The 56,015-nt window shown below is 63.5% G+C and carries 53 protein-coding genes and 1 tRNA gene (1 of these 54 running past the window's edge); 31 read left to right on the top strand and 23 right to left on the bottom strand.

Annotated features, from left to right (window positions below):
- A protein-coding gene (locus H1S03_RS09735) for a peptidoglycan -binding protein (RefSeq protein WP_185804267.1) crosses the window boundary here: on the bottom strand, positions 1-1,932 show its 5' portion. 48 nt of this gene lie to the left of the window's left edge; only the first 1,932 of its 1,980 coding nucleotides appear in the window; the start codon lies at positions 1,930-1,932; its stop codon lies beyond the left edge, outside the window.
- Positions 1,932-3,062, bottom strand: a complete 1,131-nt coding sequence (locus H1S03_RS09730; protein ID WP_185804266.1) for a biopolymer transporter ExbB — start codon at positions 3,060-3,062, stop codon at positions 1,932-1,934. Before H1S03_RS09730 ends, H1S03_RS09735 begins: the two co-directional genes overlap by 1 nt.
- 189 nt (positions 3,063-3,251) lie before the next feature.
- Here H1S03_RS09730 and H1S03_RS09725 point away from each other — a divergent pair, with 189 nt between their 5' ends.
- On the top strand, positions 3,252-4,352 hold the full coding sequence (locus tag H1S03_RS09725) for a transporter substrate-binding domain-containing protein (protein WP_185804265.1): 1,101 nt from the start codon (positions 3,252-3,254) through the stop codon (positions 4,350-4,352).
- On the opposite strand, the gene H1S03_RS09720 is transcribed toward H1S03_RS09725, so the two are convergent.
- Positions 4,339-4,881: a gamma-glutamylcyclotransferase gene (locus H1S03_RS09720; RefSeq protein ID WP_166187585.1), complete on the bottom strand. Its 543-nt coding sequence runs from the start codon at positions 4,879-4,881 to the stop codon at positions 4,339-4,341. The two genes, H1S03_RS09725 and H1S03_RS09720, sit on opposite strands and share 14 nt — an antisense overlap.
- Positions 4,882-4,945: 64 nt before the next feature.
- Between H1S03_RS09720 and H1S03_RS09715 the strand changes: the two genes are divergently transcribed.
- Entirely contained in the window at positions 4,946-5,953 is a 1,008-nt protein-coding gene (locus tag H1S03_RS09715; RefSeq protein ID WP_185804264.1) for a DUF2125 domain-containing protein, read from the top strand.
- Here H1S03_RS09715 and H1S03_RS09710 read toward each other — a convergent pair.
- Genes H1S03_RS09710 through rsmI form a run of 7 tightly spaced genes read right to left on the bottom strand, consistent with a single transcriptional unit; the run spans position 5,950 to position 11,881 of the window.
- Positions 5,950-6,861 (bottom strand): prephenate/arogenate dehydrogenase family protein, encoded by a 912-nt coding sequence (locus tag H1S03_RS09710; protein WP_185804263.1) that lies wholly within the window; start codon positions 6,859-6,861, stop codon positions 5,950-5,952. The genes H1S03_RS09715 and H1S03_RS09710 overlap by 4 nt on opposite strands.
- A complete protein-coding gene (hisC, locus tag H1S03_RS09705; protein ID WP_185804262.1) occupies positions 6,858-7,949 on the bottom strand; it encodes a histidinol-phosphate transaminase in 1,092 nt (363 codons plus the stop codon). Before hisC ends, H1S03_RS09710 begins: the two co-directional genes overlap by 4 nt.
- Before the next feature lie 32 nt (positions 7,950-7,981).
- On the bottom strand, positions 7,982-8,923 hold the full coding sequence (locus tag H1S03_RS09700; RefSeq protein WP_185804261.1) for an alpha/beta hydrolase: 942 nt from the start codon (positions 8,921-8,923) through the stop codon (positions 7,982-7,984).
- Complete coding sequence (gshB, locus tag H1S03_RS09695) at positions 8,923-9,867, bottom strand: glutathione synthase (protein ID WP_185804260.1); 945 nt, start codon at positions 9,865-9,867, stop codon at positions 8,923-8,925. Before gshB ends, H1S03_RS09700 begins: the two co-directional genes overlap by 1 nt.
- Positions 9,868-9,900: 33 nt before the next feature.
- Complete coding sequence (locus H1S03_RS09690) at positions 9,901-10,503, bottom strand: BON domain-containing protein (RefSeq protein ID WP_185804259.1); 603 nt, start codon at positions 10,501-10,503, stop codon at positions 9,901-9,903.
- Positions 10,504-10,539: 36 nt separating this feature from the next.
- Positions 10,540-10,992, bottom strand: coding sequence for a YraN family protein (locus H1S03_RS09685; protein WP_185804258.1), 453 nt, complete (start codon positions 10,990-10,992; stop codon positions 10,540-10,542).
- Between the two features lie 34 nt (positions 10,993-11,026).
- Positions 11,027-11,881 carry a 16S rRNA (cytidine(1402)-2'-O)-methyltransferase gene (rsmI, locus tag H1S03_RS09680; protein WP_185804257.1) on the bottom strand — a complete coding sequence of 285 codons (855 nt, stop codon included), beginning with the start codon at positions 11,879-11,881 and terminating at the stop codon, positions 11,027-11,029.
- 119 nt (positions 11,882-12,000) lie between these two features.
- Here rsmI and H1S03_RS09675 point away from each other — a divergent pair, with 119 nt between their 5' ends.
- Positions 12,001-13,224 carry a penicillin-binding protein activator gene (locus H1S03_RS09675; RefSeq protein ID WP_185804256.1) on the top strand — a complete coding sequence of 408 codons (1,224 nt, stop codon included), beginning with the start codon at positions 12,001-12,003 and terminating at the stop codon, positions 13,222-13,224.
- A 7-nt stretch (positions 13,225-13,231) separates the two neighbouring features.
- Positions 13,232-15,982: a [protein-PII] uridylyltransferase gene (locus H1S03_RS09670; RefSeq protein ID WP_185804255.1), complete on the top strand. Its 2,751-nt coding sequence runs from the start codon at positions 13,232-13,234 to the stop codon at positions 15,980-15,982.
- Between the two features lie 62 nt (positions 15,983-16,044).
- Here H1S03_RS09670 and H1S03_RS09665 read toward each other — a convergent pair whose 3' ends face one another.
- Positions 16,045-16,461 (bottom strand): MerR family transcriptional regulator, encoded by a 417-nt coding sequence (locus tag H1S03_RS09665; protein WP_185804254.1) that lies wholly within the window; start codon positions 16,459-16,461, stop codon positions 16,045-16,047.
- A gap of 70 nt (positions 16,462-16,531) precedes the next feature.
- Here H1S03_RS09665 and H1S03_RS09660 point away from each other — a divergent pair, with 70 nt between their 5' ends.
- From H1S03_RS09660 to H1S03_RS09615, 10 genes are all read left to right on the top strand, one after another.
- Positions 16,532-17,149 carry a cation efflux transmembrane domain-containing protein gene (locus H1S03_RS09660; RefSeq protein WP_185804253.1) on the top strand — a complete coding sequence of 206 codons (618 nt, stop codon included), beginning with the start codon at positions 16,532-16,534 and terminating at the stop codon, positions 17,147-17,149.
- Between the two features lie 63 nt (positions 17,150-17,212).
- A complete protein-coding gene (murJ, locus tag H1S03_RS09655) occupies positions 17,213-18,751 on the top strand; it encodes a murein biosynthesis integral membrane protein MurJ (protein ID WP_185804252.1) in 1,539 nt (512 codons plus the stop codon).
- Positions 18,748-19,749: a glycosyltransferase family 92 protein gene (locus H1S03_RS09650; protein ID WP_185804251.1), complete on the top strand. Its 1,002-nt coding sequence runs from the start codon at positions 18,748-18,750 to the stop codon at positions 19,747-19,749. Before murJ ends, H1S03_RS09650 begins: the two co-directional genes overlap by 4 nt.
- Positions 19,750-19,961: 212 nt before the next feature.
- Positions 19,962-21,140: an acetylornithine transaminase gene (locus H1S03_RS09645; RefSeq protein ID WP_185804250.1), complete on the top strand. Its 1,179-nt coding sequence runs from the start codon at positions 19,962-19,964 to the stop codon at positions 21,138-21,140.
- Positions 21,141-21,145: 5 nt separating this feature from the next.
- Positions 21,146-21,676: a GNAT family N-acetyltransferase gene (locus H1S03_RS09640; RefSeq protein WP_221892664.1), complete on the top strand. Its 531-nt coding sequence runs from the start codon at positions 21,146-21,148 to the stop codon at positions 21,674-21,676.
- Complete coding sequence (gene argF / locus H1S03_RS09635; RefSeq protein WP_185804248.1) at positions 21,673-22,605, top strand: ornithine carbamoyltransferase; 933 nt, start codon at positions 21,673-21,675, stop codon at positions 22,603-22,605. The genes H1S03_RS09640 and argF overlap by 4 nt, the downstream gene beginning before the upstream one ends.
- A 192-nt stretch (positions 22,606-22,797) precedes the next feature.
- Positions 22,798-24,387 carry a peptide ABC transporter substrate-binding protein gene (locus tag H1S03_RS09630; protein ID WP_185804247.1) on the top strand — a complete coding sequence of 530 codons (1,590 nt, stop codon included), beginning with the start codon at positions 22,798-22,800 and terminating at the stop codon, positions 24,385-24,387.
- Positions 24,388-24,449: 62 nt separating this feature from the next.
- Positions 24,450-25,367, top strand: coding sequence for an oligopeptide ABC transporter permease OppB (oppB, locus tag H1S03_RS09625; protein ID WP_185804246.1), 918 nt, complete (start codon positions 24,450-24,452; stop codon positions 25,365-25,367).
- The gene (locus tag H1S03_RS09620) at positions 25,360-26,493 is read left to right on the top strand and encodes an ABC transporter permease (RefSeq protein ID WP_166187541.1); all 1,134 of its coding nucleotides are present in this window, start codon (positions 25,360-25,362) and stop codon (positions 26,491-26,493) included. The genes oppB and H1S03_RS09620 overlap by 8 nt, the downstream gene beginning before the upstream one ends.
- A 67-nt stretch (positions 26,494-26,560) precedes the next feature.
- On the top strand, positions 26,561-28,177 hold the full coding sequence (locus H1S03_RS09615; protein ID WP_347339223.1) for an ABC transporter ATP-binding protein: 1,617 nt from the start codon (positions 26,561-26,563) through the stop codon (positions 28,175-28,177).
- A gap of 72 nt (positions 28,178-28,249) precedes the next feature.
- Here H1S03_RS09615 and trpS read toward each other — a convergent pair whose 3' ends face one another.
- A complete protein-coding gene (gene trpS, locus H1S03_RS09610; protein ID WP_185804244.1) occupies positions 28,250-29,263 on the bottom strand; it encodes a tryptophan--tRNA ligase in 1,014 nt (337 codons plus the stop codon).
- Positions 29,264-29,319: 56 nt separating this feature from the next.
- On the opposite strand from trpS, the gene H1S03_RS09605 reads away from it, so the two are divergent.
- Positions 29,320-29,766, top strand: coding sequence for a YaiI/YqxD family protein (locus tag H1S03_RS09605; RefSeq protein ID WP_185804243.1), 447 nt, complete (start codon positions 29,320-29,322; stop codon positions 29,764-29,766).
- Here the strand turns inward: H1S03_RS09605 and H1S03_RS09600 are convergent.
- Complete coding sequence (locus tag H1S03_RS09600; RefSeq protein WP_185804242.1) at positions 29,679-30,950, bottom strand: MFS transporter; 1,272 nt, start codon at positions 30,948-30,950, stop codon at positions 29,679-29,681. The genes H1S03_RS09605 and H1S03_RS09600 overlap by 88 nt on opposite strands.
- Positions 30,951-31,115: 165 nt before the next feature.
- Here H1S03_RS09600 and H1S03_RS09595 point away from each other — a divergent pair, with 165 nt between their 5' ends.
- Positions 31,116-31,325 (top strand): DUF1127 domain-containing protein, encoded by a 210-nt coding sequence (locus H1S03_RS09595; protein ID WP_221892663.1) that lies wholly within the window; start codon positions 31,116-31,118, stop codon positions 31,323-31,325.
- A gap of 158 nt (positions 31,326-31,483) precedes the next feature.
- A complete protein-coding gene (locus H1S03_RS09590) occupies positions 31,484-31,702 on the top strand; it encodes a YjiS-like domain-containing protein (protein ID WP_185804241.1) in 219 nt (72 codons plus the stop codon).
- Positions 31,703-31,846: 144 nt separating this feature from the next.
- Here H1S03_RS09590 and H1S03_RS09585 read toward each other — a convergent pair whose 3' ends face one another.
- Positions 31,847-34,300, bottom strand: coding sequence for an ATP-dependent helicase (locus H1S03_RS09585; RefSeq protein ID WP_185804240.1), 2,454 nt, complete (start codon positions 34,298-34,300; stop codon positions 31,847-31,849).
- A 562-nt stretch (positions 34,301-34,862) separates the two neighbouring features.
- Between H1S03_RS09585 and H1S03_RS09580 the strand changes: the two genes are divergently transcribed.
- The 5 genes from H1S03_RS09580 (at position 34,863) to H1S03_RS09560 (ending at position 39,752) form a co-directional block, all read left to right on the top strand.
- A complete protein-coding gene (locus tag H1S03_RS09580; protein WP_185804239.1) occupies positions 34,863-36,017 on the top strand; it encodes an alpha-hydroxy acid oxidase in 1,155 nt (384 codons plus the stop codon).
- A gap of 56 nt (positions 36,018-36,073) precedes the next feature.
- Complete coding sequence (locus H1S03_RS09575; RefSeq protein WP_166187525.1) at positions 36,074-36,697, top strand: SCO family protein; 624 nt, start codon at positions 36,074-36,076, stop codon at positions 36,695-36,697.
- Positions 36,698-36,766: 69 nt separating this feature from the next.
- On the top strand, positions 36,767-37,324 hold the full coding sequence (locus H1S03_RS09570) for an ActR/PrrA/RegA family redox response regulator transcription factor (protein WP_166187522.1): 558 nt from the start codon (positions 36,767-36,769) through the stop codon (positions 37,322-37,324).
- Between the two features lie 220 nt (positions 37,325-37,544).
- Positions 37,545-38,447 (top strand): AAA family ATPase, encoded by a 903-nt coding sequence (locus tag H1S03_RS09565; RefSeq protein ID WP_185804238.1) that lies wholly within the window; start codon positions 37,545-37,547, stop codon positions 38,445-38,447.
- A 48-nt stretch (positions 38,448-38,495) separates the two neighbouring features.
- The gene (locus H1S03_RS09560) at positions 38,496-39,752 is read left to right on the top strand and encodes a VWA domain-containing protein (protein ID WP_185804237.1); all 1,257 of its coding nucleotides are present in this window, start codon (positions 38,496-38,498) and stop codon (positions 39,750-39,752) included.
- Positions 39,753-39,766: 14 nt separating this feature from the next.
- On the opposite strand, the gene H1S03_RS09555 is transcribed toward H1S03_RS09560, so the two are convergent.
- Complete coding sequence (locus tag H1S03_RS09555; RefSeq protein WP_166187515.1) at positions 39,767-39,940, bottom strand: hypothetical protein; 174 nt, start codon at positions 39,938-39,940, stop codon at positions 39,767-39,769.
- A gap of 312 nt (positions 39,941-40,252) precedes the next feature.
- On the opposite strand from H1S03_RS09555, the gene H1S03_RS09550 reads away from it, so the two are divergent.
- Both H1S03_RS09550 and H1S03_RS17720 read left to right on the top strand, forming a co-directional pair.
- Positions 40,253-41,308 carry an XdhC family protein gene (locus H1S03_RS09550; RefSeq protein ID WP_430700898.1) on the top strand — a complete coding sequence of 352 codons (1,056 nt, stop codon included), beginning with the start codon at positions 40,253-40,255 and terminating at the stop codon, positions 41,306-41,308.
- Between the two features lie 3 nt (positions 41,309-41,311).
- Positions 41,312-42,910, top strand: coding sequence for an NTP transferase domain-containing protein (locus H1S03_RS17720; protein ID WP_185804236.1), 1,599 nt, complete (start codon positions 41,312-41,314; stop codon positions 42,908-42,910).
- On the opposite strand, the gene H1S03_RS09540 is transcribed toward H1S03_RS17720, so the two are convergent.
- Positions 42,911-43,576: a hypothetical protein gene (locus tag H1S03_RS09540; RefSeq protein WP_185804235.1), complete on the bottom strand. Its 666-nt coding sequence runs from the start codon at positions 43,574-43,576 to the stop codon at positions 42,911-42,913.
- Between the two features lie 261 nt (positions 43,577-43,837).
- Here H1S03_RS09540 and H1S03_RS09535 point away from each other — a divergent pair, with 261 nt between their 5' ends.
- Positions 43,838-44,542 (top strand): SIMPL domain-containing protein, encoded by a 705-nt coding sequence (locus H1S03_RS09535; RefSeq protein ID WP_185804234.1) that lies wholly within the window; start codon positions 43,838-43,840, stop codon positions 44,540-44,542.
- A gap of 58 nt (positions 44,543-44,600) precedes the next feature.
- On the opposite strand, the gene H1S03_RS09530 is transcribed toward H1S03_RS09535, so the two are convergent.
- From H1S03_RS09530 to rlmB, 3 genes are all read right to left on the bottom strand, one after another.
- A complete protein-coding gene (locus H1S03_RS09530; RefSeq protein ID WP_185804233.1) occupies positions 44,601-45,896 on the bottom strand; it encodes an O-acetylhomoserine aminocarboxypropyltransferase/cysteine synthase family protein in 1,296 nt (431 codons plus the stop codon).
- 133 nt (positions 45,897-46,029) lie between these two features.
- On the bottom strand, positions 46,030-46,509 hold the full coding sequence (locus H1S03_RS09525; protein WP_185804232.1) for a CoA-binding protein: 480 nt from the start codon (positions 46,507-46,509) through the stop codon (positions 46,030-46,032).
- A gap of 409 nt (positions 46,510-46,918) precedes the next feature.
- Positions 46,919-47,713: a 23S rRNA (guanosine(2251)-2'-O)-methyltransferase RlmB gene (gene rlmB, locus H1S03_RS09520; RefSeq protein ID WP_185804231.1), complete on the bottom strand. Its 795-nt coding sequence runs from the start codon at positions 47,711-47,713 to the stop codon at positions 46,919-46,921.
- A 202-nt stretch (positions 47,714-47,915) separates the two neighbouring features.
- Between rlmB and H1S03_RS09515 the strand changes: the two genes are divergently transcribed.
- Both H1S03_RS09515 and H1S03_RS09510 read left to right on the top strand, forming a co-directional pair.
- Positions 47,916-48,001: transfer RNA gene (locus tag H1S03_RS09515), tRNA-Tyr, on the top strand.
- A gap of 141 nt (positions 48,002-48,142) precedes the next feature.
- Positions 48,143-48,820 (top strand): glutathione S-transferase family protein, encoded by a 678-nt coding sequence (locus H1S03_RS09510; RefSeq protein ID WP_185804230.1) that lies wholly within the window; start codon positions 48,143-48,145, stop codon positions 48,818-48,820.
- Here H1S03_RS09510 and rsmD read toward each other — a convergent pair.
- Entirely contained in the window at positions 48,817-49,365 is a 549-nt protein-coding gene (gene rsmD / locus H1S03_RS09505) for a 16S rRNA (guanine(966)-N(2))-methyltransferase RsmD (protein WP_185804229.1), read from the bottom strand. The genes H1S03_RS09510 and rsmD overlap by 4 nt on opposite strands.
- The gene (locus H1S03_RS09500; protein ID WP_185804228.1) at positions 49,362-49,775 is read right to left on the bottom strand and encodes a Fur family transcriptional regulator; all 414 of its coding nucleotides are present in this window, start codon (positions 49,773-49,775) and stop codon (positions 49,362-49,364) included. The genes rsmD and H1S03_RS09500 overlap by 4 nt, the downstream gene beginning before the upstream one ends.
- A gap of 117 nt (positions 49,776-49,892) precedes the next feature.
- On the opposite strand from H1S03_RS09500, the gene H1S03_RS09495 reads away from it, so the two are divergent.
- The 4 genes from H1S03_RS09495 to H1S03_RS09480 are packed head-to-tail and all read left to right on the top strand — an operon-like array spanning position 49,893 to position 53,284.
- Complete coding sequence (locus tag H1S03_RS09495) at positions 49,893-50,768, top strand: metal ABC transporter substrate-binding protein (RefSeq protein ID WP_185804227.1); 876 nt, start codon at positions 49,893-49,895, stop codon at positions 50,766-50,768.
- Positions 50,765-51,622, top strand: a complete 858-nt coding sequence (locus H1S03_RS09490) for a manganese/iron ABC transporter ATP-binding protein (protein ID WP_185804226.1) — start codon at positions 50,765-50,767, stop codon at positions 51,620-51,622. Before H1S03_RS09495 ends, H1S03_RS09490 begins: the two co-directional genes overlap by 4 nt.
- Complete coding sequence (locus tag H1S03_RS09485) at positions 51,612-52,457, top strand: metal ABC transporter permease (RefSeq protein ID WP_166187486.1); 846 nt, start codon at positions 51,612-51,614, stop codon at positions 52,455-52,457. The genes H1S03_RS09490 and H1S03_RS09485 overlap by 11 nt, the downstream gene beginning before the upstream one ends.
- Complete coding sequence (locus tag H1S03_RS09480) at positions 52,454-53,284, top strand: metal ABC transporter permease (RefSeq protein ID WP_430700897.1); 831 nt, start codon at positions 52,454-52,456, stop codon at positions 53,282-53,284. The genes H1S03_RS09485 and H1S03_RS09480 overlap by 4 nt, the downstream gene beginning before the upstream one ends.
- 26 nt (positions 53,285-53,310) lie before the next feature.
- Here H1S03_RS09480 and H1S03_RS09475 read toward each other — a convergent pair whose 3' ends face one another.
- Together H1S03_RS09475 and H1S03_RS09470 are read right to left on the bottom strand one after the other, a co-directional pair.
- On the bottom strand, positions 53,311-55,662 hold the full coding sequence (locus H1S03_RS09475) for a mechanosensitive ion channel domain-containing protein (RefSeq protein ID WP_185804224.1): 2,352 nt from the start codon (positions 55,660-55,662) through the stop codon (positions 53,311-53,313).
- 82 nt (positions 55,663-55,744) lie between these two features.
- Positions 55,745-55,936, bottom strand: a complete 192-nt coding sequence (locus H1S03_RS09470; protein WP_185804223.1) for a hypothetical protein — start codon at positions 55,934-55,936, stop codon at positions 55,745-55,747.
- Positions 55,937-56,015 lie beyond the last annotated feature (79 nt).

Raw genomic sequence — 56,015 nt, 5'->3', positions numbered from 1 at the left:
CTCGAAACTGGTTCCGTCGTCCACGGGTTGATACTCGCCATATCCGGCGGCAGCCAGACGGTCGGAGGGGATGCCCTCGACCTCGGACAGATAGCGCACGACCGACAGGGCGCGGGCCTGGCTCAACTCCCAATTGTCGGCGTATTCGGACGTGGTGCCGACCGGAATGCGGTCGGTGTGACCGTTCACTTGCAGGATCCAGTCGATATCCTCGGGTATTTCATCCGCGATGCTCTGGATAACGCGGGCCACGTCGGTGATCTGTTTGCGCCCGTCGAAACCCAGGGAAGCGGAGCCGGGCTCGAACAACACTTCGGAGGAGAACACAAAGCGGTCCCCGACCACGCGCACCCCCTCCTGATTGCCCAAAAGCTCCCGCATCCGGCCGAAGAACTCCGAACGATACTGTCGCAACTGCTCGGCCTCATCCTCCAGCGCGTCCGCCCGGCGACGTTGTTCCGCCGCGACCTGAGCGAGGGCGGTGTTCAACTGGCTGCCCAGCGCCTCGATGCGAACCTCGTTTTCGGCGTCGCGCGCGTTGGATTCGTCCAGCAACGCTTGCAAGGTGGAAAGCTGTTGGCGCAGGGCCGCCGCTTGCTGGTTGAGCAGGGCGACCTCACGACGGGCCTCGGTCGTTTCTGACCTTTGTTCGGTCAACAAGGCGTTGGCCTGCGCCAACAGGGCGCGCTGACGTTCCAATTCGCTCAGTTCGTCCGCGCGGGCGGTCTCGACCAGGGCGCGTGCGGATTCAGCGGCGGCCAGCAGAGTAAGCGTCTCCTCCGCCTCCTGCCGTTGTTGTTCGAGGGCGAGGGTCATCGCGGACAGTTCGGTGTCGGCCTCGGCCAGACGGGCGCGCAGGGCCGCGGTGGCGGCGGCCTCCGCCAGGCTTGCTCGCTCTGCTTCGCTCAACGCTTCCTGATTGTCGGCCAGTTGGGTTCGGAGGCGTTCGACAGCGGCGGCTTCCTCCAACCGGGCGCGCTCCTCCTCGCTCAGGGCGGTTTGCGTGGCGTCGAGCCGATCCTGCAATGCGGCGATGGCGGCCTGCTCCTCCAACCGGGCCTGTTGCTCGGCGCTCAGGCGGGTTTCAAGGGTGTCGAGTTCGGCCCGCAGGGCGGTTCCGGCTTCGCTCAGCGCATCCCGCTCCTGCGTCGTGTCCTGCAGGGCGGCGGCCAGTTCGGTGATGCGGCTGGCGCGTCGGTCGCCCTCGGCACGGCTGGCATCCAGTTGCACGGACAGATCAGCGAGGCTGGCCTGCTGTGCGGCGGCCTCACTTTGCAAGTCGGCGATCAGGGTTTCCAGCGCCTCACGCTGTGCGGCGGCCAGACGGGCGGCTTCGGTCTTCTCGTCGATCTCCTCCCGGGCCTGGGCCAGGGCAAGTTGCAGGGCTTCCGCGCGGGAGATGACTTCCGCGTTTGCATCGCGCAGTCGGGCGACCTCCTCGGTCGTGGCGGTCAGCTCATCCGTCGTGGCGGCAAGCTGTTCCGCGCGCTCGGCGCTTTCGTCGCGGGCGGCAGCAAGGGCCGTGTCCAGATCGGAGTTGCGGGCCAGCAATGAGGCGACCTGCGATTCAAAGCTGGCAATGCGTGTGGTGGCGTCGGCGATGTCCGCCTCCAGCGCCGCGATGGTCAGGCGGCGCGTTTCGGAGATCGCTTCGCTCTCGTTCAACGATCCGGCCAGATCGGCGACATTGGTTTCGAGCTGATCGGACCGTTGCTGTTCCAGACCCAGTGCCTCGGCCAGGGTGGCCAGTTCGGAGCCGAGTTCCTCAAGCCTGCGATCCTGCCCGGTGATCGTTTCCTGCAGCACGAACTGCATGACCATGAAGATCGTCAGCACGAACATCAGCACCAGCAGAAGTGCCGTCATCGCATCGACGAAGCCGGGCCAGATATTGGCGGTGAACCCCGCGCCGGATCGCCGTCGCAACGCCATCAGTCGCCCCTGAGCGCGGCGGTAAGGCTCGCGATCTCGGCCCGGATCTCGGTGATGCTGTCCTGCCGCCCGGCGGACAGTTCCTCCAGCAGACGCAGCAATTGCACGTCGATATTCTTGAGCCGCATCCGGGTTTCGTCGTCCAGTGCGCCGGACTCCGCGTCACGGGCCTCCATCAGGGCGATCAGGCGATCCTGGCCGTCGGCGATGCGGGTCAGGGTGGGGTCGGATGTGTTGTGCCCCCCCTCCAGATTGCGCGCCAGGGCGGAAATGCTGCCGATCAGCTCAGCCATGCGGGCGCCATCCTCGACCCGGCGTTCCTCGGCCCGGTACATCAGTTCACCCAGACCGGCCAGATCATAGGCCACGCCGCCCTCGGCCTCGCCCTCACCATCGGCGCCTGCCACGCCGATGCGCGTGATCGAGGAAAGCCACTCCTCCAGCTCCATGTAGAACCGGTTCTGCCCGTGGCCCGCGAACAGCTCAAGCATCCCCACGACCAGCGATCCGGCAAGGCCCAGAAGCGATGATGCAAACGCCGTGCCCATGCCGCCAAGCTGGCTTTCCAAGCCACTCATCAACCGCTCGAAGACGGCGATGCCCTGCTCCCCCTCGGACGGGGCGAGGGAGCGGATCGTCTCCACCACCGCGGGCACGGTCGTGGCAAGGCCGTAGAACGTTCCCAGAAGACCGAGAAAAATCAAAAGGTTGATGATGTATCGCGTGATGTCGCGCGCCTCATCCAGACGGGTCGCCACGGAATCGAGGATCGACCGGCTGGAGTTGGATGTCAGGCCGCGCCGTGCGCGCTGATCCTTGAGCAAGGCCGCCAGAGAGGCCAGCAATCGCGGGGACTGCACGAATTCATGGCCCGGACGGTTCAGCGCGAACCCCTCGATCCAGTTCACGGAGCTGATGAGTTGCAGAACCTGCCAGAAACACGCCAGCACGCCGACCACGAACATGGCGAGGATAAAACCGTTGAGATAGATGTTCGCAAGGAAGATCGGCGCGACGCTGCTATAGATCAGGCCGCCCCCGATCGCTGTCAGCACCAGGATCAGCACCATAAGCACGACTTGTCTGATCGGCTGTGAGAACTGAGGTTCTTTTTCGGTTTCCAATAGCATTCCGCGCGCCCGCCTGTCTTTTTCGTGATCTTACGCAGCTTGGCCCGGCAATCCAATCGCATACTTGTGTCCGGTCGCGGCAAGGGGGGGACCAGGGTGGGGACCGCAGCCAGACTTGCAAAGACTTGGCGTTTCATGCGCAAATGTCCCGACACCACCGAAGACCATACGCAGGGGACAGGCGTGAAAATGAAGCTACTATTGTGTGCCGTGGGCGCAATCGGCGTGCTCGGCGCGACCACGGCCATGGCGCAGACCGCATGTCAGCCCTATACGATTCAGCCCGGCGATACCCTGCGCGCGATCAATCTGCGGGCCTATGGCGACGACCATTTTCGCCCTCTCTACCAAGCCAATCAATTGGTTATCGGGCCGAACCCCAATCTGATCGAGGTCGGCAGCGTTCTGGATATACCGTGTGCCGGTAACGGCACTGCGGCCGGCACACCGGTGCGCGTGGAGGAGCCAGAGCCTCGCGAACAGCCCGTCCCGGCGGCCGCGCCAGTGCAGGACCCCGTGCCCGAAAGCGAGATGACCGCGCCGGAATCGCCCGCCGCCCTCAATGTCAGCTTCGTGACATATGACGGAAACGCGCCTTATTCCGGGCGCGACCTGCCCAATGGTGGCCTGGCGACGGAGCTGCTCGAAACTGCGTATCTCGACACTCTGCCCGATGCGCAGATCGAAACCACGGTCGTGCGCGATCTGCCCGGTTTCCTGCGCGCGATGGGCAGTGAGGCCTATGATGTCGGCTTTCCGTCCATCCGCCCCGATTGCAATGTGATCGAGACGCTGGCCGTCGAGATGATCGAATTGTGCGCGAAATACGCCTTCTCGCAACCATTTCACGAGATCCCGATGGCGGCATGGACGTTGAGCGGCAGCCCGGTTTCAGGGGCTGTTGATCCTGCTGAATTGAGCGGGTCGCGCATCTGCCGTCCTGAGGGCCTGTTTACCTTCGATCTGGACGCGGACCGTCTGCCCGGTCGCGGGGGCGCGTTGAGCACTCCGGCCAATGCGACCGCCTGTTTTGAGGCTCTGGCCGCCGGTCAGACCGATGTGGTCAGCATTCCCCGAAACCAGGCGCCCCCGGCCCTTGCTGCGACAGGTCTGGAGGGGCGCGTCGTGGCGGTTCCGGCGCTGGAACGGGGCGTGACCCTTCATGCGGTCGCAAATCAGTCCAATCCAGCGGGGGTCGCGGCGATTTCCCGCCTCAATCGCGGGCTGGCGGCGATGCGTGCCGACGGGTCGTGGTTCCGTATCGTGGCGCGACAGCTCAGCGGCGGCTGAGGCCGCTCACCAGTTCCTCCAGCGTGTGCAGTTCGTCGTCCGCGATGTTCTGTTCACGCAGGGCCGCGACGGTGGCGGTCAGGTATTCCGTATTCGGGCCACGCCCGCCGACCGCGCGCGCGATGATGCGGGCCTGCTCCTCCAACGTCAGACCGCGCGCATATTGCACGTGGTTCAGATCCATCACGTAGGTCAGCGCCTGCACCTCGCGCCCGTCGGCCAACTCGATCGGGCAGACCCGTTCCAGATAGGCATCGGTCACCAGCTCACGCTCTCGCAGATAGGCCAGGGTCGCATCCGCATGGTCAGCAACCGGACGAAAGGCGACGCCGTAGCAATGGGCCGGGGCCATCTCCTCCAATGCCAGAACCAGTCCCGGCTCCTCCCGCGTGCCGCGATGTTCGATCGAGTGCATGCAGAATGAACGGCGGTATCCCTGCAACGTGGCGACCTGCCGCTCCTCATGCGCGAAGCCCGGATTCCACATCAGCGAACCGTAGCCGAAGACCCATAATCCGCGTATGTCCATTGCTCTTCCTCCCGACAGCGCCATGATATAGGCCCTTGAGACCGAAGGATCGAGAGGGATCGGCATGTCGTTCAAAGCAATATTCGTGGTGGTCATCGTCGCCGTGGTCGGATGGTCCGCCTATTGGTGGGTCAATGCCGGCATGCGTCGCGACGCGGTGGAGACATGGTTCGCCGAGCGGCAGGCCGATGGCTGGGTCGCGGAATATGGCGATCTGCGCGTGACCGGCTATCCCAACCGCGTCGACACGATCCTGACCGACGTGGCGCTGGCCGATCCAGACAGCGGCTGGTCATGGCAGGGCCCGCGGTTCGAGATGCTGACGCTCAGCTATCAACCGTTCGAGATCATCGCCGTCTGGCCAGGCCAGCACATGATCGCGTCCCCCTATCAGCGGGTGAGCGTCGAGGGTGAGGTTCTGCGCGCCTCGCTGGCTGTGTCCGCGAACGGGCAGTTCGAGCTGGACCGCGCGCGCATCGAAGGGCGCGACGTGATCATCGACAGCACAGCCGGCTGGACCGTCGAGGTGCCTGAACTGGCTGTCGCCACGCAGCAGCCGGAGGATACGCCGGACCCGACCCGGCACAGGTTCGGCCTGACACTGACCGATGCCACGCTTTCGGGCGATCTGCGGCGGCAACTCGACCCCAGAAACCTGTTGCCCGCCACCATCGAGACCGTGCATGTCGATGCCCTCGCCACATTCGAAGCGCCGGTCAGCCTGCGCACGTTGGAGCGTGATCCCCCGCCGCTGGCCGCGTTGGACATTGCGGATATCAGCGCCGTTTGGGGGCAGCTCGACCTGCGGGCCCAAGGGGATGTGGTGGCCGATGCCCGCGGATTTGCCGAGGGTCGCATGAATGTGCGGGCCCGCAACTGGGAGGATATGCTGGCCTTGGCAGTGGCCAACGGCGCGCTGGACCAGAGCACGGCGCAGGCCGCGCAGTTCGGGTTGCGCCTGCTTGCCGCCGCCGGTGGGGACAGCAACACGCTGGACGCGCCACTGACGTTTTCGGACGGCGTTACCCGGATCGGCCCCCTGCCGTTGGGAAAGGCGCCGCGCCTGCGTTAATCGTTCCGCTTGCGTCCAAAATCGGGCGCGTCCGTGTCCTGACCCGCATCCAGAATGCCGCGCCGGATGGCACGGGTGCGGGTGAAATGATCGAACAGCAGATCGCCGTCGCCCTTGCGGATGGCGCGCTGCAAGGTGAACAGCTCCTCGGTGAAGCGGCCCAGAATCTCCAGCGTCGCGGCCTCGTTGTTCAGGAACACATCCCGCCACATCGTGGGGTCGGACGCGGCGATGCGGGTGAAATCACGAAAACCGGCGGCGGAAAACTTGATGACCTCGGAATTGGTCACGCGGCGCAGATCGTCCGCGACACCCACCATGGTATAGGCGATCAGGTGCGGCACATGACTGGTTACCGCCAGCACCCGGTCGTGATGTTCGGCGTCCATCTCCTCGACCCGCGCGCCCATACCTTCCCAGAAGGTCCGATAGCGGGCGACATCATCGGGTGCCGTACCCTCGGGCGGGGTCAGGATGCAAAAGCGATTGTCGAACAGCGTGGCAAAGCCGGATTCCGGGCCGGAATGCTCAGTCCCCGCCAGGGGATGCGCAGGAACGAAGACTGTTTCCGCGGGCAGATGCGGTGCCACGGCGTCTATCACCGCCTGCTTGACGGATCCAACATCCGACACGACGCAGCCCGGTTTCAAATGCGGTCCGATCTCCGCCGCGACATCGGCCATTGCGCCGACCGGAACGCACAGGATCACCAGATCGGCCCCGGCGACAGCCTCCGCCGGGGTGGCGAACACCTGATCCACCAGTCCGATGCGCAGCGCGGTCTCTCGCGTTTGCGCTGTGCGGGCGGTGCCGACGATTTCCTTCGCCAGCCCGCGCCGCCTGGCGGCCAGTGCTATGGACCCCGCGATCAGGCCCAGCCCGATCAGTGCGACACGTTCATAAATCATCGCGCAGCCATGAACTTCGTGAGGATGTCCGCGACGGCCCGGGTTGCTGTCTCGTCCCCGATGGTGATCCGCAGGCAACCGGGCAGATCATAGCCCTGGACGTCGCGCACGATATAGCCGCGCTGGCGCAGCGCGGCATCGGCGGCCTTCGCGGTGTCCACATCGGGGAAACGGGCGCAGATGAAATTCCCGTGCGAGGGGTCGCTGTCGATCCCGGCGCGGGCCAGTTGCCGCGCCAGCCATTCGCGCCAGACCTCGTTCTGGATCACGCAATGTTCCGTCCATTCGGTGTCGCGCACCGCAGCCTCCGCCGCGGCGAGGCCGGCGGCCGTCACGTTGAACGGTCCGCGCACGCGGTTGAGCACGTCGATCACGTGATCCGGCCCGTAGGCCCAGCCCACGCGCAACGCGCCTAGCCCGTAGACCTTTGAAAACGTCCGGGTCATCACCACGTTGTCGCGTCGCCCCACCAAACCGGCGTACCCGTCATAGCCGGGTTCGCGCACGAACTCGGCATAGGCCCCGTCCATCACCAGCAGGACATGCGGCGGCAGGCTGTCGGCCAGACGCTCGATCTCGGCATCGGGGATCAGCGTGCCTGTGGGGTTGTTGGGATTGGCGACGAAGACCAGCCGGGTCCTGTCCGTGACAGCCGCCAGCAGGGCGTCCACGTCGGTGCGCCGCGTATCCTCTGCCACGACCACCGGGGTCGAGCCGGCCACCTTGGCGTAGATCGCATACATCGCGAAGCCATGCTGCGTGTGGACGATCTCCGTCCCCGGCCCGGCATAAGCCTGACAAAGCAGGCTGAGGATCTCATCCGAGCCGCAGCCGCAGATAATGCGGTCCGCGCGCAGGCCGTGCACCTCGGCGATTGCGGTGCGCAGGGCGAAATGGCTGCCGTCGGGATAGGTCGCGATGTTCGCGGCAAGGGCGGTATACGCCTCGACCGCGCGCGGGCTGGGGCCAAGCGGATTCTCGTTCGAGGACAGCTTCGTCACATGGTTCGCGCCGTGCGTCTTTCCCTCACCACCGACATAGGGGGTGATGTCCAGAATGCCGGGCTGCGCGTTGATCCGATGTGTCATGAGTGCCTCGCGTCGAAGGATACGTGCGTTCCCTAGCGCGCCTGCCGGTCAGTTTCCAGTGGGTCGATTCCCAAATGGCGCCGCACGAACGCCCCTGCCTTGTCGAGTGCATCGTCCGCCTCAGGCAGACGCCCTTGCAGGTGTTGCCAGCAATGCGGTGTCTTCTCCCAGAAATCGAGCTGAACATCGACACCCTGCCTGCTGAGCGTCGCGGCCATCGCGCGGGCGTCATCCTCCAGAATCTCGGCCCGGCTGGCCTGTATCAGTACCGGCGGTGCACCGTCGAAGGTGCCGAAGACGGGCGAGGCTCGCGGATCGTCGGTCGGGGCCGAGCCGAGGTATTGATCGCGGGCCTCCGGGATTCTCCGGGCTGGCAGCAAGACCTCCCGCTGCGCATTGCGTCCATGGCTGGCCCCGCTCAGCGTCATGTCGACCCAGGGGCTGAACGCCACGGCGCAGGCGGGATAGGGCAGATCGGTCGTGCCGCACAGATGCAGCAGGGCCATCACCATGCCGCCCCCGGCGCTGTCGCCCATCAAGGCGATATCCTCGGGCGCATGACCGATGTTCAGCAGATGACGGTAGCACGATACCGCGTCTTCAATCGCTGCCGGGAAGCGATGATTCGGTGCCAGACGGTAGTCCGGTATCAGCACCCGCGCCCGCGTCCTGTCCGCCATGGCAGCGGCAAGCGGTCTATGCGAAGTGGAGCTGCCGAACAGATATGCCCCGCCGTGAAAGAACAGGATGACCCTGCTGCGCGACGCCCGGCCGGTGCTGATCCAGCGGGCGTCGATCCAGCCATCCTCATACGGAATGCGCACGGGGTTCGCATGGGTTCCGGCGGGTTCGTGAAGCCTTGCCGCCTGCTTGTCCAGTCTGGCGCCGACCCTGCCGAAATCCGTAGCCCGCGCCAGCAGGGGTCGTTCGACATACCGGTAGAACAGATTCAGCAGCGTCAGCCGGAACGACATCAGCCGGTGCGCCGCCGCTCGATCGCTTCCCAGATCTTGGCGGTGACATTGGTGCCGTCGAACCGCTCCAACTCCTGCAATCCGGTGGGGGAGGTGACGTTGATCTCGGTCAGCCAGTCACCGATCACGTCTATGCCAACGAAGATCTGGCCCTTCTCACGCAGGGTCGGCCCGATTGCCGCGCAGATTTCACGATCCCGCGCGGTCAGTTCCACCTTCTCCGGCCGTCCGCCGACATGCATGTTGGACCGGGTTTCCCCCTCTGCCGGAACGCGGTTGATCGCGCCCACAGGCTCCCCGTCCACGAGGATGACACGTTTGTCGCCCTTGCTGACCGCCGGCAAGAACTTCTGCATGATCAGCGGTTCACGGTTGATGCTGGTGAACAGCTCATGCAGCGAGGACAGGTTGCGATCTTCCTTCGTCAAACGGAACACCCCGGCACCGCCATTGCCGTAGAGCGGCTTGAGGATTACGTCCCCGTGCTCCGCCTTGAAGGCCCGCAAAGCCTCCAGATCCCGCGCCACAAGTGTGGGAGGGGTCAGATCGGGGAATTGCAGGACCAGCAATTTCTCGGGGAAATTGCGCACCCAGGTGGGGTCGTTCACCACCAGCGTCGCGGGGTGAATGAAATCCAGCAAGTGCGTGGTCGTGATGTACCCCATGTCGAAGGGCGGGTCCTGTCGCAGCCAGACCACGTCCATGTCGGCAAGATCGACCTCGACCGGATCGCCGGCAACCATATGATTGCCATGCTCGCGCCGTATCTCGACCGGACGTCCCGTGGCGTGGACGTGACCGTTGCGCCAACTCAGCTTGTCGGGGGTGTAGTAGAACAGGCAATGCCCGCGGGCCTGCGCTTCCTCCATGATGCGAAAGCTGCTGTCCGCGTCGATATCGACATGTTCGAGCGGGTCCATCTGAACCGCGACCTTGAGAGGCATTCCGTATCCTTTCGTCTGAAATCCAATGGATTTTCAGGTGTTGTCGCGCCGCCGCCTCGGGTCTGTGATCAGCAGGGCGTGGCTGACCACCTGCCTTACGCCCGATACGCGAGACGCAATTTCAGTGACGCGCTGCAATTCCTCCATGCTGCGCGCCAGACCCATCACATGAACGGTGCCGTTGACCGTTTCAATGTCATAATTGACGGAAAGAACATCCTCCGCCCCCAGAATCCGGGCGCTTATCTCCGTATCGATCCGCGTGTCACTGGCGATCTCGCGCCAGCCGCGATCGGCCACGATCAGTTCGTTGATGACCTCGCGCACGTCATTGACGCCCCGGGCGAGTTGTTCCGCCCGCTGCCGGTCGGCCTGCGACGAAACCGCGCCCAACAGGACCACGCGCCCTTCGGTGACACTTGTCTCGACCTGAGAGAAAAGGGTGCTGTCCTCCTGAAGCAGGGCGTCGCTGATGCGCAGCTTGATCTCGGCATCGGTCAAAGCCTCGCCCGTGCTTCGGGTCTGGGCGGTGGAAACGGCGCCGGTGGCGACCCCCCCGAAGATGACCGGCGCGCACGCGCCCAACACCGCCATGGCGGCAAGCCCGGCCACTATCATTCCATTTCGCAAAATCATCGTCTTTCGCCCTTTTCGAACCTGCAAACAACTGCCTCAGAACAGGTGGGCGTTCTCAACGACCTCCATCGCGCCGGTGCGGTCCATCAAAACGGCATCGAAGCGAAGGTCGGTCGCGGCACCCACATCATGCTCCATCATATATCTGTTTGCAGCCTGCTCCAAGCGTTGCCATTGCCGGGCGCTGATGGAATGGGCGGCCTCCTCAATCGTGCGCCGGGATTTTACCTCGCAAAAAACGATGCCCCCATCCATTTCGAAGATCAGGTCGATCTCCCCCTCTCGGACGCGGTAGCGTTGTTTGAGCAGGCGAGCACCCTTGGCGCGATACGTCCGCAGGACCGTGTCCTCGGCTGCCAGACCGCTGTGATATGCGCGGGTGCCGCGTTGCTGACGTGCAGATTTGGCTCGCGCTGCCGCATCCGTAGGCGCGGCCTGCACCGAGGTCAGGCAGGACAGAAAATCAAGTTGGCGTGGCTCGATGCTCATCCGGGTACATTCGCCCCGGAAAGCTAACAAATCCCTAATACTCGTCCCGCAATTCCAGCGCCCTGCGATAGATGTCCCGTCGCGGTAGGCCTGTGGCCTGTGCGACTGCATCTGCTGCATCGCGCAGACGCAGGTTTTCGAGGGCCTTGCGCAACATCTCGTCGATATCTTCCTGATCGTGGCGTTCGCCCTCGGGCGGGCCGGCCACGATGACGATTTCTCCTTTCGGCGGGGTTTCGTGGGCATATTCCTCGGCCATCTGGCCCAGCGGTCCGCGCCGCACCTGCTCGAACCGTTTCGTCAGTTCGCGGCACACCGCCAGGGGTCGATCCGGGCCGAGCGAATGGGCCATGTCCGCCAGCATCGACGCCAGCCTTTTGGGGCTTTCGTAGAAGACCAACGTCGCAGGCACCCGACCGAACGTGCTTAGAAAAGTACGGCGGGCGGCCTGTTTTTGCGGCGCGAACCCCGCGAACAGAAAGCGATCTGTGGGCAAGCCTGCAACCGTCAGTGCGGCCAGAACGGCAGAGGCACCCGGCGCGGCGCGAACCTTGTGCCCCTCGGCGATTGCGGTGCGGGCCAGTTGAAAGCCGGGATCCGCGACCAGCGGCGTGCCCGCGTCCGAGGCATAGGCCACGCTCTTCCCCTCGGCCAGCGCGGCCATCAGACGGGGCCGCATCGCGGGTCCGTTATGGTCGTGATAGGCCAGCACGGTGCGTCCGGCGAGGGGGATGCCGTGGATCTCCATCAACCGGCGCAAGGTGCGGGTATCCTCGGCGGCCAGAACGTCCGCATCGCGCAGAATATCAAGGGCGTGCAATGTGATATCACGCGCCGCACCGATCGGCGTCGCGACGAGATGCAGCGCAGGCTCGGGTCCTGTCCCCATGAAGCGATTCCTCTGATGCTATCCGTCGGCAAGCAAACGAAATGTTGCCCGCTCAGGCCGCCGTACTACACTTTCTCATACCCTGTTATCCAGATGCGTTTTGCCCAAGCGAGGTTTTCATGTCCGCCCTTACCCTACCTGCCCCCCGTTTCAAGAGGATCGTCGGCGCCGCCCTGTTCGGCCTTGCGGCACTTGCCGGATGCACGCCGACAAGCTCGTCCGGTTCGCTGGGATCGATCCTGCAAACCACGCCGTCCACGCCCCAACCGGGTGAGATCCCCATGAGCGGGCCGGTGCGTGTGGCGCTTCTGGTTCCGACGGGCAGTGGCGATGCGGAGCGTGACGCGCTGGGCGCGGCGCTGGAGAACGCGGCGCGGCTGGCGCTTGCCGACCGTCCGAATTCCAGCATCGAGCTGAGCGTTCTGTCGACAGGTGGCGATCCGGGGCAGGCGGCGGATGCGGCGGCGTCGGCGGTCGCGCTTGATGCCGACATCATCGTGGGGCCGCTGTTCTCCGCCTCCGTTGCGGCGGTCGCGCCGATTGCGCAGCAGGCGGGTATTCCGGTGCTGTCGTTCTCGAACAACTCTGCCGTGGCGGGCGACAACGTCTATATCCTGGGCCGCAGCTTCGGTACCAGCGCGCGGCGCCTGATGTCCTTCGCGGCCTCGCGCGGTCTGCGCAACACGGGCCTGATTTATACGCAGGACACCGAAGGACAGGCCGCCCTGGATGCCGTTCGGCAGGCTGCGGGTGAAACAGGCGCGCAACTGGTGGCGACCGCATCCTACCCCCGGTCGCGCGAGGGGATTCCTGCGGCGGCGGAATTCTTCACCAATGAGATGATCCGCAACGGTGTCGACAATCTGCTGCTGTCCGATCGCGGGACGGGACTGGTCTATGCCGCTTCGTTCCTGCCGTTCCATGGGCTGAACGTCGATCGCACGCAGGTCATGGGGCTTCAGGAACTGACCGAAGGCGCGATGGCGTCCGAGCGTGCGCTGGCCGGCGCGTGGTACACTGTGGTTGACCCGTCCAGCAGCGCCACGTTCTCCAACCGCTACAGCGCGCGTTATGGTGCGCGCCCACATCCCCTTGCGAGCTTGGCCTATGATGGTATTGCTGCAACGGATACGCTGATCGCGGAAGCGCGGTCCAGCCGCGACGCGCGTGCCTTCGATGCGCGCAACCTGACCCGTTCCGCAGGTTTCACCGGGGCGGAGGGCGCATTCCGCTTCCGTCCCGATGGCGGTACGGATCGTGCGCTCGCGATCATGGAAGTGACCCGTGACGGACCCAAGCTTGTTGATCCCGCCCCCGGAACACTCGGATTCTCCGGTCTCTGACACGGCGATGACGGACCCGTCCGCCAGCTCGTTCGAGCTGGCGGACTATATCGTCGCGCCAAAGGCCCTCCTGTCACGGATGGAGGCCGCCGATCCCGAAAATCGGCGTGAGGCAATCATCGACGTTTTGAGCGATGCCCGCGATCAGGGCCGTGCCAAGATCGCAGCCGCATTGGCCGACGCACCGCTTTGCGGAACGGAGGCCGCCCGCGCATATTCCCGCCTGACCGACAGTCTGGTGCGTGTGGCGATGGACGCCGCCGCGCGGTGGCTGCATCCCAATCCAACCCCGACCCAGGGCGAGCGGGTCGCCGTTCTGGCAGTGGGCGGTTTCGGGCGAGCGGAGATGGCGCCGTTTTCCGATGTCGATCTGCTGTTTCTGGTGCCGCACAAGCAGACCGCCTGGGGTGAGAGCCTGATCGAGGCGGTGCTCTATGTCCTGTGGGATCTGAAGATGAAGGTCGGGCAATCGGTCCGCACCGTTGATCAGTGTCTTCGACTGGCGCGTGACGACATGACGATCCGAACCTCGCTGCTGGAACGCCGCCTGATCTGGGGCGACGAAAGCCTGTCGATGGAGCTGGACACCCGAATCTGGCCGGAGCTGTTTCGTGACACCGGACCGGAATTCGTCGAGGCAAAGCTGGCCGAGCGTGAGGCCCGGCATGAACGCAATGGCGGCTCACGCTATCTGGTCGAACCGAACGTGAAGGAGAGCAAGGGCGGATTGCGCGATTTGCAGGCGCTCTACTGGATCGAGAAATACCTCTACGACGTGGAGGATACGCAATCGCTGATCGCGAAGGGCGTCTTTACCGAGGATGAGTATGCGATCTTCACCGCCGCGGACGGGTTCCTGTGGTCGGTCCGCTGCCACCTGCATCTGGTCTCTGGCCGGGCGAACGAGCATCTGAGCTTTGACAATCAGGTCGAGGTCGCCGCCGCGATGGGGTTCGAGGATGTCGAGGGGCAACGCGCCGTCGAGCGGTTCATGCAGGTCTATTTCCTGCACGCCAGATCGGTCGGGGAACTGAGCCGGATCTTCCTCGTCGCGCTGGAGGCCAAGCACATCAAGGCCAAGCCGTCGCTTGGGCGCAAGCTGCGCGGCATTTTCGGGCGGGATGACGACACGACGCCCGAAGGGTTCACCCTGGTGGATGGACGGTTGACCGCCACAGACCCTGAGACGTTCCTGAGCGATCCGGTCAACATGTTGCTGCTTTTCAAGATCGGCCTGGAGGTGGACGCGCTGATCCACCCCGATGCGCTGCGTCTGGCGACGGCGAATCTGGATCGGTTGGAGGAAATTCGCAACGATCCGCGCGCGAACGCGATCTTCATGGACATCCTTCTGGGCCGCTCCAACCCCGAACGGGGATTGCGGCGGATGAACGAGACGGGCGTGCTGGGCGCATTCATGCCGGAATTCGGCCGGATCGTCGCTATGATGCAGTTCAACATGTATCACCACTACACGGTGGACGAGCATACCATCACCTGCCTGTCGGTCCTGTCGCGGATCGAGAGGGGCGTGCTGAAGGACGAACTGCCCTACGCCACGTCGATCATGGCCGGCACCATCAATCGCCGCGCCCTCTACGTGGCGGTGTTGCTGCACGATATCGGCAAGGGCCTGCCACAGGACCATTCCATCGTGGGCGCGGAGATAGCAGCCGAGATCTGCCCGCGTCTGGGACTGAACGAGGCCGACACGCAGACGGTCATCTGGCTGGTCCGCAATCACCTGTTGATGAGCGATACCGCCCAGAAACGCGATATATCCGATGCCCGCACGGTCAGCGGATTCGCAAGCACCGTGGCCAGTCAGGAACGGCTGAAGCTGTTGCTGGTCCTGACCGTCTGCGACATTCGCGGCGTCGGTCCGAACACCTGGAACAACTGGAAGGCGACCCTTCTGCGCCAGCTTTATTCCGCCACGCGCGACTATCTGACGGACGGGATCAACAGCCCCAGCCGCCATCAGCGGGAGGAAGAGGCAAAGGCCGCGCTGGTCGCGGCGATCTCGGACCTGCCGCAGGCGCAGATCCAGCGGGAGCTGGACCGGCACTACACGCCCTACTGGCTGGGCCTGCCCACGGCGACGCATATCACTGTCGCACGCATTATCGGAACGGTCGGCGACAATTCCATCGGCAGCGATTTCACCGAGGACCCGGACCGGGACGCGACCCGCGCCACCTTCGTGAACTCCGACCATCCGGGGGCCTTCGCGCGGATGGCCGGGGCGCTGGCGATGGTGGGGGCGAACGTGCTGGACGCACGCAGCTACACCACCTCGGACGGCTATGCGATTTCGGTGTTCTGGATACAGGACAGTGAGGAAAACCCCTATGAGGCGCGGCGGCTGGACCGGTTGGCAAAAACGGTTCGCAGCACGTTGATGGGTGAGGTTCTGGCCCGAAAGGAGCTGGAGACACGCGACAAGATCAAACGGCGTGAGCGGGATTTCGTGGTGCCGACGAATATCACCTTCGACAATTCAGGATCCGATCTGTTCACCATCATCGAGGTGGACACCCGCGACCGCCCCGGTCTGTTGCACGACCTGACGCGAGAGCTGGCGGCGGCGAACATCAACATATTCTCGGCCATCATAGCGACCTATGGCGAACAGGCGGTGGACACGTTCTATGTCAAGGATCTGTTCGGGATGAAGCTGGCCTCTGACTCCAAGCGGCGGCAGGTGGAAAATGCCCTGCGCACCGCGGTCATGCGCAGGCCCGAGGGAACGCGCTGACCGGGGGGACTGCTGAACGGGGGCGCTGCGGTCCGCCGCGCCGAAACGGGCGGATATCAGGCCTAATGCTCCGTCACGCAATGATCGTGATCGGCCAGTGCCGCCATGACGTGGCACTGGTCCAGCGTTCCATCGCCCGAGCATCCCGCGACGATCCGGGTCAGTTCGACCTCCAGCCGTTGCAGGCGCGCCAGACGCGCGCGCACGTCCGCCAACTGGTCGCGGGCAATGCGTGAGGCCCCCGCGCAGGGCTGATCGGGGTGCTCACCCAGCGCGATCAGTTCCGAAATCGCCTCGATCGAAAAGCCCAGATCGCGGGCGTGCCGGATGAATGTCAGACGATCGAGCGCGGCCTGGTCGTAACGGCGCTGGTTGCCTGCGGTGCGCTCGGCCAGGGCGAGCAGACCCATATCCTCGTAATAGCGGATCGTCGGAACCTTGACCCCGGTGCGGTCGGACATCGTGCCGATGGAAAACATGAATTACCCCTTGAACCTCTAGCAGCTAGAGACATTAGGTTGCTCGCTGACGCAAGTACAGGAGTTCCCCATGTCGGCAGGATGCTGCAATCAAGAGGCCACGTTCGAGGGCCTTTCGCCAGATTACAAGCACAGGTTGTGGATGGTGATCGCAATCAACGCCGTGATGTTCGTGGTGGAAATGGCGGCGGGGCAGGCGGCCCGTTCACAGGCATTGCAGGCCGACGCGCTGGACTTTCTGGGCGATGCGGCGACCTACGGTCTGTCGCTGGCGGTCATCGGTGCCTCGATCCGGGTGCGCAGTACGGCGGCGATCATCAAGGGGATCAGCCTGCTGGCCATGGGGGCGTGGGTCTTCGGCTCGACAATCCACAAGGTGTTCGTTCAAGGCGTCCCGCAGGCCGAGGTCATGGGTGTGATCGGGTTCCTGGCCCTGCTGGCCAATCTGATCAGCGTCGCATTGCTGCTGCGGTACAAGGATGGCGATGCCAATGTGCGCTCAGTCTGGCTGTGTTCACGCAACGATGCCATCGGCAACGTGGCGGTGATGATCGCGGCGCTGGGTGTCTGGGGTACGGCGACCGGCTGGCCCGACCTGATCGTCGCGGGCATCATGGCGGGGCTGTTCACGACATCGGCGGTGCAGATCCTGCGGCAGGCTACGGTGGAGCGGCGCGCCATCGTGTGACCCCCTTACGATTGCCGGGAAACATCTGTATCGGTGGGGGGCACGTCGCGGAGAGCACCCCCCATGAAACCGATCCGACTTCTGTCCGCATTCCTGACCGTTGGGGGATGGACACTGGCCAGCCGGGTGTTCGGCTTCGGGCGTGATATCCTGATTGCGGCCCTTCTGGGTGCCGGTCCGGTGGCGGAGGCGTTTCTGGTCGCCTTCGCGCTGCCCAACATGTTCCGCCGCTTCTTTGCCGAGGGGGCGTTCAACACGGCCTTCGTGCCGATGTTTTCCAAGAAGCTGGAGCAGGACCGCGACCCGCTGACTTTCGCCCGCGATGCGTTCGCGGGATTGGGGGGCATTCTGATCGTCTTTACCCTGATCGCGCAGCTGGCGATGCCGGGGCTGGTCCTGTTGATGGCGTCCGGCTTCGCTGACGATGCCCGGTTCGACATGGCGGTGCAGATGGGGCGGATCACGTTCCCCTACATCCTGTTCATCTCTCTCGCGGCGCTGCTGTCGGGAGTGTTGAACGCGCTGGGCCGGTTCACGGCGGCGGCAGCGGCCCCGGTGGTGCTCAACATCATATTGGTGATTGCCATGCTGACGGGTGCGGCATTGGGCGCGGATATCGGCATGGCGCTGGCCTGGGGCGTGCCGCTGGCAGGCGTGGCGCAGCTGGTGCTGGTCTGGATCGCGGCGTCCCGTGCCGGGTTCCGCATCGTGCCGCACCGCCCGCGTCTGACGCCGGAATTGAAGCGGCTGGCGATCATCGCCTTTCCCGCCGCGATGGCCGGGGGCGTCATGCAGATCAACCTGCTGGTCGGGCGGCAAGTGGCGAGCTTCTTCGACGGGGCGGTGGCCTATCTGAACTACGCCGACCGATTGTACCAATTGCCGCTGGGCGTGGTGGGAATTGCCATCGGCGTGGTGCTGCTGCCCGATCTGTCGCGCCGTTTGGGCGCGGGCGATGCGGCGGGGGGGCGCGATGCGGTGAACCGCGCGGCGGAGTTTTCGCTGGCCTTGGCGGTGCCTGCGGCGGTGGCCCTGATAATGGTGCCGCTGCCGCTGGTGGCGGTGCTGTTCCAGCGCGGCGCGTTCGAGTTTCGCGATGCCGCGCTGACGGCGCAGGCGGTTGCGGCCTATGGGTGGGGCTTGCCGGCCTTCGTGCTGATCAAGGTGATCTCACCGGTTTTCTTCGCGCGGGAGGATACGAAGACACCGTTCCGCTTCGCCGCGATTTCGATGGTGGTCAACGTGGTGGTGGCTGTCGGGGCCGCGCCGTGGCTGGGCTTTCTGGCGGCGGCATGGGGGACGACCCTGGCGGCCTGGGTGAACTTCGCGCTGCTGTGGCGCGCTTCGCGCCGGTTCGGTGACGCGGCGAAGATGGACCCGAGGCTGGTGCACGCCGCGCCGCGCATTCTGCTGTCGGCGGCGCTGATGGGGCTGCTGCTGGCGCTTGTGGTGCGGTTCTTCGGTGAAGTGATCGACTTGCCCGGTTGGCGCTATCCCGCGCTGTTCGCGCTGGTGCTGATGGGCGCCGTGACCTATGGCGCTCTCGCGCTTGTAACCAAGGCCGTGACATTGGCAGGCCTGCGCAAGGTCGTGCGGCGGTGAGGGTTCTGGCGATCCTGTGCGTCAAGGACGAGGCCGCAGTGCTGACGGAGTGGCTGGCGCATCACCGCAAGATTGGCGTGACGGATGTGCTGGCCTTCTCGAACGACTGCACGGACGGCACGGATGCGATGCTGGACCGGTTCGAGGCGATGGGCTTGCTCACGCACATGCACGGCCGCTCAGGCCAGCGGGGGCCGCAATGGCGCGCCCTGCGTGAAGCGGCGGAGCATCCCTTGATGCACGTTGCGGACTGGGTGATTTGCATGGACGTGGATGAGTTCATCAACGTGCGCGCAGGCGGCCTGCCCGATCTGGTGGCGCAGGTGCCGCAGGCCGATTGCATCGCGCTGACCTGGCGGATGTTCGGCAGCAATGGCCTGACCCGGTATGAGGACGCACCCGTCACACAGCGCTTTACCCGCTGTGCGCCGGACCCGCTCAACTGGCCGTGGCGCTGTGCGATGATCAAAACCCTATGGCGGCGGGGAACTCATGCCCGCCCCGGTGTGCACCGCCCGCTGGACCCTGTAGGAACGCCGGTCTGGGTGGATGGCAACGGCGCGCGCCTGCCCGAACGGTTTGCACAGCGGGGGGTGTTCACCAACTATCTGGCGCCATCCTACGGGCTGGTACAACTCAACCACTACGCCCTTGGCGATGCGGAGAGTTTTGTGGTCAAGTCCGCGCGGGGACGGGCCAATCGCGAAGGCTCCCCCGTCGATGCCGGATACTGGGTGGAGCGGAACTTCAATCAGATCACGGACACTTCGTTGCAGGTGGACTGCGCCGACCTGATGGCGGATGCACAGATCGCCCGCCTGCACGAAGCTGGCGTCGCGTGGCGCCACAGCCGCTTTGTCGAACTGATGCGCGAGGATGCATGGCGCGACCTGTACACCCGTGTGGTGATGGCAGGGGAAAGCCGCGCCTGGTCCGCCGAGGACGCGCACCGGATCATCGCGCTGGCGCGGGGAAATACTTCGGGCGAAGGCCTCTGACGCAAACGCGTTCCGCTTTCACTTTACCCAAATATCCCCGCCGGAGGCGCAGGTTTCCCCCGAGTATCCGGCTTATTGTACCCCAAACAGCATCAAAACGCGCGTTTGCGTTGACTTGGGCGCATACGCTTCGGATAACCGCATCTTCCGCACAGGTTTGGCTGGGACCTGGGCGGCGATCCTTCCAGCCGGTGATCTAGAGGAGTAACGATGTGATCACGCCCGTATTGCCGACCTATGCGCGGGCTCCGCTTTCCTTTGTGGAAGGCGAAGGCCCCTGGCTGATGACCGAAGACGCGACGCGCTATCTGGACATGGGGGCCGGCATCGCCGTGGCCGCCCTTGGCCATTCGCATCCCCGTCTGATCGAGGCATTGGAAACGCAGGGTCGACGTCTGTGGCACACGTCCAACCTCTATGAGATCCCCAACCAGACGAAACTGGCGGAAATGCTGGTGGAGCGGACCTTCGCGGACACCGTGTTCTTTACCAATTCGGGCACCGAGGCGACGGAGGCCGCAGTGAAGATGGCGCGCAAGTACCATCATGCGAAGGAAACCGGACGCGATAAAATCATCACCTTCAACGGCTCGTTCCACGGCCGGACGCTGGGCATGATTTCGGCCGCGGGGGCGGAGAAGCTGACCAAGGGTTTCGGCCCGCTGCTGCCCGGTTTCGTGCATGTGCCGTTCGGCGATCACGATGCGTTGCACGCCGCCATCAACGACAGGACCGCCGCGATCATGATCGAGCCGGTACAGGGCGAGGGCGGCATCCTGCCGGTTCCCGACCAGTGCCTGCAAGGGTTGCGAAAGCTGTGTGACGAACAGGGCATCCTGCTGATCTATGATGAGATTCAGTGCGGCATGGGGCGGACCGGCAAGTTGTTCGCCCACGAATGGTCCGGTGCGACACCCGATATCATGGCCGTGGCCAAGGGGATCGGCGGTGGCTTCCCGCTGGGCGCTTGTCTGGCAACCGAGGAGGCCGCCATCGGCATGACCGCTGGCACCCATGGCACGACCTATGGCGGCAATCCTCTGGCCTGTGCGGTAGGTTGCGCGGTGATGGAAGTGATGGCCGAGGACGGCTTCATGGAACATGTCAGCCGCGTCTCCGGCCATTTGCGTCAGGGGCTGGACAGTCTGGTCGCCCGCTTTCCGGATGTGTTCGAACTGGTGCGCGGCTCCGGCCTTATGATCGGGGTCAAATGCGTCGTGCCCAATGGCGAAGTTGTGGCGGCGGGATATGATCACAAGCTGCTGACCGTGCCGGGCGGTGACAACGTGATCCGCATTCTGCCACCTCTGATCGTCACGACGCAGGACGTGGACGAAGCCTTGCGCCGGTTGGAAGCTGCTGCCACGGACATCTCCGGCCGTGCTGCGTGACTGTCATGCTGCGTGACTATCGGTTCGTTCCGGTGACACGTTCGGATTTCCCGCTGATCGCCACATGGTTGTCCCACCCGCATATCGGCGGGTGGTGGGGACCGGCGGACAGGGAACTGGCCCTGATCGACAACGATCTGAAGCTGGATCTGGATCAGGGCCGGACCGATATGCGAATGGTCTGGCTGGACGGCGCACCCTTCGCCTATGTTCAGGATCGGAATGTGCATCACGAGGGCATTCCACAATATGCTCACCTGCCTGCGGGCAGTCGGGCGATGGACACCTTTCTGGGCGATCCCGCCTATCTGGGGCAGGGGCACGCGCCGGGCTATCTGCGGGCCAGGGCCGGGGAGCTGATCGCGGCGGGCGCGCCGTGCGTCGCGGTCGATCCCGATCCCGCCAACTTGAAGGCGGTATCGGCATATGAGAAAGCCGGATTCGCTGGCGAAACGATCACGCAGGGCGAGCAGGCAACCCCGGTGCGGGTAATGACATTCCATGGGGGACAGGCCCCCGGAAGGACGACGACATGAGACATTTCCTCGATCTGCACATGACCGATGCGAACGCGTTGCGCGACATGATCGACGACGCCCGCGCCGTGAAGGACGCGCGCGCCGGTCAGCCCAAGGGCGCCCCCGACGCGGATCAGCCGCTCAAGGACCGTATGGTCGCGTTGATCTTTGAGAAGCCGTCCACACGCACCCGCACCTCTTTCGATCTGGGCGTGCGCCAGATGGGCGGGCAGACCATGGTGCTGAGCGGTGCCGAAATGCAGCTGGGCCATGGGGAGAGTATCGCGGACACCGCGCGGGTGTTGAGCCGCTACGTCGATCTGATCATGATCCGCACCTTTGCCGAGCAGACTTTGCTGGAGATGGCAGAGGCCGCCAGCGTGCCCGTCATCAACGGGCTGACCGACAGAACGCATCCCTGCCAGATCATGGCCGACATCCTGACCTTCGAGGAACATCGCGGCCCGATTCGCGGAAAGCGTGTGGTCTGGACCGGCGATGGCAACAATGTCTGCGCCTCGTTCCTGCATGCCGCAGGCCAGTTCGGGTTCGACTTCACCTTCGCAGGCCCCGAGGCCCTGGACCCCGACGAGGAGGCCATCGCCTTCGCCAGATCCAAGGGCGTCGATGTACGGATCGAGCGTGACGCGGCAAGTGCTGTGGCCGGGGCCGATCTGGTGGTCGCGGATACATGGGTTTCGATGCATGACGCAGACGAGGCGCGTGAGCGGCGTCACAACCTGTTGCAACCCTATCAGGTGAACGAACGATTGATGGCCGCGGCCGGTCCGCAGGCGCTGTTCATGCATTGCCTGCCGGCCCACCGGGGTGAGGAAGTCACCGATGCCGTGATGGACGGCCCGCAATCCGTGGTGTTCGACGAGGCTGAGAACCGGGTCCATGCGCAAAAGGCGGTCCTGAAATGGTGCCTCGCGCCGCAAGGCTGAAGCAGGCGATCACCGTCGCGACCGCGCGGGCGCCTGGGGCATTTATGCAGGCAATTCCCGAACGCGGAGCGCAGTGAAATTCTGCTTTTTCGTTCGGGGATGACTCGACGTCCCGTGATGACGCCATCTTGCAACCTTCCTGTCATTGGGTCAGCATTTCAGACAGACCATTCAACCACAGGGAGATTACTGATGCCTCGCTCTATCCTGAATACAGCGGTGCTTACGTCCGTTCTGGCGTTGACCATCGGATCGCAGGCCGTTGCACAGACCTATTTTCGCGGTTCGGACGGCGACCCTGAAACGCTCGACCAGCACAAGACTTCGACCGTGGTCGAGGCGAATCTGCTGCGTGACATGTTCGAAGGTCTGGTGGTCTACGACGCCTCCGCCAATGTCGTGCCCGGCGTGGCGGCGGATTGGGAGGTCTCTCTCGACGGTCTGTCCTATACGTTCAACCTGCGCGACGATGCGAAGTGGTCGAATGGCGATCCCGTCGTCGCGGGCGATTTCGTGTATTCCCTACAGCGGATCATGAATCCTGAGACTGGCGCGAAATACGCTAATATCCTGTACCCGATCAAGAATGCCCTCGCGATCAACTCAGGTGAGGCCGAGCCCGAGACGCTGGGTGTCGTGGCGCTAGACGATCATACGCTTCAGGTCAATCTGGAGCAGCCGACGCCGTTTTTCCTGGAATTGCTGACCCACCAGACCGGCCTGCCGGTGCATCCGGGCACGGTCGAGGAATTTGGCGCGGATTTCGTGCAGCCGCAGAACCACGTCTCGAACGGGGCCTATACGCTCGAAGAATTCTCGCTCGGCGACAAGATCGTTCTGAACAAGAACCCCGAGTTCCATAGCGCCGACAGTGTCAGCATCGAAACGGTGGAATTCCTGCCCTTCGAGGATCGCGCAACCTGCGTGCGCCGTTGGGAGGCGGGCGAAGTGCATTCATGCTCCGACCTGCCGGCGGAGGACATCAACCGGCTGAAGGAAGATTACGGCGACAACGTGCGCATCGCGCCGTATCTGGGCACCTATTATTATTCCGTGAACACCACGCGTGAGCCGTTCGACGACCCGCGCGTGCGTCAGGCGATGTCGATGGTCATCGACCGGGAATTCCTGGCCGAAGAAATCTTTACCGGCACCATGGTTCCGGCCGAAAGCTTCGTGCCGCCGGGCATCGGCAACTATGTCGAGGATTCGCCCCGCTTCGACTGGGCCGACATGTCCATGCTGGACCGTGAGGATGCGGCGATCGCGCTGATGGAGGAAGCCGGCTACGGCCCTGACACGCCCCTGACCGTCGAAATTTCCTACAACACGTCGGAAAATCACCGCAACGCGGCCACCGCCATCGCGGATATGTGGTCCATTCTGGGGATCGAGACGACGTATAACGTGCGCGACGCCTCCGCCCACTACGCCATGCTGCGCGACGAGAAGGATTTCGACGTCGCACGGGCGGGCTGGATCGGGGATTATTCGGATCCGCAGAACTTCCTGTTCCTGGTCGAATCCGACAATGACGGCTTCAACTACCCGGCCTATCAGAATCCCGAGTACGACGCCCTGATGGACAAGGCCGCAGCCGAGACGGATCTGGACGCCCGGGCCGAGATTCTGGCCGAGGCCGAGCGGATGTTCCTGGCCGATACACCGCAGATCCCGCTGCTGTATTACTCGTCCCGCTCGATGGTGTCCGACGACCTGCACGGGTGGGAGGACAACATCCAGAACGTGCACGCGACACGGTTCCTGAGCATCGCCGAGTAAGGCTGTGACAACCGCGCCGTCCCCATGGCGGGGGCGGCGCATCACCTATCGGGCGTATTGACATGCTTTCATATGCGATCAGGCGTCTACTGGGCGCCATTCCAACCCTATTCTTCATCATCACTGCGGCGTTCTTCATGATGCGCCTGGCACCCGGCGGCCCCTTCGATCAGGAGCGCGCGCTGGAGGCGACGGTGATGGCCAACCTCAACGCGACCTTCGGTCTGGATGAGCCGTTGTGGAAGCAATACGTGATCTATCTGGGCAATCTGGTGCGGGGCGATATGGGGCCCAGCTTCGTGTACCGCGATCTAAAGGTACATCAGATCCTGGCCATCGGATTGCCGGTCTCGATCAAGCTGGGGGGCATGGCGCTGGCCCTGGCGATGCTGGTCGGCTCCGCGCTCGGCTCCATCGCGGCGCTGCGGCAGAACTCGGCGGTGGATTACGGGGTAATCGCGGTGGCGACCTTCGGCATCACCATCCCGAACTTCGTGGTGGCACCGGTGTTGCTGCTGGTTTTCGCGCTGTATTTCGACATTTTCCCCGCAGGCGGGCTGAACGGTTGGCAAAGCTACGTCTTGCCTGTGATCGCGCTGTCCCTGCCGCAGATCGCGGTTGTGGCGCGTCTGATCCGTGGCGCGATGATCGAGGCGCTGCGATCGGACCATGTGCGCACGGCGCGGGCCTATGGCCTGCCCACGCGGATGATCGTCATCAAGCACGCGCTGCGCGCCGCTTGCCTGCCCGCGATCAGTTATATGGGACCGGCAGCGGCGGCCCTGCTGACCGGGTCCATCGTTGTCGAGCAGATCTTCGGCATTCCGGGCATCGGACGCTACTTCGTGCAAGGCGCGCTGAACCGCGATTACACGTTGGTAATGGGCACTGTGATCGTGGTCGCGCTGTTCGTCGTGATCTTCAACCTGATCGTGGATTTGCTCTACGCCTTACTCGACCCGAGGGTTCGCTATGACTGATATGACGGAAGTGTCCGCCGGGATGGTGCCGGAGGTGAAGAGCCGCTCGCTGTGGCAGACAGCATTGATTCGCCTGCGCAAGAACGTGGCGGCGATGCTGTCGATCTTCGTGCTGGGCTTTCTGGGGCTGTGCGGGATCTTCGGCCCGATGATTGCGCCGCATGACTATGCCGAGGTTTATCCCGCCTATGTCAAGGTTCCCGCCTCGATCAGCGCCTATCCGCGCGCGGATGACGTGATCCCCGAGGCGCAGAGCGCCCTGCGCCGGGCGCGGCTGGATCTGGAACTGGTTGAGATGAACGGCGAGGTGCTGACCGTGATCGGCACGTCCGAGCGCGGCGTGGATGAGCGTGTGACGCGCTATCTGGACCGCTCCGACCTGTTCACCAACGCCCGCGTGGTGGAGGTTTCCGACGATGGCAACCGGATTGAGATGCAGGCCGATGTGGACCGGCTGTATTTCCTGTTCGGCACAGATGCCAACGGGCGCGATCTGTTCAGCCGTGTCCTGATCTCTCTGCGCGTGTCACTGGGGATCGGTCTGCTGGCGGCGGGGGTCGCGCTGGTGATCGGGGTGCTCTACGGTGCTACGGCGGGCTTTCTGGGCGGGCGGACCGACAACATGATGATGCGCGTGGTGGACGTGCTGTATTCGCTGCCCTTCATCTTCTTCGTGATCCTGCTGGTGGTGTTCTTCGGCCGGAACGTGGTGCTGATGTTCATCGCGGTGGGCTGTGTCGAATGGCTGGACATGGCGCGGATCGTGCGCGGGCAGACGCTGTCCCTGCGCCGTCGGGAATTCGTGCAGGCGGCGGAGGCACTGGGCGTCGGATCAGGCGCGATCCTGAAACGGCACATCATCCCCAACACGCTGGGCACCGTCATCATCTACATGACGCTGCTGATCCCCAAGGTAATCCTGCTGGAAAGCTTCCTGTCCTTCCTGGGGCTGGGTGTGCAGGAACCGCTGACCTCGCTGGGGGTGCTGATTTCCGAGGGGGCGAAGAACATGCAGAACGCGCCCGACATGCTGATCTTCCCGGCGCTGACGCTGACGATCCTGTTGTTCGCGCTGAATTTCCTGGGCGATGGCCTGCGCGATGCGCTCGATCCAAAGGATCGGTGATATGAATCCTGGCCGAAGGATCGGTGAGATGAACTCTGGCCGAAGGATCGGTGATATGGAGAGCAAAGTGACCCAACCTGTTTTGGAAATCGACGACATCCGGGTGACCTTCGACACGGCGGACGGGCCGGTGAACGCGGTGCGGGGCGTGTCCATGCATGTCATGGCGGGGGAAACCGTCGCCGTGGTGGGGGAGTCCGGTTCGGGCAAGTCGCAGATCATGATGGCGGCCATGGGGTTGCTGGCGGGCAATGGTCGGGCCGAGGGGGCGGTGCGCTATCGCGGAACCGACCTGCTGACGCTGGCGCCGCGCGCGCTCAACGACCTGCGCGGAGCCAAGATCACGATGATCTTTCAGGAGCCGATGACATCGCTCGATCCGCTGTACCGGATTGGTGATCAGTTGATTGAACCGTTGCGGGTGCACGGGGGGCTCAGCGTGAAGGCCGCGATGGCGCGGGCGCTGGAGCTGCTGAAACTGGTCCAGATCCCCAACCCCGAGGCGAAGCTGCGGGCCTATCCGCATGAGATGTCGGGCGGTCAGCGCCAGCGGGTGATGATCGCGATGGCTCTGGCCAATGACCCCGACCTGCTGATCGCGGATGAGCCGACAACGGCGCTGGATGTGACCATTCAGGCGGAGATCCTGGAACTGCTCGCGGAATTGCAGGCGCGGCTGGGCATGTCGATCCTGTTCATCACCCACGATCTGACCATCGTCGAGGCCTTCGCCGACCGGGTCTACGTGATGCGCAAGGGCCTGCTGGAGGAGGAAGGCCCGACGGAGGCGATCTTCGGCAATCCGCAGACGGATTATACCCGGATGCTGCTGGCGGCGGAGCCGGACGGAACCAAGGCCCCGGTGGCCGAGGGGGCCCCGGTGCTGCTGCAAGGCGACGATGTGCGCGTCACCTTCGGCACGCCTGCGGGCCTGTTCTCGAAGGATACGACCCTGACAGCCGTCGACGGTATCTCGCTGGCGCTACACAAGGGGCAGACGATCGGCGTGGTGGGCGAATCCGGGTCCGGCAAGTCCACGCTGGGCCGCGCCCTGCTGCAATTGCTGCCATCCGAGGGGCGGATCGTCTATCAGGGCGACCGCATTGACGGGTTGGACCGCGCCGGAATGCGCAAGTACCGCGACGAGCTGCAAATGGTGTTTCAGGACCCCTACGGCTCCCTCTCACCCCGCATGACGGTGGGGGAGATCGTTGCCGAGGGGTTGAGCGTGCATGAGCCAAACCTGACGCGCGATCTGCGCAACGCGAAGGTCTCGCAGGCGCTGAAGGATGTGGGGCTGGAGGAATCGTTCCGAAACCGCTTCCCACATGAATTTTCAGGCGGTCAGCGCCAGCGGATCGCCATCGCCCGCGCGGTGATCTTGCGCCCCGATGTGATCGTGCTGGACGAGCCGACATCCGCGCTGGATCGGTCCGTGCAAAAGCAGGTGATCGAACTGCTGCGTCGGATACAGGTGGAATACGGGTTGAGCTACATCTTCATCAGTCACGATCTGGCGGTGGTGCGCGCGCTTAGCGATTACGTGATGGTGATGAAGGAGGGCGTGGTGGTCGAGGAAGGCCCCACGGCGCAGATATTCGACACCCCGGCGACCGCCTATACACGCGATCTGATGCGCGCGGCCTTCGATCTGAAATCACTGTTGCTGGAGAAGGCAGGCTGAGGCTGGACAATCGGCGGAGGCGCATATCGCAAGATGCGCCTCCGGCGGGGATATTTGGCGAAAGTGAAACGCTCAGCGGACGAAGCCCACGATGTCGTAGGTCTGCGCGATGATCGGCTCGGCCATGGCGGCGGCACGCTCCGCCCCTTGGGACAACACGCGGTCGATCTCGGTTACATCGCCCATCAGGCGGGCCATTTCGGTGCTTATCGGCGCCAGCTTGTCAACGGCGAGGTCGGCGAGCGCGGGCTTGAAGCTGCCGAATTGTGAGCCGCCATGCTGCGCGATGACGTCTGCTGCGGTGATTTCGGCAAGGGCGGCGTAGATGTTCACCAGATTGCGGGCCTCGGGGCGGTCGGCCAGCCCCCCGACGGTTTCGGGCAGCGGCTCGGGGTCGGTCTTGGCCTTGCGAATCTTCTTGGCGATGGTGTCGGCATCGTCGGTCAGGTTGATGCGGCTGGCGTCGGAGGGGTCGGATTTCGACATCTTCTTGGTGCCGTCGCGCAGGGACATGACGCGGGTGGCCGCCCCCTCGATGATGGGCTGGGTCTCGGGGAAGAAGTCGACACCGTAATCGTGGTTGAACTTCGCCGCGATGTCGCGGGTCAGCTCAACGTGCTGCTTCTGATCCTCACCCACCGGCACATGCGTCGCATGGTAGAGCAGGATGTCGGCAGCCATCAGGGCTGGATAGGCGTAGAGGCCGAGGGAGGCTTTTTCGGCGTTCTTGCCGGCCTTGTCCTTGAACTGGGTCATCCGGTTCATCCAGCCCATGCGCGCGACGCAGTTGAACACCCAGGCAAGCTGGCTGTGCGCGGGCACCTGGCTTTGATTGAACAGGACGGATTTCGCCGGGTCCAGACCGCAGGCCAGATAGGCGGAGGCAAGCTCCCTCGTGGCGTGGCGCAGATCGGCGGGGTTTTGAAAGCTCGCGGTGATCGCGTGCTGATCGACGATGCAATAGATCGTCTCCATCCCGTCGTTCTGCATGGCGACGAAACGTTTCACCGCGCCCAGATAGTTGCCGAGCTGCAGGTGGTTGGTCGGCTGGATGCCGGAAAAAACGCGTGGGGTGAAGCTGGTCATCGATAAGCCCTCGGGATAGATCGGATGCGTTATCGCGTTTTGAGCAGGATTTGCCAATGCCCCTCTACATCGATGCGGATGCCTGCCCGGTCAAGGATGAGGCCAAGAAGGTCGCGCACCGCTACAAGCTGCGGGTTTTCGTGGTGTCCAATGGTGGCATCCGGCCCGATCCGCACCCGGATGTGCAGACCGTCGTGGTCGAGGCGGGACCGGATGTTGCCGATCAGTGGATCGCGGATCGCACGGGGCCGGGGGATATCTGCGTCACATCGGACATCCCCCTGGCCGACCGGATCATCAAGTCGGGGGCCGCTGCGATTCGCCCCGATGGCGAGGTCTTCACAGCAAGCTCCATCGGGCATCAGCTGGCCATGCGCGATCTGATGACCGATCTGCGGGCCGCGGATCCGTTTCGTCAAGGCGGGGGCAAGCCGTTCTCCAAATCGGACCGATCGCGGTTTCTGGACAGGCTGGATGCCCTGGCCCGCAAGGCCGTGCGGTAACGCAGCAATACCACGCCAAGGGCCGTCGCACTCAACAATGCGGCGATGACCAGCGCGGGCTTCAGGCCGAACGCATCCGCACCGGCCCCCAGTGCCAGCGCACCCAGAGCGGTCGCGCCTATGGCCGTTGTGGTCCACAGGCTCATCACCCGGCCGCGCATGTCGTCGTCGAGCCTGATCTGGATTGCGGATTGAATGCCAACCCCGACCTGCGTTCCCGCCGCGCCCAATCCTGCGGTGCACAGCAGGGCCAGCCACCAGTACGGCGCATGGGCCAGCGCGATCACCAACACGAGGGACGCCGCCGCCCCGATCAGGGACGCACGCGGCAGCCCGTCCGCCGGGGCGATGGGATGTCTGGCCAGACTGATGGAGGACACCATTGCCCCCAGCCCCGCAGCCGCCGTTAATTGCCCCAGCCCCGATGCCCCCCGTGCGAAGGCGCCATCAGCGATCACCGGCAGAATCTCCTGCACGCCGCGCGCGGACAGGGATGTGATCGCGGTGACCAGAATGCCCGTCAGGATCAATGGATCGGCACGGGTGTGCGCGATGCCGTCGCGGAAGCTCTCCAGAAATCCGAGCCTGTCCGTTGGCGAGCCGGATTTCGGGCGCGGCCGGATGATGTTCAGCGCAAACAGCAAGGGCACGAATGCGGCGGCGTTGACGATCAGAGCCGATCCGACGCCCATCGTGGCGATCAAGGTGCCCGCGATGAAGGGTCCCAGAAAGCGTGAGAGGTTGAAGTTGATCGAGATGATCGGCACGGCGGCCCCGATCGCCTCGATCGGGACCAGCCGGGGGGCCATGGCCATACGGATCGGGTGGTGCAAGGCCGTGACCAGCCCAATGGATACGGCGCAGACGGCCAGAACGGCCGCGCTGAGCAGGTCTGTGAAATAGGCGGTCATCAATGCCAAGCTTACGCCGAACAGCGCGGCCTGTGTGCCGATGGCGGCGCGGCGCACGTCGGTTCGGTCGGCGATCACACCCAGAAACGGGCCGAAGATCAATGTCGGCAGCATCATCAGAAAGGCCAGGATTCCGACGAAACTGGCGCTGTCGGTTAGCGACCAGCCGAGCCATGAGATGGTAATGCGTTGAATCCACACGCCATTCAGGCCGAAGAAATTGCCTATGACATATATGCGGAAATCGCGGTGTGTCAGTGCGGATGGGATCATCCCCCACACATATACCCCTTTGCCGTCAGAGCCATGCGAGACTTGCAAGGCGGCACGGCGTCAAAGCGCTTTGAATTGTTCGGGCACATGCACACTTATCGCGGTGCAGCACGAACGGAGCCGATCAATGGTGATAGGTGACCGGCATCAGAAAGGAGACCTGATATGGCTATGCTAGCACACGATACGAACCAAGGACGTGGACTGACGGCATGGATGCACGATCAGGCACAGAACTTCGCCCGGTGGCGGACATACCGTGATTCTGTTCGGCAATTGAGCCTGCGGAACGAGCATGAGCTCGAAGATCTCGGTATCGCGCGGGGTGAAATCCGCGATCTGGCGCGGCGTTCCACCTACGGAATGCGCGGGTGACGCTAGGTCATTAACGCCGTTCCTCAATTCACAGCCATGCATTTTGTGCATGGTGATGCGGATAGAACGACGATTGTGGAGAAAGCTGCGACCCATATATTGCACTGCAGCAACAGCATGGAGGCCACGGACGGCCTCAAACTTGAAGGACCGAAAAAATGGCATTTGTAACTGCAACCGACTTCAACACCGAAAACACTCTGATGGCGCGCATCACCGCATTTGCGGCGAAAAAGCGTGAGGCGTTTGCGGCCCACCGTATGTACCGCAAGACGGTAAATGAACTGTCCGCGTTGAGCGGCAGCGAACTGGCCGATCTGGGCCTGACGCGCGGGTCGATCCACGCCACCGCCCATCGGGCAGTCTACGGAAACTGATCGCTTTCCCTCGAAAGAGGGAGCCAACCCACGCTGCGCACGCGCAGCGTGAGGTTAACCTGAACGGCAGTGTGCACGCGGGTCCTCCCCCCGCTGGCCGCTGCCGTTCTTGTTTTTGGGGGCCGAACAGGCAGCATCTGCCGCCTAGAATGGAACGTCGTCCGCTGCCGTCAGATAGCTCGCCACGACTTTCTTCTGACCGGCCTTCTCGAACGCGATGGTCAGTTTGTCGCCCTCCAGCATTTCCACCGTGCCGTAGCCGAATTTCTGATGGAACACACGCTCACCCAATTCAAAGGCGGGGGTGGCGGTGACATCAATGGTCATGTTCCGCGCCTCGGCCGGGGTGCGAACCGCGCGACGGCTGGTGTTGCGCTGCATGCGCGCCCATCCGGGGGAGCTGTAGACATCGGCCTTCGCCGCCTTGTCCATCAGATCGCTGCCTTGCATGGCCTGTTCACGCGGGCTGGCTGTCGCCGCCGCGCCAAAACCGCCACCGTAAAGGCCCGGAGGCGTCAGGATGTCCACATGCTCCGCAGGCAATTCGTCGATGAAGCGTGAGGGCATGGCGCTGTTCCACTGGCCATAGGTCATGCGGTTCGCGACGAAGGAGATGGTGCAATGCCGCTCCGCCCGCGTGATCCCGACATAGGCCAGCCGGCGTTCCTCCTCCAACCCCTTCAGGCCGCTTTCGTCCATGGAGCGTTGCGAGGGGAACAGGCCGTCCTCCCATCCGGGCAGGAAGATCACCGGGAATTCCAGACCCTTGGCCGCGTGCAGGGTCATGATCGTGACCTTCTCCGCCGCGTCCTCCGTATCGTTGGACATGACGAGGGCGACATGTTCGAGGAACCCTTGCAGATTCTCGAACTCCTCCAGCGCGCGGACAAGTTCCTTGAGGTTTTCGAGACGGCCCGGTGCCTCGGGCGTCTTGTCGTTCTGCCAATGGGCGGTGTAGCCGGACTCGTCCAGAATCATCTGGGCAAGCTCGATATGGCTCAACGGCGTCTCCAACCCGGCGGGTCTGGCCACGATGGGTTCGTCCAGGTCGATCACGTCATCCGATTGCGGGCCGGGTTTGTCCGACCAGGCCATGATCGCGCGCCAGCGATCGAGGTTGCGGATCAGTTCGCCCAGTTTCTTGCCGCCCTTGCCCTTGATCGCGCCGTCAGCGACCACGGTTCGCGCCGCGTCCATCATCGAGACGCCGTTGTCGCGCGCGAAACCGTTAATGGTGGCCAGCGCCTTGTCCCCCAGACCGCGCTTGGGGGTGTTGATGATCCGCTCGAAGGCCAGATCGTCCTCCTCCGAGATCACGACGCGGAAATAGGCCATGGCGTCGCGGATTTCGAGCCGTTCGTAGAAGCGCGGCCCGCCGATGACGCGGTAGGGCATGCCGAGCGTCAGGAACCGATCCTCGAACGCGCGCATCTGGAACGAGGCCCGCACCAGAATCGCCTGACCGTTCAGCCCGATCGGGTCGAGACCGCGGGTGCCGCGCTGATAGCTTTCGATTTCCTCACCGATCCAGCGGGCTTCCTCATCCCCGTCCCAGTGACCGATCAGGCGGACCTTCTCACCGCCCTCGGCGGCGGTCCACAAGGTCTTGCCCAGCCGGTCGGCATTTGAGGCGATAACGCCGGAGGCCGCGGCGAGGATATGCTCGGTGGAGCGGTAATTCTGTTCCAGCCGGATCACGGTCGCGCCGGGGAAATCCTTCTCGAATTTCAGGATGTTGCCGACCTCTGCGCCGCGCCAGCCATAGATCGACTGATCGTCATCGCCCACACAGCAGATATTCTTGTGACCCTGCGCCAGCAACCGCAGCCAGAGGTACTGCGCGACGTTGGTGTCCTGATACTCATCCACCAGGATGTATTTGAACCAGCGCTGATACTTCGCCAGCACGTCGGGATATGTCTGGAAGATCGTCACGACATGCAGCAGCAAATCACCGAAATCGACTGCGTTCAGCGTGATGAGGCGTTTTTGATATTCCTCGTAAAGCTCCGCCCCGCGATGGTTGAACGCGCCCTGTTCCGAGGCCGGCAGCTTGTCCCACGTCCAGCCGCGGTTTTTCCACGTGTCGATGATGCCGGCCAGCATCCGGGGCGGCCAGCGTTTCTCATCTATATTATGTGCGCGCACGATCTGCTTGAGCAGGCGCAACTGGTCGTCCATGTCCAGAATCGTGAAGTTCGATTTCAGATCGACCAGTTCGGCATGGCGGCGCAACAAGCGATTGCACAGCGAATGGAAGGTGCCGAGCCACGGCATCCCCTCGATCACGCCGCCGACATGGCGCCCTACGCGAGTCTTCATCTCCCGCGCGGCCTTGTTGGTGAAGGTAACGGCGAGAATTTCGTTCGGCTGGGCGCGTCCGGTGTTCATCAGATGCGCGATGCGGGTGGTCAGCGCCTTCGTCTTGCCCGTGCCGGCACCGGCTAGCATCAGGACAGGCCCGTCCAGAGTCTCCACCGCCTGCCGCTGCGCAGGGTTCAGATCGTCGAGATAGGGTGCCGGGCGTGCGGCCATCGCCCGTGCGGACAGGCTCTCACGCTCAAAGCTTTCAAAGGGGTCGTCATCGAAATCGTTCATCTGCGAAATGTAGCGCGCCCCGTAGGAAAATTAAAGCGCCGTTCCTGTATCGTTCCGCTGGGTCGAGGCATGGGACATGCCAGGGCGGTACGGGGCAGCAATGCATCTCGAACCATTTGTAATGGCGTGGCATTCACAGGCGTCGGCGCCATTTCAGGTGCTGTCAGGCTTGAAGTGACGGGGGGCAGACATGGAAGCCTTCCGACTTCGTAACAATGTTTCAATACTGCGAAATATTGTGCATGGCTGCAGAAATATGATACTGTTCATGGCGGGATACACTACAGGGGGGAGAAGGGAATGGACAGAGATGCTACTCTGGGCCTTGGCTATCGTGTGGGTCGTCTTTTCGGCGGGCATTGGGTTTGCAGCGCGTCTGACCGGGCGTAGCTGGGTGCGCTTCAGCTTGCTTAGCTTGTTTTTAACTCCCTTTTTCGCAGGTTATTCACTGTGGCGGCGCAATAGATTGCATGGGCCGCGACGGTGGGTCGATTACAGTTGATCCTGTCGTTCCGGGCCTGCCGCGCTTGACGGAATTGTGGCTCCGGTGCTTTGTAACCGGATGAAAAATCTGGACGACAAGTTTCCCTCAATCAGCGATCTGGCAGCGGCCGCAAAGCGCAGGATACCCCATTTCGCATGGGAATATCTGGACAGCGGCACCACAGCGGATGCGGCGATGACGGCAAACCGGGCCGCGTTGGATCGGATCAGGCTGGTGCCGCGAGTCCTGAAGGGTGAGCTGGAGCCGGATCTGGGCACGACCCTGTTCGGCCAACGCTATGACGCGCCCATCGGCATGGCGCCGGTCGGCATGACCGGGGTGATGTGGCCGGGAGCGGAGCTGATGCTGGCCGATACCGCCCGGCGGGGCGGCGTGCCCTATTGCCTGTCCACCGTCGCCGCGAAAACGCCTGAGCAGGTCGGGCCCGTGGCAGGCGATATGGGGTGGTTCCAGCTCTACCCGCCCCGATCCCACGACCTGATGCGAGACGTGCTGTCGCGCGCATGGAACAGCGGGATGAAGGTTCTGGTGCTGACCGTCGATATTCCCAGGCCCAGCCGCAGGGAGCGTCAGCGCCGCGCCGGCTTGTCGATTCAGGCCGGGGTCAGTCGTCAGATGTTGAGCCATGTGGCGCGGCGTCCGGCCTGGGCCCTCGCGACGCTGCGTCATGGAAATGCCACGCTGGCGACCATCGCCAAATATGCCGGAACGCAGGATCTGGCGGGGGTGCGGAAGTATTTCGTCAACGAATTTTCGCACAATCCGTCCTTGGCCTATCTCGAAGCATTGCGCGCCGAATGGAAGGGCGCGCTGGTGGTGAAGGGCGTGCTCCACCCCGAGGACGCCCTGATTGCCGAAAGGGCAGGGGCCGACGCGGTGTGGCTGTCCAATCACGGGGGGCGGCAGTTTGACGCGGCTCCGGCGGCGATCACGGCCCTGCCGCCCGTTGTGCAGGCGCTGGGCGGGCGTCTTCCGGTGCTGTTTGACAGCGGCATCAGATATGGCGGCGACATCGCGCGCGCCATCGCGCTGGGCGCGGATTTTTGCTTTGCAGGAAGGCCTTTCCTGTATGGCGTCGCGGCGGCCGGGCAGGCGGGCGCCGATCAGGCACTGCATATTCTGACCGATGATTTGCGCAGTTCGATGGCGCAATTCGGGGCGCAGACATTGGCCGATCTGCGCCGGCCCGGTGCGATCCTCATGGAAGCTTGAGTGGCATCTGCCTCGCCCGACCTCTACACATCGTGCAAAACCGGATGGAGACAGAAATGACCCGCTTTGCCGCCTATGCCGCCGCTGCCGTCGTATTCCTCGGATTGGGGGTAACGGCCTTTGTCGCGCTGTGGCCGCGTGAGGGGCAGGATCGCTTCGCACAGTGCCGGGCCGGTGTGGTTACCGGCGGTGGCGGCTCCATCGGCGGACCGTTCTCCCTTATCTCGGAAACGGGCGAACGGGTCAGCGACGTGGACGTGATCGATCGGTTGAGCCTGGTTTATTTCGGATATTCCTACTGTCCGGATGTCTGCCCGGTGGATCTGTTTCGCAACGGTGAGGCCGTCTATGCGCTGGAGGAGCAGGGGATTGACGTCAAGCCGGTCTTCATCACCGTCGATCCAGAACGTGATACCGTACAGCAGATGTCGGAATATACCGACTTCATGCATCCCGATATGGTGGGCCTGACCGGACCGCGCGATGATATAGATGCCGCGATCGCCGCATATCGTGTCTATTCCAACCGGGTTGGCGACGATCCCGATGATTACCTGATGGACCATTCCTCCTACACCTATCTGATGGCGCCGGAGGAGGGTTTTCTGGATTTCTTCCCCAGTTCGACCTCGCCTGAGGAAATGGCGTCCAGAGTTGCCTGCTTCGCTTCGCAACTCTGATCGAATGATCCAATTGGCAGGTTCGTGCGTATACTTACCATACGCCAGATAACCGGAAGGAATTTCACTATGTCTGTCGCTACTGCCGAGCTTGACTTGGGTCCGGACCCGTCCCTGCTGTTGCTCGACGATGATGAGCCGTTCTTGCGGCGGCTGTCCCGGGCGATGGAAAAGCGCGGCTTCGACGTGCGTGAGGCAGGAAGCATTGCCGACGGACTGAATGCCGTGAAGGCTTCACCACCTGCCTACGCCGTGCTCGACCTGCGGCTCGACGATGGCAACGGGCTGGAGGTGGTCGAAGCCTTGAGAGAGGCGCGCCCGGACGCGCGGATCGTGGTCCTGACCGGCTATGGCGCGATCGCCACGGCCGTGGCCGCGGTCAAGATCGGGGCGACCGACTACCTGTCCAAACCGGCTGACGCCAACGATATCGTGTCTGCCTTGCTCGCCCGGCCCGAGGATAAACCCGCCCCGCCCGAAAATCCGATGAGCGCGGATCGCGTGCGCTGGGAACATATCCAGCGCGTGTACGAACTGTGCGATCGCAATGTCTCCGAGACCGCGCGGCGGTTGAACATGCACCGCCGGACCTTGCAGAGGATACTTGCGAAGCGGTCGCCCCGGTAATCTCCAACGATTATTTTGTGCGATGCTGCGGCATGCCCCAAGGTTAGGTAAAACGGTTGCGGGCCCGCTGCTTGTGACCGATGTGGCGCGTATCCACGGTCAACCGATCTGAGCATTCACGTTCGTCGATTATCCCCGCCCGTCCCGTCAATAGGACCTTTCGCATCTTGACCCCGCCGTGTGGAGCGGCACCTTGCCTCTCAAGCACGAGGAGGCGACCATGACGCAATTACCCGCAAGCATCGACGCGACACAAACCATGCTGGGGGATGTCGGCTATGTCGCGGGGCGTGATCTGAGCACGGTGGTGTTTCTCGCGCTCAAACTGGGCCGCCCGCTGTTTCTGGAGGGGGAGGCTGGTGTCGGCAAGACCGAGATCGCCAAGGCGCTGGCCGCCTCTCTCGCCCGTCGGTTGATCCGCCTGCAATGTTACGAGGGCCTCGATGCGTCCTCCGCCGTTTATGAGTGGAACTTTGCAGCGCAGATGGTCGCGATCCGCACGGCGGAGGCGCAGGGTGGGGCGGAACGCGCGGCCCTGACGCGTGAGCTGTTCTCCGAGGATTATCTGATCTCGCGCCCCTTGCTGGAGGCAATGCGCCCGCAGGAGGGCGGCGCGCCTATCTTGCTGATCGACGAGCTGGACCGCACGGATGAGCCGTTCGAGGCCTTCCTGCTGGAGGCGCTGAGCGATTTCGCGGTCACCATTCCCGAACTGGGCACCATCACCGCGCCCGAACCGCCGATCGTGATCCTGACCTCGAACCGCACGCGCGAGGTGCACGACGCCCTGAAGCGTCGCTGCCTGTATCATTGGGTCGATTACCCCAGTTTCGAGCGGGAGATGCAGATCGTCACCGCCCGCGCGCCCGAAGCCGCCGAAACCCTCAGCCGGGAGGTGGTGGCCTTCGTGCAGAAACTGCGCGGCGAGGATCTGTTCAAGAAACCCGGCGTGGCCGAAACCATCGACTGGGCGAAATGTCTGGTCGCGCTCGACGCGGTGGAGCTTAGCCCCGCCGTGATCGCGGATACATTGGGGGCAATCCTGAAATATCAGGACGACATTCAGAAATTGCAGGGGTCCGAGGCCAAGAGGCTGCTCGATGCCGCGAAGGCCGAGCTTTGAGCGCGCGGCGCTGCGCGGGGATATTTGCACGATCAGAAAGGCCGAAGCGTGGTTGAGTTCACTGACCTGCCCCTGCCGGAAAACCCCAGGCTGGCCCAGAACCTGACGCATTTCGCGCGGGCACTGCGCCGCGCGGGTCTGCCGATCGGGCCTGCGCAAGTGCTCGACGCGATCCGCGCGGTGGAGGCCGCAGGCTTTTCACGCCGCGAGGATTTCTTCTGGACGCTGCACGCCTGTTTCGTGCGCAAGCCGGAGCAGCGCGATGTTTTCGGGCAGGTGTTCCGGTTGTACTGGCGCGACCCGCAATTCCTCGAAAAGATGATGGAAATGCTGATGCCCATGGTGCGCGGCGTGAACGAGGCACCTGATCCGAAACCGGCGGAACGGCGGGCGGCGCAAGCCTTGCTGGACGAGCCCGACATGCCCCCGCCCCCGGTCGAGCAGGAGGAATCGGAGGAACTGATCGAGATCGACGCCACGCTGACCTTCTCCGCCGATGAGAAGCTGCGCCACACGGATTTCGAGCAGATGACCACCGCCGAACTGGCCGAGGCGCGCCGGGCCATCGCGCGTCTGGAATTGCCGGTACAACCCATCGCCTCACGCAGGACTCGCCCTGCGGTCAGCGGTCACCTGCCGGATTGGCGTGCAACGATGCGTGACGCGATGCGGTCCGGCGACCTGCGAAAACTGCACTTGCGCGAGCGGCGGCAGCGGTGGCCCAATCTGGTGGCGCTGTGCGATATCTCCGGCTCCATGTCCGGCTACAGTCGGATGTTGCTGCATTTCCTGCATGCGGCGGCCAATCAGAAGGGGGCCGGTTGGGCGCAGGTCCATGCCTTCACCTTCGGCACGCGTCTGACCAATATCACACGGCATCTGCGCCACCGCGATGTCGATGCGGCCCTGGCGGCAACAGCGGCCGAGGCGCGGGACTGGGAGGGCGGCACACGCATCGGGGCATCCCTGCATACCTTCAACCGCGACTGGTCGCGGCGCGTGCTGGGGCAGGGGGCGGTCGTGTTGCTGATCACCGATGGCCTGGACAGGGAGGAGCCTGCGCAACTGCTGCGCGAGGCGGAAAGGTTGCGCCTGTCCAGTCGCAAGCTGATCTGGCTGAACCCGCTGCTGCGCTTCGATGGTTTCGCGCCAAGGGCCCGGGGCGTGCGGGCATTGCTGCCGCATGTGGACAGCTTTCGTTCCGCACATTCAATTGCATCTTTGGAGGAGCTGTCCAAGGCGTTGACCCGGCCCGAGGATGCCGGGATACAACGTCGGATGATGGGAATGATGTCCGACAGATGATCCCGTGGCAGAGCTTACTTTTCGCCGCGCGACTGGATGACCAGCGCGATTTCCTCAAGGGTCATATCGGCCAGCTGCTCACTGCTCAGCCCGGTCAAACCGCCAAGGTGGCTGTTTTCGGCCTGGGCGGCGATCGGCATGGCGATCAGCGTAATTGCGATCAGGGCAGTATTCAAAATACGGTACATAATGGAACCTTTAATCAACTATATCGGGATGACGTATATGACTGTGACCGGCGGTCTCTAAAAGGGTGGAAATGGGCATATCGCTGTTTCCAAACCGGGCACAATCTCTGCATTCGCGGGCGTGACCTCAACGGGGACCTGCCCCGTCAAAAGTGCGGTCCCCAGCCAGCATGGCGTTCGTATTCGGCTCATTTCGAAGTCCCTCGCTGTTTGCGCCCTATGTGAAAGCTACGAACGATTGATATTGAAAGTTTCAAATGATCTATCTGGCAGGCAATAGTATTGCGTCGGCTTGCGCGCTGGCTGGCAGGCATGCGGTTGGTGCAAACGATGGAGGTCCGTGCGATGACGCAGCATCTGGATGAGATTCCCCGGATTGCGCTCGATTGGGTGCAATCGGGGCGGCGTATCGCCTTGGCGACCGTGATCCAGACATGGGGATCGGCGCCGCGCCCCGTCGGCTCGCAACTGGTCATTTCGGATGAAGCGCAAATGATGGGCTCCGTCTCTGGTGGATGCGTCGAGGGGGCGGTGGTGGAGGAAGCGCTCGCCGCGCTGGAGGACGGTCAGCCGCGCGTTCTGACATATGGCGTCAGCGATGACGACGCGTTCGCCGTCGGTCTGGCCTGCGGGGGCACGATCCGCATCCTCGTCGAACCTGTCGGAGGTGAGAACGGGCTGGACGAGGCCTTGCTGCGCGTTCTGGTTGAGGCGCGCGCGTCAGGCCGGGCGCTGACCTGCGTGACCAGCCTGCACGACTGGTCGCGGGTCTTGCTGGACGGGTCTGCCGGTACGCCACTGGGCCTGCATGTCCGTGACGCGATCGCATCGGACCGTTCGGCCATCGTCACGGTGGAGGGGGAGGAGTGGTTCATCGCGGTGCACAACCCGCCCCTGCGCCTGTTTATCGTGGGGGCCGTTCACATCGCCCAACCGTTGAGCCAGATGGCGCAGATGCTGGGCTATGCCGTTACCGTGATCGACCCGCGTGAGGCATTCGCCTCCACCGAACGGTTTCCGACGGTCGAGTTGAAACATGAATGGCCGGATGATGCATTGAGAGAGGCAAGGCCGGACGGCCGCAGTGCGATCGTGACCCTGACCCACGACCCCAAGCTGGACGACCCCGCTATCGTGGCCGCCCTGGGAATGGATGTGTTCTATCTGGGGTGTCTGGGATCGACACGGACCCATGCCAAGCGGGTGACCCGCCTGCAGGCGGCAGGGTTCAGCCCCGACGCGATATCCCGGATCCATGCCCCCGTCGGGGCGGATATCGGCGCGAAAAGCCCGGCGGAGATCGCCGTTTCCATCCTCGCCCAGATCACCGAGCGGTTGCGCCGGGTCGAGACACGGCCCGGCAGGTGATCCATGCAATTCGGTGAGGTGGAAACCGCAGAGGCAGCAGGCGCGATACTGGCCCATTCGGTCAGCGCGGGAACCCTGCGGTTGCGCAAGGGGCGCAGACTGTCGCCCTCGGATATCGAGGCTCTGACGACGGCCGGCGTTCGGCGCGTGGTGGTGGCCCGCCTGGGCGATGCCGATATGGGCGAGGACCGTGCGGCGGAAAATGTGGCGGCCCGTATGGCGGGGCCGGATATGCGCGTGGCGTCGCCCTTTACCGGGCGGGTCAATCTTTACGCCGAAACGGCAGGCCTGTTGCGCGTGGATCGCGCTGTCGTCGATACCCTGAACGGGGTGGATGAGGCGATCACCCTCGCCACCTTGCCCGACTACGCGCGGGTCGAGGCACGCACCATGCTGGCCACGGTGAAGGTCATTCCCTATGCGGTGCCGGATGATGTCGTTGCTGCGGCAGAGGCCTGTCTGGGCCAACCCGCCCTGGCACTGCATCCGTTTCGCGCGCGACGGATCGACCTCTTTCTGACAGCCACCCCTGGCATGAAACCTTCGCTGCTGGACAAGGGCGAGGCGGCGGTGCGCCGGCGGCTGGATCGGCTGGGGCTGACGACGGGTGAGGTTCACCACCTGCCACACGAGGTTCAGGCGCTGGCACATGCGCTGGGGCAAAGCGAAACGGAACTGGCGCTGATCCTCGGTGGGTCGGCCACGTCGGACCGTGCGGATGTGGCCCCCGCCGCCGTCATCGCCGCAGGGGGCCGGATCGAGCGGTTCGGAATGCCGGTCGATCCGGGCAACCTGCTGTTCCTGGCGCAGATTGGCGCGCGGCGCGTCGTCGGCCTGCCCGGTTGCGCACGTTCGCCTGCGCTGAACGGTGCCGACTGGATTCTGGAGCGTCTCGCCGCCGATCTGCCTGTGACCGGGGGTGACATCGCGGGGATGGGCGTCGGCGGATTGCTCAAGGAGATTCCGACACGTCCACAACCGCGCGATCGCAAAGCATCATCGCGCAAACCGAGGGTGGAGGTTCTGATCCTCGCCGCCGGAACCTCCAGTCGGATGCGCGGGCGCGACAAGTTGCTGGAACAGGTTGAGGGGGAGGCATTGCTGGCTCGTGTTGTGGGTCAGGCGGTGGCCAGTTCGGCCGACCGGGTGCACGTCATGTTGCCGCCCGCCTCCCCCCGACAGGACAGCGTCGCGAACAGGGGCGCGCAGATCGTGAAGGTCGCCGATCCGGGTGAGGGGATGGCCGCGTCGATCCGTGCCGGGCTCGCCGCACGCAGAACCGATGCGGACGCGGTGATCGTCATGCTGGCCGACATGCCCGATATCACATCCGCTCATATCGACCGGCTGATCGCAGCCTTCAGCCCTGCCGACGGACGGGAGATCGTGCGCGCGACCGATGAGGACGGCACACCGGGGCATCCCATCCTGTTCGGCGCCCGCTTTTTCGAGAGCCTCTCCCGGTTGGAGGGCGACCGCGGCGCGCGCGATCTGCTGCGAGAGGCGAAGGAATATCTGGTCGAGGTCGCGCTGGACGCTCAGGCCGCGACCACCGATCTGGACACGCCAGAAGCATGGCAAAGCTGGCGCGAGGGGCGTTGATCAGGGCATTTCGAGGATCAGCACCTCGGAGTTTCGACCAATGCGCACCGTGTCGCGATCAATCGTCAGGACACGCCAGCCATCCACGAGCGTGCCACGGGCAATGGGCTGGAAATCGCCATTGGGCATCCGCAGAAGGGCGCGGCGTGTTTCCTCTGTACCGAACACGCCGATCAGGGTGATGCGGTCCAGCGAAATCCGGTCGTCATCGTTTGCCGCGTTGCGCACGGTCGCCGTGGCGGGCGTGCTTTCGTTCTCCTCCTGCACGCGCTGGATCTGTTGCTGGGTGACGATAGAGCGGATTTCCCGCCCGAACCCCTCGGGCCGGGGGCGGGGGCGCAGGATGTCGCTGGCCGGTTCGCTGACCACGTCGATCGGAGCATCGATGTCAGGCAGTTGTTCGACGACGGCGCGATCGGTGATGTCGGTCGCGACGATCGCACGGGGGCGCGGGCGAACGATGGTGCCGGTCTGATCGACCGCAACCGGTTCACCGATGATCGAATTCTCACCCACCAGCCCGGACATGTTGATGCCGCTCGGCCGGGGCCGGGGCGGCATGGAGGTCTCCACCGCTCCACTTGTCTGTTCGCCGGCCTGTGCAACTCGAAGACCCGCGACCGGGGATACATTGCGCGACAGATGGCCGTGCAGCGGAAGATCCATGCTGACTGTGGGCGCGGGCCTGACGGTTGAGGAGGCGGGCGCAGGAAAATCCGCAGTCGCGTGCGCATGTGCGCCCGTCGCGATCACGATTGCCGCGAAAGCGATCCTTAGCGTCGATGTCAAACCGCCTGATTGCACGTCTCTCTCCTGCTGCTTGCTCAGTATCTAGGCGCGACCGGTCAAGATCGCCAGTCGCAGTTGGTTCGGTATCGCGCGCACCCTACATGCCAGAACAGTTTCAGATGTTTCAAGGAGTGAGCCATGCGCCGTTTGATGATTGTTCCCGTGATGTTGCTGGGGCTGGCCGCCGGGTCCGCCTCTGTCGCACAGGACATGCCGGAACGGCGTGTGACCGTTTCGGGAGTGGGTGAGGTCACGGCAGCACCCGATCTTGCCACCATAACGGTCGGCGTCAGCGAGCAGGGTCAGACCGCCACCGATGCTCTGCGGGCGAACACCCGCGCGATGCAGGCCTTGTTCGACGTGCTGGACACTGCCGGGATCGAAGGGGCGGACAGGCAGACCTCGGGGCTGAACCTGCAACCGGTCTATGATCATACGGAGGTGCGCAATGGTCAGGGGCCGCGCATCGTCGGGTACGAGGCGACCAACACCCTGCTGATCCGCGTGACCAAGCTGCCCACGCTGGGCGACGTTCTGGACGGTGTGACCGTGGCTGGCGCGAACCGGATCAACGGCATCAGCTTCGGCCTGTCCGATACCGACGCATTGATGGAGGAGGCACGTCGCGAAGCGGTGGAGGACGCGATGACGCGCGCGCGGCTATATGTCGAAGCCGCCGGTGCGACGCTGGGACCTGTTATCAGCATAGACGAAGCCGGGGGCGTCTCGCGCCCGCAGCCGGAAATGGCAATGGCGCGAATGGCATCGGACATGTCCGTTCCGATTGCGGAGGGCGAGGTCGGTCTGAACGCCCGCGTCAACGTCGTGTTCGCCATCGAGTGATGCGACAGGCGCGCGCCCCGAAGCGTCCGGGGCGCGCGGTTTCCTATCCGTGCCGTGCTCAGGCCAACGCGGCCTTCAGCCCCTGATCCAGATCCGCGATCAGGTCATCGACATTTTCCAGACCGATGGAGACACGCACCATGTCCGGCCCGGCGCCCGCTGCCTCCTGCTGCTCGGGTGACAGCTGCCGGTGCGTGGTGGATGCGGAATGGATGATCAGGCTGCGGGTGTCGCCCAGATTCGCGACGTGGCTGAAGATGTTCAGCGCCTCGACCAGCTTGCGGCACGCCTCGTACCCGCCCTTTACCTTGAACGTAAACAGGCCGGATGCGCCCTTGGGGCATAGCTTGCGCGCGCGGCGGTATACGGGTGAAGATTTCAGCCCGGCATAGCTGACACTCTCGATACGGTCGTCGTTTTCCAACCACTCGGCGATTTTCTTGGCGTTTTCGCAGTGACGCTCCATCCGCAGGCTCAACGTCTCAATTCCCAGCAGGGTCTGGAAGGCGTTTTGCGGCGACTGGCACGGCCCCAGATCGCGCAGACCGACCGCATGACCGTGCAGCGTGTAGGCGAGGGGGCCGAACGTCTCATGAAATTTCAGGCCGTGATAGGCGGGTTCCGGCTGGCTGAGGCTGGGGAATTTTTCCGAGGCAGACCAGTCGAAGTTGCCCGAATCCACGACGATCCCGCCCATGGATGTGCCGTTGCCGCTGAGGTATTTCGTCGTCGAATGTACGACGATATGCGCGCCATGCTCGAACGGGCGGCACAGATAAGGGGTGGCGGTGGTGTTGTCCACGATCAGGGGCACGCCCTTGCGCTCCGCGATCTTGGCAATGGCGGGCAGGTCGGTGACGTGACCGCCGGGATTGGCGATGGATTCGCAGAAAATCGCCTTGGTCTTCTTGGTGCAGGCCCTGCTGACGGCACCGCGATCGTCAAAATCGACGAACTTCGCCTCCCATCCGAACCGCTTGATGGTCTGCGAGAATTGCGTGACCGTGCCGCCATAAAGGCGGGTGGAGACGACGATGTTGTCGCCCGGACCCATCAGCGGCAGCAGCGCCAGGATCTGCGCCGCATGACCGGATGAGCAGGCGGTCGCGCCGACGCCGCCCTCCAGCGTGGCCACCCGCTCCTGCAAGACGGAGACGGTGGGGTTGGTCAGGCGCGAATAGATGAAGCCGACTTCCTGAAGGTTGAACAGGGCCGCCGCGTGATCGGTATCGCGAAACACGTAGCCGGTGTTCTGATAGATCGGCGTCTGCCGGGCACCCGTTTCGGGATCGGGTTTAGAACCCGCATGGATTTGCAGCGTCTCGAAGGAATAGGTGGGTGCGGTATCGGTCATCTCGGAATCTCCCCGTTGTTTTCGCGAACCCTAATTGCGCGTGTCGCAAAACGCATCCGGTTTTGCACATTTCTGGCAAAATACGATTTTGGAATTTTGGAATGAAGGGCGCCGTGGCCGCCGTCTGACGCGATCAACGCTTCGACGAGATGACCCCGGTGGCGAAGCCGCCCCACCGCAATTCGCCAAACAGACGTTGGTATTCGATCTTGGGACAGCGGTTCATGATGACGGTGATGCCCTGTGCCTGCGCGCGTGCGGCTGCGGCGGCATCCTCGACACCGATCTGCATCCAGATCGTCGACAGACCCCGCTCGGCCAGGACCTCCAGCGCCTCGTCCACCACGGCGCCCGCCTGATCGGATCGACGAAAGACATCGACCATGTCGATACGGGTTTCGGCTGGCAGATCGGCCAGGCTAGGCACGATTGTATGACCAAAGGCGGTCTGACCCGCGTAAGCCGGGTTCACCCCATGCACGTCGAAGCCCTTCAGCTTGAGGTATCGCGCCACGAAGTAGGAGGGCCGCACCTCATTCAGCGAAACGCCCACACACGCGATCGTCCGTGTGCGTTGCAGGACGGTTTTCATCATCTCATCGGAATAGGTCATATCCCCACGATAGTCCCGCAGCCGCGATCCGTCACAAAAAAACGCCCGAAGCAGCGCTCCGGGCGTGAGGTGGGAACGAGGGACAGTAGTGGAGAAAACCGGGGGCCGTTCACACCCCCCTCCAGATTAGAGTGTAGCACGGGATTCCCTCAACGCTAAGCCATACCTCGCCTTGGGAGTGTCGTATAAAACAATTATAGTTCAATGGCTTGGGTCAGATTTGTGCGATTCGATACGGTGCTTTGCCACGGAAATACCACGATCCCGCCTTCTTCATGCCACACAACCCTAGGGTGATTCTCTGCCTGCCGAGGTTCGCCGGTCAGATGTCATCGGGGCGGTTGGTGAGGGTGCAACGTAGCATCCACAATGCTGCATATCGTGGGGTTGGTGGAGACCGAAGCGACCCCTAGCGGTTCATATGTGTCTGTGTCGCATACAGCGATACCGCCGCCGCGTTGGAGACGTTGAGAGAGCCGAATTCGCCTGCGAACGGGATCTTCACCAGCCGGTGACAGGTTTCCTTCGTCTTGTCGCGCAGACCCGGCCCCTCCGCCCCCAGGGCGAGGGCGATCGGCACGTTGGGCAGTTCGGCAAGGGTTCCGGGCAGCGTGTGCTCCGCCTCTCCGTCCAGCCCCATGATGAAATACCCCATTTCGCGCAGGGCTGTCATGGCATTGGCCAGATTGGGAACCCGCAGATAGGGCTGACGCTCCAACGCGCCGGAGGCCGTCTTGGCCAGGGCTCCCGTTTCAGGTGCGGAATGACGGTGCGGCGCGATGACGGCCCGTGCGCCGAACACCTCGGCCGAGCGCAGCACGGCGCCGACATTGTGCGGGTCGGTCACCCGGTCCAGCAGCACCACCAAGGGCGCGCCATCGCCTGAGGCGCAACGCTCACTGACCGACCCCCAGTCGAGGGGTTTGACCTCCATCGCGGCCCCTTGATGCACCGATTGCGGATCGAGGGGAGCGTCGAATTTGCGCGGATCGACGATTTCGGGCTCTGGCCCCATGCTCAACGCATCGCCCAACCGGTCGGCGGCGTTCTTGGTCACCATCAACCGCAATTTCTGGCGGTTCGGGTTGCGCAGGGCATCGCGCACGGCATGAAGGCCGAACAGCCAGACGGTGTCCGGCTGGCCGTTGCGGCTGCGTTCCTTTGCGACGACCCATTTGGGTTTCTTGTCTGCCTGGCCTGCCATGGTCTCTCCGTTCCGGTCTCGTCTTTGCAGAGGGCCGCTTTGCACAGGCCTGTTTGCATGGCCCGTCTTGCACAGGCCTGTTTGCATAGTCCTGTTTTGCATAGTCCTGTGCGCCCACCGCGTAAAGGTTTGCGCATTTCGTGTTGACGCGCCCCACCCCCCCCGGTATCCACCCGCCACGTCACCTAGAGACGATCGCGTCGGGGGGGTGGCAGAGCGGTCAAATGCAACGGACTGTAACTCCGTCGGGGAAACCCTACACAGGTTCGAATCCTGTCCCCCCCACCACTTTCCTCCCAGGACAATGCGCAACGGTTACAGCGCGCATTTCCGGGCGAGGAGCATCATGAGAATTTCGGTCTTCCAGGACGCGAATGTCTCGACAGAGGCGCGCCCATTGGGGCCGCTAGACGAAACGAGGGGCAAGACATGGCGTATCACCTTTACTGGCTCAGCGGTGTACCCTCTGTCTGGCGGGTCATGCTGGCGCTCAACCTCAAGAAAATCCGCTACACCGAAACCAGGTTCGATCCGGGCAGCGCCGAAATGTCCGATCCGTCCTTTCTGCAAATCAACCCGCGCGGCCAGGTGCCGGTTCTGATGACGCCGGACGGGCCTGTGCGCGAATCTCTGGCGATCCTGGCCTATCTGGACCGGGTTAAGCCGGAGCCGCCGTTGTTCGGACGCAGCGCGACCGAGGCCGGGGTGATCTGGCAATGGATCATGGATTACGAAAATCACCTGCGTGGCGCGATGGTCACCTTGGCGACAATCGCCTTCACCGGCGAACAGAAAACACGGGCCGCCGATCTGGCCGGGGCGATGCAGATCGGTGTTCGGGAATTTGCAACGATCCTGCATCGTCTGCGCCTGATGCCCTGGCTGGGTGGCAACAAGATCTCCGCCGCCGATATCGTGCTGTATCCCGGTATCCAGTGGATGCGCCGGTCGCTGGATCATCTGGAGCCGTCCGAATTGCACGACATGATGCAGAATCCGGCATTGAAGAATTGGGAGCAGAAGATCGAGCGTCTGCCGAAATTCGAGCGGACCGTGCCGCCGGGGTGGAGCACCGACGCGCCGATGAACATCGTCGGACTGGCCTAACCAGGCGTCAGAAACTGCACCGAGGTATCGCCGAAGCTGCGCCGCTCAACCTCACGCAGAGGGGCAGGCACGGGTTGCGGGGTGGCTTCCTCCCACACGATCAGGGCGTCGGGCGCGATCCAGCCGCCATCCAGGGCGCTGGTCAGGGCTGCGCTGCCCATAGACCTGCCATAGGGCGGGTCGAGGAAGATCAGGTCGTTCGGCGTGTCGGTCACGAACAGCTTTCGTGCGTCCCGCCTGATAATGCGCGTACGATCCGCGACGCCCAGCACCTCAACGTTGCGCCGCAGCAGCGAGGATGCCTTCGCGCCGTTATCGACCGCCGTCAGATGCACGGCCCCGCGTGACAGCGCCTCCAGCCCCAGCGCGCCGGTTCCGGCAAACAGATCCAGCACCCGCGCCCCCTGGGGCAGGTCATAGGCGCGCAGGATGTTGAACAGCGTCTCACGCACGCGGTCGGTGGTGGGGCGCAAATGCGCGGCCACGTCGCCCTTTCCCAGCGCCGCCAGCGCGCGTCCGCGAAATTCACCGCCGACGATCCTCATGTCATCTTGCGCCCGTACAGCTCCAACCGGTGATCGACGATCTCATAGCCCAGCTCCTCGGCTATGGCGCGCTGCAATTCCTCGATCCGGGGTGAGGTGAATTCGACCACCGCACCGGTTTCGATGTCGATCAGGTGATCGTGATGTTCGCGGTCGGCCTGCTCGAACCGGGCAGGGCCGCCCTGAAAGGCATGACGCTCAACCGCGCCGGTCTCCTCCAGAACCTTCATGGTGCGATAGATTGTGGCGAGTGAGATTCTGGCATCCATCTTGGCCGCGCGCTGGAAAATCTCCGCCGCGTCGGGGTGGTCACCGCTCTGTTCCAGAATGCGCAGGATGATTCGGCGCGGCGCCGTCAAGCGCAGGCCGGCCTGCTTGATCTGTCGTTCATATCGCGAAAGCTCGTTCATGTTTCGCAATAAGCAGCATTTGCGTCGCAACAGCAAGTCTTAATGAGAATAAGTCGCATTTGCATTGACAAGACCGGGCAACGCCATAGCTTTCCATCGAACCCACTGGAGGATTACATGCTTACCCGTCTGACATTGATCGTCGCCCTGATGTTTCCTGCCTTGGCCCAGGCGCAGGATTTCAAGGTCGTGACGACGTTCACCATCATCGCAGACATGGCGCGCAACGTGGCGGGGGATGCAGCGGAGGTGCGCAGCATAACGCGACCGGGGGCGGAGGTGCATTATTACCAGCCGACACCGCGCGACATTATGGCCGCGCAGGACGCCGATCTGATCCTGTGGAACGGGCTGAACCTGGAACAATGGTTCGAGCGGTTCTTTCGCAATATTGGTGAGATTCCCCAGGCGACTGTCAGCGAAGGGGTGGAACCTGTCGGCATCGGGTCCGGTCCTTATGCAGGGTTGCCCAACCCCCACGCGTGGATGTCGCCGGACAATGCGAAGATCTATGTCGCGAATATACGCGATGCGCTGGTCACGCATGACCCCGACAATGCCGAGAGCTATATCGCCAACGCCGAGGCCTACATGGCCCAGATCGACGCCATGGTGCAGCCGATCCGTGACAGCCTGGCCGACGTGCCGCAGGACCGTCGCTGGTTGGTCACATCCGAGGGCGCGTTCAGCTATCTGGCCCGCGATTTCGATCTGAAGGAGCTGTATATCTGGCCGATCAACGCGGATCAGCAGGGCACCCCGCAGCAGGTCCGGCAGGTTATCGACGCGGTGCGGGAGCACAATATCGGGGCCGTCTTCTCCGAAAGCACGGTCCCTGACGATCAGGCGCGTCAGATCGCGCGGGAAACCGGCGCGGACTATGCCGGGGTGCTGTATGTCGATAGCCTGAGCGAGGCGGACGGCCCTGTGCCCACCTATCTGGACCTGCTGCGCGTCACCACTCAGACGATTGCCGTGGGGTTAACGCAATGAAGGACGTCGTCAGCCCCGGCCTCAGCGTGGCGGACCTGACGGTCACGTACCGCAATGGCCACACCGCATTGCACGATGCCAGTTTCGAGATTCCCAAGGGCTCGATCACCGCACTTGTCGGGGTGAACGGCTCGGGAAAATCAACTCTGTTCAAGGCCTTGATGGGGTTTGTCCCCGTCTCGGACGGGTCTGTCACCATGTTCGGCGGCTCCCGCGATGCGGCGCTGAAACGCAATCTGGTGGCCTATGTGCCGCAGGCGGAGGAGGTGGACTGGGACTTCCCCGTATTGGTCGAGGATGTGGTGATGATGGGCCGATACGGCCGCATGAACTGGCTGCGCATCCCCAAGGCCGTGGATCGTGAGGCCGTGCGCGACGCGCTGGCCCGCGTCGGCATGACGGATTTCGCCAAGCGTCAGATCGGGGAACTGTCCGGTGGACAGAAAAAGCGGGTCTTCCTTGCCCGCGCGTTGGCGCAGGAGGGGCAGATCATCCTGCTGGACGAACCGTTCACCGGCGTGGACGTCACGACCGAGGAGCAGATCGTCGCCCTGATGCGCGAATTGCGTGACGAGGGGCGGGTGATGCTGGTCTCGACCCACAATCTCGGCTCCGTACCGGAATTCTGCGACCGGACCGTTCTGATCAACAAGACAGTTCTGGCCGAGGGCCCGACGGAGGAGGTCTTTACCGCCGAGAACCTGCAAATGGCCTTTGGCGGGGTGCTGCGGCACTTCGTTCTGGGCGGCGCGGACCTGCACCATGACGATGACGATGCGCGTCACGTCACGGTGATTTCCGACGATGAGCGGCCTTTCGTGATCTATGGGGAACGGGACGACGATGCTTCTTGAGCCGTTTACCTATGGCTATATGGTCAACGCAATGTGGGTCAGTGCCCTTGTCGGGGCGATCTGTGCCTTTCTCAGCGCGTTCCTGATGCTCAAGGGCTGGTCCCTTATCGGTGACGCGTTGAGCCATGCCATCGTGCCCGGAGTGGCGGGGGCCTACATGCTGGGATTGCCTTTCGCGGTGGGCGCGTTCCTGTCCGGTGGACTGGCGGCGGTGGCGATCCTGTTCCTGCAGGCCCGCACCCGGCTCAAGGCGGATGCGGTGATCGGGCTGATCTTTACCAGCTTCTTCGGGTTGGGACTGTTCATGGTCTCACTCAACCCGACCAGCGTGAACGTGCAGACCATCGTGATGGGCAACGTTCTGGCGATCACGCCCGCCGATACGCTGCAACTGGCGATCATCGGGGCCGTGACGATGCTGGTGCTGATCGTGAAGTGGCGCGACCTGCTGTTGACCTTCTTTGATGAGGCGCATGCACGCTCCATCGGGTTGCCGACGCAGGGCTTGCGCGTGCTGTTCTTCACGCTGCTGGCGGCCTCCACGGTGGCGGCGATGCAGACTGTGGGCGCGTTTCTGGTGATCGCGATGGTGGTGACGCCGGGGGCGACGGCCTATCTGCTGTCCGACCGGATGTCGCGCGTCATCGTGATCGCCATCTCAATCGGCGCGGGGTCCAGCTTTCTCGGCGCGTATCTCAGCTTCTTTCTGGACGGTGCGACGGGCGGCATCATCGTGTGCCTGCAAACGCTGATCTTTCTGGCGGCGTTCGTGTTCGCACCCAAGCATGGCATTCTGGCGGCGAAGCGCCGGGCACGACGGACAGGGGCCGCATGATGGACTGGACGACACCCTTCGTATTCGACTTCATGCAGCGTGCCTTTGCGATTTCGATACTGATCGCGATCCCCATGGCGTTGCTGAGCTGTTTTCTGGTGCTGCGCGGCTGGTCTTTGATGGGCGACGCGATTTCGCACGCCGTCCTGCCGGGGATCGTGCTGGCCTATGTGGCGGGCATTCCGCTGGCCATCGGAGCGTTTCTGGCGGGAATGTTCTGTGCCGTCTCGACAGGCTGGCTGAACCTCAACAGCCGGTTGAAGGAGGACACGGTGATGGGCATCGTGTTTTCCGGCATGTTCGGTCTGGGCATCGTGCTGTTCGCGGCGGTGCCGTCCAACCTGCATCTGGATCACATCCTGTTCGGTGACATGCTGGGCATCGGGTGGCGCGACATCGTCTGGACCGGTTCGGTCGCTGTGGGGATCACGCTGGCACTGCTGCTGCTGCGCAGCGACCTGATGGCGCTGATCTTCGACCCTGCCCATGCGCAGGCGATTGGGCTGAAGGTGCGGTGGCTGCACTACGGATTGCTGGCGATGATATCGCTGAGCGTGGTCAGCGCCCTGACGGCCATCGGCATAATCCTCGCCATCGGATTGCTGATCGCACCGGGCGCCATCGCCTTTTTGTGGACGCGCCGCTTCGGCGCGATGCTGATCATCGCGACGGTGGTGTCCGTGGTTGCTGCCGTGGCGGGGGTCTATCTCAGCTTCTGGTTGGATTCGGCCCCCGCGCCGACGATCATTCTGCTGCTGACGGCGGTCTTCGTGTTCAGCTTCGTGGTGACGGTACGGCGTGACCGCCGGGCGCGGCAGGCGGCCTGAGGCGGCCAGCCGCGCCGGCAGAGCACCTATCGGGGTGCGTCCCCGCCATCGGGGGTTTCGTAGGATTCGGGCATGTGCTTGTGCGGATCGTTCTCGACCGTGGTTTCGGGCCGTTCGGTTTCGCGGCGCTCGAACTCCTCCGGCTTTGGGGTTTCGCGCGCGGCCTGAACCTGTTCGCTGAGCACGCGCATCGGGGGCGCCTTGCCCTGCTTGTCCTCACCGAAATAGATCGTCTGATGCGGGAACGGAATCTCGATGGAGCGTTCGTCGAACATCCGTTTGAGGATCAGGTTGTAAGCGCGTCCGATGCCCCATTGCTGGCCGGGCAGGGTCTTGATCCGCGCGCGTACGACAATCGCGCTGTCACCGAAGCTGTTGAGACCAAACCATTCCAGATCGCCCAGAATGTCGCGACCGGCTTCCTCACGCTTCAACTCCTCGAAGGCATCGTGCATCGCGAGCTTGGCGTCGTCGATATCCTCACGGTAGGCGATGCCCATGTCACAGACGTAGAACGAGAATTCGCGCATGTAGTTCGATACCAGATCGACGGAGGAGAACGGTATGATGTGGAACACACCGTGCAGATCGCGCAGCGAGACGGAGCGGACGGTCAACCGCTCCACCGCGCCGGTGATGCCACCTACACTGATGACGTCGCCCACATTGATCGCATTCTCGAACTGGATGAACACGCCGGTGATGATGTCCTGCACCATCTTTTGCGCACCGAAACCGATGGCCAGACCCAGAACCCCGGCGGAGGCAAGCAGCGGCCCGATATTGAGGCCCAGCTCGCTCAACACGATCATCGCGGTGATGATCAGCAACGCGATGGTCGCGGCGTTGCGCAGCAATGTCAGCAGGGTCTGCTCACGCGCGGTCGCCGCCTTGCCGAAATCGGGGTTCAGGCGAAACTCCACCCACGAGCTGAGGAGAAGCCAGATCGCGAACGCCACGATGGTGATCAACAGGACGCTGAAGCCGCTGGACAGCACCATCGCGCCCAGATCACTGCTGGCCCACGCCCTGAAATCAAAGACGCCAAGGACGCTCAGAATGACACCGATGACTACGATGAAGAGGACAAATCGCAGCACCCACAGGATCTTGGGCACAAAGGAATTCAGGCGACGTTCCAGCAAGGGAAACCGCATCTTCCAGCTTTCCGGCAGCCTTACGCCGCGCGCGATGGCTCCGGTCAGGAACTGAAGCGTGATCATCGCCAGGATGATTGCACCCAGAATGATGGCCGTGCTTTGCAACAGCGGCACCAGAATGCCCCCCGGACGTGTCGCCACGATGGCCAGCAGCCCCAGCAGGTAGATGACCGTCGGTACGATCCAGAGAGAGATCAGCACCCGGACGATCCCGCGGCGCGAGGCGTTTCGAGGTATCAGCCACGCCGTAATGGCCTTTCGGTGATACAACACCATCACCAGCGCGCTGAGCACCACCGCGATGGAGATCACGGTTCCCGTCGCGCTGCCGGCCAGAACGGATGCGTTCACGTTCACCAGCGGGACCACCAGCATCAGGCCGTATCCCAATATCGTCGTGCAGACGGTCAGCCATCGCGCCAGAATTACCGCGCCCCGGTCCGGCAAGCGGACCAGTCGCAGGGCGGAAACGCGGGGCGACAGAACCGTGCGAATGAGGATCTTGGTGGCTTCGACCAGCAGGAAGGCGTTCAGGTACAGCGCCTGGGTTTCTCCGATACCGCCGCTGTTGCGGGTAAAGACGAGCAGCAGCCCATATCCCGCCGCCCCCGCGACGATGGCGATCACCAGATCCTTGAACGATGCCAGCAGGGCGAATGCGAACAGGACGGCCCCGTTCGCTTCGTTTACCCGGCGTGCGATCCGCAGATCGTAGCGCCGCCCCAGATAGCGCAGCGTCAGGAACACGGCGTAGGTTATGACCACGACCAGCGCCAGTTCGGTCAGCGCCGTCATCAGCACCAGCTGGTCGAATGCCCCCAGGGACCGTTCGATGATGGTCGGCAGGCGGCTGATGCCCAGCCACAGACGATTTGCGGATCGCGCGACATCCTCGGCCGCGTCGGTTGTGACATTGGCGATGCGACGGCCAAAGGAAGCGGGGGGATCGTTTTCGACGGGTGCCGGGGTCACCTCAACCGGCGCTTCGGAGGCTGCCAGCCGTTCGGTCAGCGCGTCCAGAACACCGGGATTGCGCAGCAAATCCACCAACGCATCGACTTGTCCGCTTACGACGTCCGGCTCTTGCGCGGGATCCTCCGCCGAGCTTTCCTCGGATGCTGTGCCGGAGCCCAATCCCGGAATGACCTGTGCGTTGGCCGGTTGCATGACGAAGAAGCTGAGCAGCAGGAAAAGTGCCGCGCGCGCGATGAAACTCATGTGGTGCTGTCTTTCCGGTGTCTGCGTGCAACTTTGCGTTTAAGGGACCGAACGTCCGGTGATGCAATATCGTTCCATATTTTTAGGCCGTGCGACGGAAAAGTTGTCCGCTCTCGGTCACCAGCAGGACGACGAGGGTTAGCACGCCACATGACAGATACCCCACAGCGAGGGGGACGATCGTGTCGTCAAAGGACTGCCCGATCATAAAACCGATAAGCGTGCCGATCACGGTCGTGATCGTTCCGATCAGGGATGCCGCAGTGCCGGCCACATGGGAGTGTCCTGACCTCTGTGTATCTGGCCCGGTCCATGCGGTTTCAGATACTCAAGCGTCGAAGCGCTCGCCGAAC

Source organism: Pontivivens nitratireducens (assembly GCF_014235845.1).
Lineage (GTDB): Bacteria > Pseudomonadota > Alphaproteobacteria > Rhodobacterales > Rhodobacteraceae > Pontivivens > Pontivivens nitratireducens.
This window is presented reverse-complemented; position numbering and strand designations above follow the sequence as displayed.

Excerpts from the sequence above, each read along its gene's own strand:
- H1S03_RS09730 (WP_185804266.1), bottom strand. The coding sequence starts at position 3,062 with ATGCTATTGGAAACCGAAAAAGAACCTCAGTTCTCACAGCCGATCAGA.
- H1S03_RS09725 (WP_185804265.1), top strand. The coding sequence starts at position 3,252 with ATGAAGCTACTATTGTGTGCCGTGGGCGCAATCGGCGTGCTCGGCGCG.
- H1S03_RS09720 (WP_166187585.1), bottom strand. The coding sequence starts at position 4,881 with ATGGACATACGCGGATTATGGGTCTTCGGCTACGGTTCGCTGATGTGG.
- H1S03_RS09715 (WP_185804264.1), top strand. The coding sequence starts at position 4,946 with ATGTCGTTCAAAGCAATATTCGTGGTGGTCATCGTCGCCGTGGTCGGA.
- H1S03_RS09710 (WP_185804263.1), bottom strand. The coding sequence starts at position 6,861 with ATGATTTATGAACGTGTCGCACTGATCGGGCTGGGCCTGATCGCGGGG.
- hisC (WP_185804262.1), bottom strand. The coding sequence starts at position 7,949 with ATGACACATCGGATCAACGCGCAGCCCGGCATTCTGGACATCACCCCC.
- H1S03_RS09700 (WP_185804261.1), bottom strand. The coding sequence starts at position 8,923 with ATGTCGTTCCGGCTGACGCTGCTGAATCTGTTCTACCGGTATGTCGAA.
- gshB (WP_185804260.1), bottom strand. The coding sequence starts at position 9,867 with ATGCCTCTCAAGGTCGCGGTTCAGATGGACCCGCTCGAACATGTCGAT.
- H1S03_RS09690 (WP_185804259.1), bottom strand. The coding sequence starts at position 10,503 with ATGATTTTGCGAAATGGAATGATAGTGGCCGGGCTTGCCGCCATGGCG.
- H1S03_RS09685 (WP_185804258.1), bottom strand. The coding sequence starts at position 10,992 with ATGAGCATCGAGCCACGCCAACTTGATTTTCTGTCCTGCCTGACCTCG.
- rsmI (WP_185804257.1), bottom strand. The coding sequence starts at position 11,881 with ATGGGGACAGGACCCGAGCCTGCGCTGCATCTCGTCGCGACGCCGATC.
- H1S03_RS09675 (WP_185804256.1), top strand. The coding sequence starts at position 12,001 with ATGTCCGCCCTTACCCTACCTGCCCCCCGTTTCAAGAGGATCGTCGGC.
- H1S03_RS09670 (WP_185804255.1), top strand. The coding sequence starts at position 13,232 with ATGACGGACCCGTCCGCCAGCTCGTTCGAGCTGGCGGACTATATCGTC.
- H1S03_RS09665 (WP_185804254.1), bottom strand. The coding sequence starts at position 16,461 with ATGTTTTCCATCGGCACGATGTCCGACCGCACCGGGGTCAAGGTTCCG.
- H1S03_RS09660 (WP_185804253.1), top strand. The coding sequence starts at position 16,532 with ATGTCGGCAGGATGCTGCAATCAAGAGGCCACGTTCGAGGGCCTTTCG.
- murJ (WP_185804252.1), top strand. The coding sequence starts at position 17,213 with ATGAAACCGATCCGACTTCTGTCCGCATTCCTGACCGTTGGGGGATGG.
- H1S03_RS09640 (WP_221892664.1), top strand. The coding sequence starts at position 21,146 with ATGCTGCGTGACTATCGGTTCGTTCCGGTGACACGTTCGGATTTCCCG.
- argF (WP_185804248.1), top strand. The coding sequence starts at position 21,673 with ATGAGACATTTCCTCGATCTGCACATGACCGATGCGAACGCGTTGCGC.
- H1S03_RS09630 (WP_185804247.1), top strand. The coding sequence starts at position 22,798 with ATGCCTCGCTCTATCCTGAATACAGCGGTGCTTACGTCCGTTCTGGCG.
- oppB (WP_185804246.1), top strand. The coding sequence starts at position 24,450 with ATGCTTTCATATGCGATCAGGCGTCTACTGGGCGCCATTCCAACCCTA.
- H1S03_RS09620 (WP_166187541.1), top strand. The coding sequence starts at position 25,360 with ATGACTGATATGACGGAAGTGTCCGCCGGGATGGTGCCGGAGGTGAAG.
- trpS (WP_185804244.1), bottom strand. The coding sequence starts at position 29,263 with ATGACCAGCTTCACCCCACGCGTTTTTTCCGGCATCCAGCCGACCAAC.
- H1S03_RS09605 (WP_185804243.1), top strand. The coding sequence starts at position 29,320 with ATGCCCCTCTACATCGATGCGGATGCCTGCCCGGTCAAGGATGAGGCC.
- H1S03_RS09600 (WP_185804242.1), bottom strand. The coding sequence starts at position 30,950 with ATGATCCCATCCGCACTGACACACCGCGATTTCCGCATATATGTCATA.
- H1S03_RS09595 (WP_221892663.1), top strand. The coding sequence starts at position 31,116 with ATGGCTATGCTAGCACACGATACGAACCAAGGACGTGGACTGACGGCA.
- H1S03_RS09590 (WP_185804241.1), top strand. The coding sequence starts at position 31,484 with ATGGCATTTGTAACTGCAACCGACTTCAACACCGAAAACACTCTGATG.
- H1S03_RS09585 (WP_185804240.1), bottom strand. The coding sequence starts at position 34,300 with ATGAACGATTTCGATGACGACCCCTTTGAAAGCTTTGAGCGTGAGAGC.
- H1S03_RS09580 (WP_185804239.1), top strand. The coding sequence starts at position 34,863 with ATGAAAAATCTGGACGACAAGTTTCCCTCAATCAGCGATCTGGCAGCG.
- H1S03_RS09575 (WP_166187525.1), top strand. The coding sequence starts at position 36,074 with ATGACCCGCTTTGCCGCCTATGCCGCCGCTGCCGTCGTATTCCTCGGA.
- H1S03_RS09570 (WP_166187522.1), top strand. The coding sequence starts at position 36,767 with ATGTCTGTCGCTACTGCCGAGCTTGACTTGGGTCCGGACCCGTCCCTG.
- H1S03_RS09565 (WP_185804238.1), top strand. The coding sequence starts at position 37,545 with ATGACGCAATTACCCGCAAGCATCGACGCGACACAAACCATGCTGGGG.
- H1S03_RS09555 (WP_166187515.1), bottom strand. The coding sequence starts at position 39,940 with ATGTACCGTATTTTGAATACTGCCCTGATCGCAATTACGCTGATCGCC.
- H1S03_RS09550 (WP_430700898.1), top strand. The coding sequence starts at position 40,253 with ATGCGGTTGGTGCAAACGATGGAGGTCCGTGCGATGACGCAGCATCTG.
- H1S03_RS17720 (WP_185804236.1), top strand. The coding sequence starts at position 41,312 with ATGCAATTCGGTGAGGTGGAAACCGCAGAGGCAGCAGGCGCGATACTG.
- H1S03_RS09540 (WP_185804235.1), bottom strand. The coding sequence starts at position 43,576 with ATGGATCTTCCGCTGCACGGCCATCTGTCGCGCAATGTATCCCCGGTC.
- H1S03_RS09535 (WP_185804234.1), top strand. The coding sequence starts at position 43,838 with ATGCGCCGTTTGATGATTGTTCCCGTGATGTTGCTGGGGCTGGCCGCC.
- H1S03_RS09530 (WP_185804233.1), bottom strand. The coding sequence starts at position 45,896 with ATGACCGATACCGCACCCACCTATTCCTTCGAGACGCTGCAAATCCAT.
- H1S03_RS09525 (WP_185804232.1), bottom strand. The coding sequence starts at position 46,509 with ATGACCTATTCCGATGAGATGATGAAAACCGTCCTGCAACGCACACGG.
- rlmB (WP_185804231.1), bottom strand. The coding sequence starts at position 47,713 with ATGGCAGGCCAGGCAGACAAGAAACCCAAATGGGTCGTCGCAAAGGAA.
- H1S03_RS09510 (WP_185804230.1), top strand. The coding sequence starts at position 48,143 with ATGGCGTATCACCTTTACTGGCTCAGCGGTGTACCCTCTGTCTGGCGG.
- rsmD (WP_185804229.1), bottom strand. The coding sequence starts at position 49,365 with ATGAGGATCGTCGGCGGTGAATTTCGCGGACGCGCGCTGGCGGCGCTG.
- H1S03_RS09500 (WP_185804228.1), bottom strand. The coding sequence starts at position 49,775 with ATGAACGAGCTTTCGCGATATGAACGACAGATCAAGCAGGCCGGCCTG.
- H1S03_RS09495 (WP_185804227.1), top strand. The coding sequence starts at position 49,893 with ATGCTTACCCGTCTGACATTGATCGTCGCCCTGATGTTTCCTGCCTTG.
- H1S03_RS09490 (WP_185804226.1), top strand. The coding sequence starts at position 50,765 with ATGAAGGACGTCGTCAGCCCCGGCCTCAGCGTGGCGGACCTGACGGTC.
- H1S03_RS09485 (WP_166187486.1), top strand. The coding sequence starts at position 51,612 with ATGCTTCTTGAGCCGTTTACCTATGGCTATATGGTCAACGCAATGTGG.
- H1S03_RS09480 (WP_430700897.1), top strand. The coding sequence starts at position 52,454 with ATGATGGACTGGACGACACCCTTCGTATTCGACTTCATGCAGCGTGCC.
- H1S03_RS09475 (WP_185804224.1), bottom strand. The coding sequence starts at position 55,662 with ATGAGTTTCATCGCGCGCGCGGCACTTTTCCTGCTGCTCAGCTTCTTC.